Consider the following 56,998-nt stretch of genomic DNA (forward strand, 5'->3'; position numbering starts at 1 on the left):
CCGGATCCGGACTCCTGGTCCCCCGACGACGTCCGCCCCATGCGCGACGCCGTCGCCGCCCGCATCCGGGAAGAACTGCTGCAGCCATAGGGACTAACGGGCCCGACATGAAGCGAAACCAAAACCACGACACCGAGCGCGGCTGTTCACAGCCGACACCGGGCAGCGACGGCATCCCGGCCTCGGCGGAGGAACGCACGACCTCGACGTCGAACCCGGGGCTGACGGTGAACGCGGCGCCCGCATCCTTCGCCTGCTGCACATGTTCACCGGTGACCACGGTTCCTGCACCGACGCGCAGTCCGCGTGCGGCCGCTGCTGTCGCGACGACCCGGAGCGCCTCTACGTCTGCTGGCGTCTGCACCGGAATCTCGACCGCCTCGATGCCGAGATCCCAGGCGGTTGTGGCGACGGCGAGGCTGCGTTCGGTGCCCATACCGCGCAGGATCGCCATGAGGCGTGCGCTACCGAAGAGTTCACCGAAAGCGGAGTTGTCGGTCATGTCGGGGTCAGCCTTTCATCGTGGAGGCTCGGGGGCGAAGTCGCTCGGGGACTGCAGGACGAGGTGTGCCCGTGCGTGGCCGGCGGCCAGGCGCGCGGCAGCGTCGGAGCCTTCGATCAGCGCGGCGAGGTAGCCCGCGGCGAATGCGTCGCCTGCGCCCACCGGTTCAAGCACCTCGGTGGGAATCGCCGGGACGAAGCTGGCCCGCTCCGTGCCGTCGGTCCGTGCATACTCGGTCGCACCCCCCGGCGCCGTCCTTCACGACGAGCGTCGGCGGCTGCGGGATGAGGCGACGAACCTCGTCGGCCAGTTCACATCCCCAGAGCGTCGTCGCCTCGTCGAGTCCGACGAACACGATGTCGGCCCGGCGCGCGAGGCCGAGCAACACGGCGGCAGCCTCCCCCGGCCGCCACAGGGCAGCGCGATGGTTGACGTCGAAACTGAGGGTGGCGTCACTTGCCGCCACCCGGTCGATGACGGCGTCGACGAGGGCGGCACAGGACGGGGAGAGCGCGGGGGTGATCCCGGAGATGTGCACGACGACGGCATCCTCCAGCGGGACGTTCTCGACCGACGGCGGGCCCATCCGCGAGGCGGCCGAGCCGTACCGGTAGTAGAGCACACCGCGGCCGGGGTCCTTGAAATAGACCCCCGTCGAGGCGTCCGGGTCGGTCCGCACCCAACCGACGTCCACCCCGTGCCGTGCGACGGACCCACGCACCCGGTCGCCGAGCACGTCGGCACCAACGGCGCTGACCCATGCGGAGTACACGCCCAACGCCGCCGTGTGCGACGCGACGTTGGACTCGGCGCCGCCCACGTGCAGTCGCAATTCATCTGCACTGGCGAGCGACTCGGCACCTGCGGGAGTGATCATCACCATGCTCTCGCCGAGGGCGATCAGCCGCGGTCGAGGTGAGGTGGGTGTCGGCGTGTCCGTCATCTCGCGGCGGCCCCGGTCCTGTCGATGTCAGTGCTCCGGGTCGCCGCGAGGACGTGCAGTCGACCTGCGCCTTCGACGTCAGGGCGGACCGAGGCAACGAGCGTCGCGAGCGCACCGACCACGGAGATCACTGCGGAGTACATGACCACGGGCCAGAAGGCCCCACCCGCCGCTGCAACGAGCGCCGCGCTGATGAGCGGTGCGAAGCCGCCGCCGAGCGTGTTCGAGATCTGGTAGCCGAGGTTCACACCGGTGGTCCGCGCCTCGGGGTCGAACATCTCCACCAACATCGTCGACAGGGTGGCCTGCATCGCCACGCCGAACAGTACGAAGCCGAGGATCTGCCCGAGCCAAATCAACCACATATTGCCCGTGCTGAACAGCATGAAAGAGGGGTAGACCATCGCCGCGAAGCCGAGGCATCCGATGATGTAGGTCGTGCGACGGCCGATGCGGTCGGAGATCGCGCCCCATGTCGGAGCGACGATGATCTGGAGCAGACCCACGATCATCGTCCCTGCGAAGCCCATCCAGGCGGGTAGCTGTTTGTTGGACACCATGAAACTGAGTCCGTACGTCAGGACGACGTAACCGGCGATCGACTGCGGCAGACCGATGAGGATGCCCATGATGGCGTTCTTCGGGTGACGGAACACCTCGATCAGGGGATTCGCCTTCTTGCCGACGGCCGCGATCTGCTGGGTCTGTGTCGTGATGAACTCTTCGGACTCCTCGAGCTTGCGTCGCAGCAGGACCGCCACGATCGCCAGCACGATCGAGAAGACGAAGGGGATGCGCCAGCCCCACTGCAGGAACCAGGAGGAGGGAGTGAGGCCGAGCGCGGCCATGCTGCCACCGGCGGCGACGTTGGCGATGCCGGCGCCACTGATGAGGAAGGCACCGTAGAACCCGCGCTTGCCGGTGGGGGCGTTCTCGACGACCATGGTCGCGGCACCTCCCATCTCGCCACCGACGAAGAAGCCCTGGAACATCCGGAACAGCAGCAGCAAAAGCGGTGCCGCGATGCCGATCGACTGATCCGACGGAATCAGGCCGATGCCCGTGGTCGCGATGCCCATGCCCACGACGGTGATCATGAGCACGGTCTTCCGACCCATCCGGTCGCCCACGATGCCCCAGATGATGCCGCCGACGGGACGCAGCAGGAACCCCACGGCGAACGTGGCGAACGACGACAGTTGGGCGATGGTCGGATCGTCGGTCGAGAAGAAGACGGCGGGGAACACGGCCGCCGACGCCAACCCGTACAGGTAGTAGTCGTAGTACTCCATCAGCGTGCCGATCGAACCGCCCGCGATCATCCGCCGCTGGCGGCGGGAGAGCCCACCGCGGGTGCTTGCTCCGGTCATGAGATCTACTCCTCGATGCGTGGCCCGAAGGGGCCGGGAACGGGGCATCGCCCTACTAGGAGCCAAACTAGCGAACGGCGAACTTTCTGTCTATAGCAAAGACATTTCGTTCATGGCGGGATGGAGCAGAGACGACGAGATGGAGCAGAGTAGGAGCTGTGAACATGAACAGGCGCGAGACGTTCGAGGATGCGGCCGAGGTGCTCGAAACCTTTCGACCGGTGATGCGTGCCGTCGCCGCGGCCGGTGGCCCCGCGTGCGAGGTGGTGTTGCACAACCTCGACGGCGCGGACGTCGACCTGGGGCACACGATCGCTGCGATCGAGAACGGTCACGTCACGGGACGCGAAGTCGGTGGCCCGTCCACCAGCCTCGGACTGAACGTGCTACGAAATCGGCAGGAGGACCACGACGCGTTCGGGTACCGAGGTTTCACGGCCGACGGACGGGAACTGCGCTGCTCGAGCGTCTACTTCCACAACCGGGCGGGAGACATCATCGCTGCGCTGTGCATCAACGTCGACCTGAGCGCCCTCCAGCAGGCGCGGTCGCTGCTCGATGCGTTGCTGCCGGTGTCCGCTCATGCGGGGGCGGCGCAGCCGGACGAATACATCGGCCGCGATCTGGTGTCCGTGATGGACGGCATGATCAGTGAGGCGATCGCCGAGGTGGGAAAGCCCGTGGCGCAGATGTCCCGGGACGAGAAGATCGGCGTGCTGCAGCGACTGGACGCACGCGGCGCCACACAGATGCGCAAGTCAACCGAGACGATCGCCCTCCGCCTGGGCATCTCACGCGTCACCGCTTACGCGTATCTCGACGAGGCCCGCCGAGGCGCGAACTGACGGGTGGTTCCGGCGCGAACGCGGGTGCCGGCCACGCCCGTACCGCTGCGGCGGAACGCCGGGAACGGCGCGCGTGACTTGGACGCGCTCATATACTAAGATGTAAATATGTGAATGGGTTGGGTTGCTTCGTGGTGTCCACGATGGCGGGTGCGGTCGCGGGCGCGACGGCTTCCGCGGACCCGGTTCGACCGGGTAAGACACGGCGAGGCAACCCCACCACCACCCTTCCCGAATCTGGAGAACGGCACCCATGGCCACCGACACACAGCTCGATCTGAACACGGTGCTTCCCGAGGCATTGGACGAGAAGGACGCCTGCGTCCGACGACTTACCGCAGGTCTGCAAGCCCGCGACGGGGTCACGAGCGCCCACGTCGAGCAGGGACAGGCCGCCGCGCAGCTGTGCGTGCACTTCGAGCCCGACGTCATCAGCCTCCAGCGCATCCGTGAGCTCGCGTTCTCGCTCGGTGCTCGCGTCGACAACGACTTCGGGCACCTCAGCCTCGACGTGGACGAGGTGTCGCGCCCGGCGCCCGCCCAGTTGCTGGAGCAGAAGCTGCGCAAGGCTGCCGGGGTGGTGGAGGCGCACGTCTCCCCGACCGGTTCCGTCCGGGTCGAGTACTTCGCGGACCAGACCTCGGAACGGGAGATCGTCGAGTTGCTCGAGCGGAGCGGAACTCCGCCGCGCGTGGGCCGGCCGCAGGCCCCGGGGTCCGGTGACGGGGCGGCCGCCGAACCCGAAGTCGTGGCCCAGTCCGAGGACGCGGGCCACGACGAGCACGATCATCAACACGGTGGGATCTTCGGTGAGCGCAGCGAGTTGATCTTCGCGATCCTCTGCGCCGTGACGTTGGCGACGGGTTTCCTGCTCGGGCTGAGCTCCGCTGTCCCCGACCTGGTCTCCACCGTGCTGTACGTTGCCGCGTACTTCTTCGGCGGCTACTACACGCTCAAGGAGGCCATCCAGAGCGTGATGGCCAAACGGTTCGAGATCGACTTCCTGATGTTGGTCGCGGCTGCCGGGGCGGCAGTACTCGGCGAGCTGGCCGAGGGCGCCCTGCTGCTGGCACTGTTCAGCATCGGTCACGCGCTGGAGAGCTTTGCGATGGGACGGGCCCGGAAGGCGATCCAGGCGCTGGCCGAACTCGCGCCCGCCACCGCCATCGTCCGACGGGACGGCACGGAGCAGGAGATCCCGGTCGAGCAACTGCGGATCGGTGACACCGTGGTCATCAAGCCCAACAGTCGCATTCCTTCGGACGGCTTCGTCTCGGTCGGCCGCAGCAGTGTCGACCAGGCGGCCGTGACGGGGGAGAGCATCCCCGTCGACAAGGAACCTCTGGCGCCCGGCAGCTCGCGCAAGGAGGAGGACATCCCGGCCGAAAGCCGGATCTACGCCGGCACCGTCAACGGGCCGGGCGTCCTGGAGATCCAGGTCACTCGACTGTCGAAGGACTCCACGCTGGCGCGGGTCGTCCGGATGGTGAGCGAAGCGCAGGCACAGACCTCGCCCACGCAGCGCTTCACCGACCGGTTCCAGCGGATCTTCGTTCCCGCCGTTCTCACCCTGGTGGTCGTCCTGCTGTTCGCGGGTCTGGTCATCGACGAGCCGTTCTCCGCCACGTTGTACCGCGCCCTGGCGGTCCTCGTCGCAGCCAGCCCCTGTGCCCTGGCCATCTCCACTCCGAGCGCGGTTCTGAGTGGTCTGGCGCGCGGTGCGCGCGGAGGGTTGCTGATCAAGGGCGGTGGTCCGCTGGAGAACCTCGGCACACTGCGCGCGATCGCTTTCGACAAGACCGGCACGCTCACCGAGGGCAAGCCGGAACTGACCGACGTCGAGCCGGTCGACGGAGTGACGGAGACGGAACTGCTCAGTGTCGCCCTCGCCGTCGAAGCACAGAGTGACCACCCGCTGGCCGCTGCCATCGTCGCCGCGGCTCGTACCAAGCTGGACGGGACGCCTGCGCTCAAGGCCGACGCGGTCACCAGCATCACCGGCCGCGGCGTGAGCGCGCTGATCGACGGAGAAGAGATCCACATCGGCAAGCAGTTGCTGTTCAGCGAGATCGACGGCGCGCCACTGACCGAGCGCGTCAGCGAAACCACCGCACGGCTCGAGGCGTCGGGGCGGACGACCATGGTGGTGCGGCGCGGGAGTCGGTACCTCGGTGTGCTCGGCCTCATGGACGTCCCTCGGCCCGCGGCGCAGTCCGTCGTCGCACGTCTGCGCCAGTCCGGCATTCGGAACATGATCATGCTGTCCGGCGACAACCAGACGGTCGCCAACGCCGTCGCCCGCAAGATCGGCATCGACGAGGCGCGTGGGGATCTGCTGCCCGATGACAAGGTCAAGGCAGTGGTCGACCTGCGTACCAGGGAGCACAAGGTCGCGATGGTCGGCGACGGCGTCAACGATGCGCCGGCGATGGCGAACGCGACGGTGGGAATCGCGATGGGCGCCGCCGGCTCGGACGTGGCCATGGAAACCGCGGACGTCGCCCTCATGGCTGACGATCTGGAGCGACTTCCCTTCGCGGTGGACTTGAGCCGGAAGTCCAGTCAGATCATCCGACAGAACCTCTGGGCGAGCCTTGGTATCGTTGCCATTCTGATCCCCACCACCATCGCCGGAGCCGTCGGGATCGGAGTAGCCGTCCTGATTCACGAAGGGTCCACCTTGTTGGTCGTCGCCAACGCGCTCCGCCTCCTCGGCTACCGTGAACGTAAGAACAGGTAAGGGAGTCAGCGACGGCTTCGCTCGCGCACGGACGGGGAGTTGTGCATCCATCCGAGACCCCAAGGCAGGTATGAACGTGAACACCGTCGCTCCGACCGAAGACGACGAAGTGGAATCGGGCACCGTGACCGCGCGCCGTGCACGGCCACTGAGCGGTCGGCTGTGGTTGGCCCTCCTCACCGTCGTCGTGCTCACGGCTGCAGCGTTCTTCGCCGTCGGTCGTCTCACCGCGGGTCCCCCTCCGGTACCCAATTCGGGGCCCGACGCCGGATTCGCGCGGGACATGCAGGCGCACCATGCCCAGGCCGTCGAGATGGCGTTGGTGATCCGGGACAAGTCCACCAACCCGGAGATCCGCTCCATCGCCTACGACATCATCACCACACAGCAGCAGCAGAGCGGCCAGATGTACGCCTGGCTGGTGGACTGGGGACTGCCCCAGGCCGGATCGGAGCCGCCGATGGCGTGGATGGGAGCCGGAGCGGGCGGAACGACGAGCCAGAGCGCCGGCGGCGGCGACATGCAGGGCATGAGCCAGAGCGAGATGCAGGGCATGAGCGGCGGCGACCGCATGAAGGGCATGGCCACACCCGAGCAACTGCAACAGCTGCGCGACGCATCCGGCCCGGCAGCGGACAAGTTGTTCACCGACCTGATGATCAGCCACCATCAAGGGGGTGTGGCGATGGCGCGCGCGGCCACCAACCTGGCTGAGACCGCGAAGGTTCGCGACTTCGCAGCCAGCCTCGTCCAAGCGCAGACCGCGGAAGTCACCGCGCTCCAGGACTTGCGCGGCAGGCTCTGACCTCTCTGACGAAAGGAACCACCAGATGACCGCGACGCGGCGGAAGACCACCGAGGAACGCCGGGCGGTGCTGCAGGCCCTCCAGGCCAAGCAACGGGCCGCCGACCGGCGCAGAGCCTGGTTGATCTACGGCACCGGTGCCCTCGTGGTCGCCGCGATCATCGCCTCGGTGACCTTCGTCATCGTCGGCGAGATCAGGCAGCGTGATGCGACCCGCGCTGCTGCCGCCCGTCCCATCGAAGGTGAGCAGACCTTCTCCGGTCAATCCCGGAACCACACCACCGAACCCGTCACCTATCCCCAGACCCCGTCGACCGGAGGCGACCACGCCCCGGTGTGGACCAACTGCGGTACTTACACCTCACCCGTGGAGGAGACCCGTGCCGTGCACTCCCTCGAACACGGTGCGGTGTGGCTGAGCTACCGACCCGACCTCCCGAAGGACCAGGTGGCCAAGCTGACGGACCTGGTCGGCAGCCGAGACTACATCCTGCTGAGCCCGGTGCCGGAGCAGAAGTCGGCGGTGATGGCGACCGCGTGGGGCAAACAGCTCTCCGTCGACAGCAGTGGCGACCCCCGGCTGGCGCCCTTCCTCACGAAGTATCGGCAGGGCCCGCAGACTCCCGAGCCGGGAGCCGTCTGCACCGGCGGCGTCCAGGGCTGAGCACGTCCCCGCGCCGCGCCGTCCGTGTGTCACCACGTGGTGGCGAGCAGGGCGTCCAGCCTGGTGAAGGAGCTGTGCCAGCCCTCGGTCGAGGGCACGACGACGGCGGCCGGGAAGAGGCCCTGCCGCAAGTGCAGGATGGTACCGCCGCTGCGGCCGTCACGGAACTCGAGGTCGAGGTGGACCGGCTCGGTGAAGGTCAGGTCGTCGTGGTCACTCATGGGTGGGTCCTCTCGGGGGGTCATCCTCCACGGTAGCCACTGCGCTCAGCCGGCCCGGAAGCGCTCGAAGGAGTGCTCCAGTCTCTGCCGGTCGGGTCTCTCGCTGCGCAGTTTCGGTAGCGCCATGAGCTGCTGTCCGTGCCGTTCTTGCAAGCCGTAACGGAGCATCGGGCCGTCGATTTCATCGAGGAGGTCGGGCCGGATATGGACGGTGTAGTTGGGGTCGATTCCCAAGATCCGCGCATCGAACGCGCTGTGATGGATCTTGCACAGCGCCAGGCCGTTGGTGACCGCGGCGATCCCTTCGGCGTGGCTGTCCGGCGTGATGTGGGCGGCGTCGAGGAGCTGGCCATGCTTGAGTTCGCAGACGGCGCACCGCGTCTCGTAAGCGCGCATCACCATCGATCGGAAGACCGGCTGGTGGACGCGCGCAAGAGTCGTCCGCTCGACGTATCGCCTCAGCGCCTCTTCGGCAACGGACGCTGGCGCCACGGGGATGTCTTGTGTTCCATCGGTCGCAACGACGAACTGTTGAAGCTCTGGTTCTTCAGCCACGAGGAAGACGGGGTAGATCGCCTGGTAGTAGCCATCGCCGACGCCGTGGAACCAGATGAGTGGCTTTTGCTGCCGCATCGCTTCTCGTAGCGCTCGATTCTCGGCATGTAACGGATTCGTCCCACGCCACTTGTATCGAACTCGTCCGTCCGAGTGAATGGCGTCTTCATAGGGCCGGTTCGCGCCTTCGGGCCGATACACCGTGGTCAGTGAGAGTGCAGACCTCAGCTGACGGGGTTTACGTATGCCCCGCTGGCGGTCTCTCAGCCTGAACTCTTCGCCGTTGAATCGGAAATCGAGCAGATCCTCGGACGACAACGGGTCGGCGCCGTCATTCGAGCGGACGGTCAGCCAAGCCATTGCCTCATGACGCAGCCGGCTGTCGTCGTCATCGTCGAACAGTCCCCCGTGCTTCATAGGAGAACCCTAGCCGGGGAGGCAAGCGTTCAAACACGTCAGGGGCGTCATTCAGTGGGAAACGCTTTCGCAGGCTCGACTCGAGGCCGAGACCTACCGCGGCTGGCCGTTCTCCGGCTGACGCAGGGCCCGAGCCACGCCGGACGTAATCGGGATTCAGCGCCGTATCCCGGACGACGTGGGACCGGGCACAGCGGAGACCCGACGGATCCCGGCGGCGGTCTGCCCAGAATGCCGCCGAGGACCCTCAGTGACCCCCGCCCGCCGACGCCGGCGCCTCCCGGCGGGTGAACAGCGACAGCACCACCGCGCCGATAGCCCCGATGGCGGCCACGGTGAACGCGGTGTGCATGCCGGGCACCAGGTCCACCCGGGTGCCGGAGGCCGTCGTCGTCGTCACCGCCGCCGCGCTCATGATCGAGACGAGCAGGGCCGTGCCCGCGGCGCCGGCCACCTGCTGCAGGGTGGAGAGGATCGCCGAACCGTGCGAGTAGAGGTGCGGCGGCAGCGGGTTCAAGCCGCCCGTGAAGCTCGGGGTGAACAGGAACGACAGGCCGAGCGTGAGGACCAGGTAGAGCACCACGACGAACCAGACCGGCGTCGACGTGTCCAGCCGGGAGAACTGCCACAGCACCAGGACCAGCAGGACGGACCCGGTCACGGTCAGCGGCCGCGGCCCCACCCGGTCGAACAGGCGCCCGACGATGGGGCCCATGACCCCCATCAGCAGCCCGCCGGGCAGCACCACCAGACCGGTCACGACCGCCGGCAGGCCCAGCACGTTCTGCAGGTAGATCGGCAGCAGGATCGCCGAACCGAGCAGCATGGCGAAGGCGATGCACATGATCGCCACGGAAATGCTGAACATCGGGAACCGGAACGTGCGCAGGTCCAGGAACGGCGCGTTCCGCCGCTGCAGCTGCAGCTGCCGGGCGACGAAGAGCACGAGCACGACGACGGCGCCGATCACCGCGGCGAGCCCCATCGGGTCGACGCCACCGGCCTCGCCGATGTTGCTGAGCCCGTAGACCAGGCCGCCGAACCCGGGCACGGAGAGCACGACGGAGACGATGTCGAACCGCTGGCCGCCGCCCTCGTTCACATTGGTCAGCTTCCAGGCGCCGTAGGCCAGCGCCGCCAGCGCGATCGGCAGGACGAAGATGAACACGAACCGCCACGAGAACGCCTGCAGGATCAGGCCGGAGACCGTCGGACCCAGCGCCGGAGCCACCGAGATGACGATGGACAGGTTCCCCATCACGGCGCCGCGCCGGGTCACCGGCACCAGAGTCAGGATCGTCGTCATCAGCAGCGGCATCATCATCGCCGTGCCACTGGCCTGCACGACCCGCGCGACCAGCAGCACGCCGAAGCCGGGGGCCAGCGCGGCCAGCAGGGTGCCGGTGCTGAACAGGCCCATCGCCGTGCAGAACATGGCCCGGGTGGAGAACCGCTGCAGCAGGAAGCCCGTCACCGGGATGACGACGGCCATGGTGAGCAGGAAACCGGTGGAGAGCCACTGCACCGTGGTGGCGCTGACGCCGAGGTCGGTCATCAGCCGGGGCAGGGCGACGTTGAGGATTGTCTCGTTGAGGATGACGACGAACGCGGCGACCAGCATGGTGACGATGACGGCGACGCCGCCGGCCGGGATCCGCTCGACGGTGCCCCGTTCGCCCGGACTACTGCTGCCGTAGCCGCGGTCGCCCGGACCGCCGACCGGCCGCTGGACGGCCGATGGCGGCACGACGGGCTGCACGCCGGACTGCGGGTCGGGCTCGCAGATCACCGGGGCGCGGCCAGTGCGCGGAGCGGCGTCGTCGGGCAGGGCGGAAGGCATGAGTCGTCCTCGGGAAGAAGGGGAGTCGATGATGAGGGGCAACGCTGCCCGCTGGCTCATTCTTCCGTACGCCGTGCCGATCGGGAACCGCCGGTCCGGATCAGGCCAGAGCCGCTCGCGCGGAGTCGGCTCAGCCGTATCGGCGCTGCAGCTGCTCCAGGGTGGATCGGATGCCCCGGGCGTTCAGGGCCGGGAACCGGAGCCATTCGTAGATCCGACCCAGTCGTTGACCGGAGTAGTCCCAGGTCTCGGTGACCGCGGTCCGGTCACCGCCCAGGTCCTCGAAGGCGAACCGCCACCGGTGCCCGGCGGGGTGGCGCCACTCGATCAGCTTCCCGGGGTACAGCCGGCTGACGGAGGAGGTGATCCGGTAGGGCACGCCACGCATCCGCATCCGCACGGTGAACCGATCGCCGGGGTGCAGTTCGCGCGGCCCGATCACCTCGGGCTTGACGGTGCCCGACCCGTCCAGCTCCGCATGCCGGTGGGGGTTGGCGACGAGCGCGAACAGCTCCTGCACGGGCGCGTCGATGACGGCGCGCCGGCTGACCCGCCGGGGACCGGCGTCGACCGTGGTGATTTCACTCATCGGGCTAGTGTAGGGGTGGCCTCTGACCGGGCCCGAACCGGAGATGGTCTCCGCGCTCAAGCCTTCTGCACCGTGATCGTCCACTCCGCCGCGCCGCGCTTGGCGAAGTTCGTCACCGGGTAGCCCTCGTCGGCCGCCCACAGCGGCAGCGATTCCGTCGCCTGCGTGCAGTCGAAGTTGATCACCAGTTCGTCACCGACCGGCAGGGCGTCGATCGCCCGCTTGGCCTCCACCAGCGGGAACGGGCAGACCTGGCCGTCGGTCTCGAGAACGTGCGCAGCCATGGATGTCTCCTTCGTGAGAGTCGGGTTCGGGTGGGCCGTCAGGCCGGGACGACGCCGGCCGGCGTCGTCGTGCCGACGGAGGTACCGGCAGACGCGCCGGCCGACTTACCAGTGGACCGGCCCACCGAGGTACCGCGCCGGCCGGTGATGAAGACCTTCGTCGCCACGCCGGTGCCGAGGATCATGAAGATCAGCGACACCCAGCCCTGGTAACCGAAGATGGCGGTGTTGACCATGGCGTTGCCGATGGTGCAGCCGCCGGCCCAGGAGGCGCCGATGCCCATCAGAGCGCCGCCGGCGACGGAGCGGACCGCGGTGCGCGCGTCCGGCACCCGGAGCTTGAACTCGCCGCTGGCCTTCGCCGCGATGAACGAGCCGACCAGCAGGCCGGCGATGAGCAGCACCCCCCAGTCGACGAGGTCGACGTCGCCCGTGGTCAGCCAGGTCACCGCGTTGGCCGACGGCGTCGTGATGCCCAGCCCGGATTGCCGGCCGGTGGCCCAGCTCAGCGGCCAGGCGGCGATCGCGATGACGCCGATGACAGCGGCCGTGGCGAAGGGGTGCCACCGCTTCTCGAACAGCACGTGCGCCACCCCGGTGCGTTCCGGCGGCAGGATCGCGACGAATCGCTTCGGCCGGGTCAGATGGTGCCGGACGGCGAGGCCGACGCCCGCGACGAGCACCAGCACCAGCACCCAGGGGGAGACGCCGAGTGACTCGTACACGGTGCCGACCGGCACCGTGACGGACCGGAACGCCTTGGTGGACGCCCCGAGCGGGCCGTACTTGGCGACCGCTGCGACCAGCATGTACATGGCCAGCGCCATCCAGGAACCGACCAGGCCCTCACCGGACCGGTAGAAGGTGCCGGTCGCGCAGCCGCCCGCCAGGACGATCGCGAAACCGAAGACGAAGGCGCCCACGATGGTCGCCAGCCACGCGAAGTCCGGCGTCCTCAGGCTGATGACGCCGAACGCGTCCAGCGCGAACACGCCGACACTCTGGATAGCGACCACGACCATGAACGCCGTGAACCACCGCGTGTTGCGGGAGATCCACAGGTCCCGGAACGCGCCGGTGACGCAGAAGCGGCCCCGCTGCATGACGAACCCGAGGGCGGCACCGACCGCCAGTCCGGAGATGAGCATCCGCCGAGGTTAGTCAGCCTGCCCGTCCCCGGTCGCGTTTGTGTGAAGCCCGATGACGCCGTGCTCAGCCCATGGTCGTCACTTCGCCAACTCGGTGAACAGGCGAGCGGCGATCGGGGCGCTGGTGATGGCGCCGTGGTCGCCCTCCTCCACGAAGACCGCCACGGCCAGGTCGCCCTGGTAGGCGATGATCCACGAGTGCGTCTGCGGCGGATCCGCCGTCCCGTACTCCGCCGTCCCGGTCTTGGCATACACCGAACCGCCGGGCACGTCCTTGAGCGGATCCACTCCCCCGCCGGTGACGACGCTGCGCATCAGCGTGCGCAGACCGGCCGCCTCCGCGCCGGTCAGCGGCACGGCCGGCACGGATGATGCCGTGGCGGAGGGTGACGCGGGTGCCGACGCGGACGCCGTGGTGGCTGCCGGGTCGGAGGTGACCAACCGCGGCGTCACCGTCGACCCGCGCGCCACCGACGCGGCCATCGTGGCCGCCGCGAGCGGGGAGACCAGCACCTTGCCCTGGCCGATCATCGACGCCGCGTGGTTCGTCGCGCTGACGCCGGTGGGTACCGACCCCAGGAACGCGGCGGCACCCGTCTCGTTCGGGCGACCGACGCCGAGGCTGCCGGCCGCGGACGTGAGGCCGGCGTCGTCGACCCGGTCGTACTGGGCGATGAACGCGGTGTTGCAGCTGAACGTGATGGCCGTGCGGAGCGGGACGTCACCGAGGGCGGAGGCCGGGTAGCCGGGGAAGTTCTTGAAGGTGCGCCCGTCGACGGTGATGCTCGGGGTGCAGGGCACGGTCGTCGCGGGGGTCGCCCCGGTCCGGAGCACGCCGAGCGACGTCGCCACCTTGAAGATGGACCCGGGGGCGTACTGACCGAGCAGGGCCGTGTTGTACCCGTTGCTGCCGGGCCCGTTCGCCGCGGCGACGATCTCCCCGGTGCTCGGCCGGACGGCAACGAGCGCGCTGGCCGGTTTCTGGTCGGCGAGCAACCGTTCGGCGAGGGTCTGGACCCGCGGGTCGAGCGAGGTGCGCACGTCGGTGCCGGCCTGGGCCTGGTTCTCGAACAGCGTGCGCGGCTCACCCTGGGCCGGGACGGCCAGCACCCGGGTGCCGGGCGTGCCGGCCAGCCGGTCCTCGTACTGGGCCTGCAGACCCGACAGGCCGGCGGTGTCACCGGCCCGGTAACGCCCTCCCGAGTCGGCGACCATCTCGGCCGTGACCGGACCGACGCTGCCGAGCACCGCCCGCGCGAACGTCGCGGACGGGGCCAGGGGCAGCTGGTCGGGGACCTCGACGGCGCCGGTGACGGCGGCCGCGGCACGGCGTTCGGCGGCGTGGGTGCCGTCCCGGTAGGTGATGGCCTCGACGAAGGCCTGCGTGCCGGCGGCCTTGACCGCGGCGGCGTAGGCGGCCGGGTCGATGCCGACGGCGGACGCGACCGCCCGGGCGGCGCGGTCCTGCTCCGCCGCGGGCACCTTCGTCTTGTCCACACCGAGGTGGACGACCGGGCGGGCGGTGACGATCGGGGTGTCGCCGGCGCCGAGGATGTCACCGCGCTCGGGGGCGACCCGACGCAGCGCGAGCCGCTCCCCCGGGTTCAGGGAGGGGTCGATCAGCCCGTCGCCGTTGGTGACCGACCACTGCCCGTCCTTCCGGGCCAGCTGGGCGGTGACGGTGTACGTCCAGTCCCGGTCCGTGGCGTCGATGTCCCAACGCACGGTCAGCGCGACGTTCGCCGCGGCGCCGTCGGGCCGGTCCACCCGGTCCACCGTCACCGCGGGGGCGATCCCGCCGAGCTGTTCCGAGCGGGCGGCCAGCTGCTGGGTCACCGCCGCACCCGTGGTGCCGGTGAACGGGATCTGGTCCGCGTTGCGCGCGGAGAGGGCGGCGGCGAGCCGGTCGGCGACCGGCTGCACCGGGTCCCCGGTGTACGTGCAGGCGGACAGCGTGCCGGCGAGCAGGCCGGCGACGACGACGGCGACCGCGCGGACCGGGTGACGACGACGCCGGGCGGAGCCGGGAGGAAGCAGCATGATCCCCAGTCAAGCGCATCGGGCCGCACCGCGGGACCCGTCCACGCCGTCAATCGGCCGCGGCCCAGGCTTCGGCGGCGTCCACCTGTGCCGGGGTGGGCCGGACCCCGGTGTAGAGCTCGAACTGCGCCGCGGCCTGCAGGGCGATCACCTCGCCACCGGTGATGACGGTCTTCCCGGCCCTCTCCCCGGCCACCACCAGGGGCGTGCGCACCGGCATCGCGACCACGTCGAACACCACCCGCGCGGCGTCGATCACAGCGGGATCGAAGGAGAGGCGATCGGCGGCGTCCCCGATCATGCTGCTCCCCTCCATCCCGATGGGCGTGACGTTCACGACGACGTCCGCCCGTGCGTCCGCGCTGTCCCCGGGGTCCGCGGAGACCCGGTGGGTGAAGCCGTACCGGCTCGCGAGCGCGGACCCGGCGTCGCCGTTGCGCGCCAGGATCGTCACGTCGGTGAACCCGGCGTCGGCGAACGCGGCCGTCACGGCCTTGGCCATGCCGCCGGAGCCGCGCAGCAGCACGGAGGAGGCCGCGTCCACCCGGTGCTCGGCGAGCAGGGAGGCGATGGCCAGGTAGTCCGTGTTGTAGGCGGTCAGCCGGCCGTCGTCGTTGACGATCGTGTTGACGGAGTCGATCGCGGTCGCGGAGGCGTCTTGTCCGTCGACCAGCGGGATCACCGCCTCCTTGAACGGCATCGACACCGAGCAGCCGCGGATCCCCAGCGCCCGCACGCCACCGATCGCCGCGTCGATGTCGGTCGTCGTCATGGCCTTGTAGACGAAGTCCAGGTCGAGCTGGTTGTACAGCCAGTTGTGGAACCGGGTGCCGTGGTTGGAGGGCCGCGCGGCCAGCGAGATGCACAGCCGGGTCTCCCGCGAGAGAGCAGTCAGCGCGCGGGCGTGGGTGACGGGGTTCATCCCCTCATCCTGCCGTGCCGGCGGATCCGCGGCCGGGTGACGCTCATCGGCCGCCGTCGTCACCTGCCGCCGTCGTCACGTGTTGTCGGCACCACTCGGCAGGCTGCCGATCACGATGGCCCACGGCTGCACGGTCCGTTCGGCGATGAGGCCCTCCAGCCGGAAGGGGTCCTGGTCGAGGTCCGTCTCGACGGCTTCGGCGTTGTCGGCCTCCATGATGATCAACGCGGTCGCACCGCCGTCGGTCGGCCCGGACAGGCGCAGCCGGCCCTGCTCGTGCAGGCCGCGCAGGAAGGCCCGGTGGCGGGGCCGGTGCTCGTCCAGTCGCGCGGTGTCGTCGGCGTAGCGGTAGGTGACGGCGAACAGGGCCATCGGGAAACTCCTTCGGTCGGGGGAACACTCAGTGGGCGGAAGGGACGGTGCAGCCGGTGCACCGCCTTCATCAGCGGCCGGGAAAGCCTCAGACGTGGTCGCGCCAGGAGTGCTCCGGCGCGAAGCCGAGCAGCCGTTTGGCCTTCGCGTTCGAGAGCAGGCTCTCGTGCTCGCCGAGCTCCTTGGTGACCCGCACGTCCGGGAAGCGGGCGGCGGCCAGCTCGGCGGTGCTGCGCGACATCACACTGTCGTCGTTGGCGATCACGAAGGTCTCGTATCCGGTGTGCTGCCAGGTCAGCGCCTTGCGTACCGCCTGCGCGCCGTCGCGGCGGTCGATGTACGCCCACAGGTTCCAGTCGCGGCTGGCGGGATCGGCGTCGAACCCGGGGAACTGCGCGTAGTCCTCGACCCGCATCACGTTGGAGAACCGCAGCCCGACCATCTTCAGGTCCGGGTGCCACCGCACGAACTGGTGGGCCATCGTCTCCTCGAGGTGCTTGACCAGCGAGTACGTCGACTCGGGCCGCACCGGGTACTCCTCGTCGACGGGCAGATACGGCGGGTCCTGCGCGAAGGGGATGCCGAGCAGGGTCTCGCTGGAGGCGTGCACGATGTTCCGGATGCCCAGGCGCAGCGCCGCGCGGAACACGTGATAGCTGGCCAGGATGTTGTTCTCGAAGGTCGCGACGTCGGGCGCCAGCCCCGGAGAGGGCAGCGCGGCCAGGTGGACGACGGCGTCGAGCCCGTCGTGCCGGTCCTCGATGCCGCCGAGGACGTCCACGGTCTGGCCGTAGTCGGTCAGATCGACGCGGGCGCCCATCGCCGGGTCCGTCGGCGTGGTCTGGTCCAGAGTGATCACCCGGTGCCCGTGGGCGGTCAGGTCCTCGACGACGGCGACGCCGAGCTTGCCGGACGCCCCCGTCACCGCCACCCGCAGCGGGGTGTCCGAATGAGTGCTGGTTTCCTGGGTCACGCGCGCTCTCCTGTATCAGTCGTCGATATCACGGTGGGATCACACGCTACGGGATCGACCGGTCGGAGCCTGATTCGGCTCGTCCACCGGCCCGGCGAGCGCAGCGGCGGTCGCGTCCAGGAACCCGATCACGACCTCGCGCTCCTCGGGCGTGAGCTCCGCCGCCGGCCCGAAGCGGCGGGAATGCACCCGGCCGACGGTGTTCATCGCGGCCTCGTGGGTGCGGGCGGTGACCCGGACGGCCTGCGACCGGCGGTCGGTCGGATGAGCGGCCCGGGTGATGTGCCCGCCGGTCTCGAGCCGGTCGAGCAGTTTGGTCGTCGACGCGCTCGCGATGCCCAGATGCCGGGCGAGGGCGCCGGGGGTCACGGCCTCGTGCCGATGCTCGGCGACGATCAGGAAGTGGATCGCGCGCATGTCCGTCGCGTTCAGCCGCATGTACTGCTGGGACTGTTCGGCCAGCGCCCGCTCGACGTCGTTGAGCCGGCCCACCGCGGCCATCAGCCGGTTGATCTGCGCGATGTCGGCATCGCCGAGACCGGCACGTTCGACGAGGCGACCGTGCGGATCGCTGGCGTCGAGGTCGTAGAGGGACCCCCAAGCGTCGGGCGTCGTCCCGCTGTCGGCCGACTCCTGCTGCGCCACCCTCACCACCTCCGCCCCGATTGTAAGCGCGGCTTCCTTCTCGCCGGGCTCTTTGCTAGCTTAGCGAGAAACAAGATGGGCGAGAAAAGAGGTGTCATGAGTACGAGCGTGACGACGGCGTCGACCCGGGAGCGGCGCCCGGGTACCCGGGTCATCCGCGTGGTGCTGCCGGCCCTGCTGATCCTGATCTGGTTCGCGGCGGCCGGGGTCGGCGGCCCCTACTTCGGAAAGGTCGACGAGGTCTCCTCCAACGACCAGACGAGCTTCCTGCCCGCCAGCGCCGACGCCACGAAGGTGCAGAACCGGCTCGGCGAGTTCACCTCCTCGGATGCCCTGCCCGCCGTCGCCGTCATGACCGCGGATCAGCGGCTGACCAGCCAGCAGCTGACCGCGCTGTCCGACGCCGTCAAGGGTCTCACCGACGTCACCGGCGTCCAGCAGGGCGTCTCGCCCGTGATCCCGGCCAAGGACGGGCGCGCCGCCGAGGCGTTCATCCCGATCACCTCGTCCGGGGAGATCGCGGTCATCGTCCAGGAGGTCCGCGACCGGTTGGTCGCCGCCGCACCAGCCGGCGTGACCGTGAACGTCACCGGACCGGCCGGGTTCACCGCGGACCTGGTCGGCGCGTTCGCCGGCATCGACGGCGTCCTGCTGCTGGTCGCCCTGGCCGCGGTGCTCGTCATTCTCGTGGTCGTCTACCGCTCCCTGCTGCTGCCGGTCGCGGTGCTGGCGACCAGCCTGTTCGCCCTGTGCGTCGCGCTGCTCGTGGTGTGGTGGCTGGCCAAGGTCGGCGTCCTCACGCTCACCGGTCAGACGCAGGGCATCCTGTTCATCCTCGTGATCGGTGCGGCCACCGACTACTCGCTGCTGTACACCTCCCGGTACCGGGAGGAGCTGCGCTCGAACCCGGACAAGGGCGCGGCCACGCTGGTCGCCTGGCGCAGCGCCGTCGAACCGATCGTCGCGTCCGGCGGCACCGTGATCGCCGGGCTGCTGTGCCTGCTGCTCTCGGACCTGAACTCGAACAAGTCGCTGGGCCCGGTGGCGGCCCTGGGCATCGTGTTCGCCATGCTCGCGGCCCTGACCCTGCTGCCGGCGCTGCTGTTCGCGTTCGGCCGGGCGGCGTACTGGCCGCGACGGCCGGTGTACGAGGTGGCGCACCAGCACAACGCGATCGACCCGCGGGGCCTGTACGCCCGGGTCGGCCGGCTCGTCGCCCGCCGGCCGCGGACGGTGTGGATCACCTGCGTCGTCCTCCTGCTCGCCGGGGCGGCCAGCATCACCGGGTTGCGCGCGGACGGCGTGCCACAGAGTGACCTGGTGATCGGCGCGTCCGACGCGAGGGACGGCCAGCGCGCCCTGGCCGAACACTTCCCCGCCGGGTCCGGCTCGCCCGCCTCGGTGATCGTGGCCGAGAGCGACCTGCAGCGGGCGGCGGACGTGCTGCTGGCCAACGACGGCGTCGACGCCGTGACCGTGACCAGCGCGGACTCCCCGTCCGGTTCGGCGCCCGTGACCACCGCGGGCATCGGCGCGGTCGGACCGCCGGGCACCCCGGCGCCGGAACCGACGGTCGTCAACGGTGACGTCCTGCTCCAGGCCACGCTCACCGCCGCCGCGGACAGCGCCGCCGCCGAACGGACGGTGCGCTCCCTGCGGTCCGACCTCGCCGGTGTCGGCCTGGTCGGCGGGGAGACCGCGACGGCGATCGACACCAACGACACGTCCATCCGCGACCGCACCCTGATCATCCCGCTGACCCTGGCGGTGATCCTGCTGATCCTGATGCTGCTGCTGCGGGCGGTGGTGGCCCCGGTGCTGCTGATCGCCACGACGGTGCTCTCGTTCGCCACCGCCCTCGGCGTGTCCGCCCTGGTGTTCAACGAGGTCCTGCGCCTGCCCGGTGCCGATCCGTCGGTGCCCCTGTTCGGGTTCGTGTTCCTGGTGGCGCTGGGCATCGACTACAACATCTTCCTGATGACCCGGGTCCGCGAGGAGTCGGCCCGGCACGGGACCCGGCCGGGGATCCTGCGCGGGCTGGCCGTGACAGGTGGCGTGATCACGTCGGCCGGTGTGGTGCTGGCGGCCACGTTCGCGGCCCTGGCCGTGATCCCGGTGCTGTTCCTGTTGCAGATCGCGTTCATCGTGGCGTTCGGGGTGCTGTTGGACACGTTCGTCGTCCGGACGCTGCTGGTCCCGGCGCTGACCTACCAGATCGGTCCGGCCATCTGGTGGCCGGGCCGGCTCTCCCGTCCCGCAGGCCGGCACGCGGCCGAGCCCGTCGAGGCGGATCACGAGCACGCCGACGCCGACACCGTCCCCGCGCCAGCTCGTCAATAGCGAGTTGGCGGAGGGGAGACCTCAGAAGGTCAGCGACCCGCGGAGGATCGAGTCGCCCGAGTGGGTGGGGATGCCGTCGTAGGGCTCGTCGGAGATGTCGACGGTGGAGAAGTCGCGCACGTTCAGATTCGTCGGGACGGGCAGCTGCCCGGAGCGGCCCTGCAGGGTGCCCAGACTGACCATCCGTTTGCCGTCGCGGGCGATCAGCCACACCTCGGTGTAGCCGCGGACCTGGTCGGCGCTGATCCGCACGCGCAGGTCCGTGCTGCCGTCCGCGGCGCGCTGCAGCTCGGCGGTGCCCGAGGTGGCCTGCGTGCTCAAGGGTGCCAGCCGTGCGGTGGCGACGACCGTCTCGCCGTTGCGCGCGCCGACCCCCCAGACCACCGCCAGGATCACCAGGGCGGCCACGACCGCGCCGGCGAGGAAGCTCCAGGTGCGCGCGCCCGGACGCCGGCGACGCCGGCCGGGGCCGCGGTCGGCGTCGCCCCGGCCGCCGGGACCCCGATCCGAGCGCTGCTCGGGTCGCCCGGCTGCAACCGCACCGGAGCGGGACGGCGAGGTGTGCGCCGGAGACGGCGGAGTCTCGTCCATCCGGGACCGGATCCGGTCCCACACGCCTTCGCCGGGGGCGTCCGGCTCGGGGCCGGTCCATCGGACCGCACCCACGAGGGCCCGGAGTTCCTCGAACTCGGCCCGGCAACCGGCGCACCCGTTCAGGTGGGCCCGCGCGTCGTCGTCGGGCTGCTCGCCCAGGGCGAGGAGAGCGATGTACTCACCATCCAGATGCTTCACGGCTCTCCTCCATCCGTCGTCTCAGGTCGAGCAGTCCACGGCGCAGGTGGCTCTTCACCGTACCGAGCGGCACCCCGGTGCGATCGGCGATCTGCCGGTGGGTGAGGTCCTCGAAGAAGGCCAGCCGGAGGAAGGAGAGCGGCGGGTCCGGCAGGGTGGCAAGCGCGTCGCGGACCACCAACCGGGTGACCGCGGCCTCCACCTGGTCCTCGGTCGGTTGCCCCGCGTCCGCCTCACGCTCAGCCAGGTCGGCCGTCCGGTCCCGGTCGGCGGCGGCTTGCCGTGCCCGGTCGGCGATCACCCGCCGGGTGATGCCGATGATCCACGCGGGCAGCACCGCCCGGTCGGGGTCGAAGCTCGCCCGGTATCGCCAGGCACGCACGAACACGTCCTGCACGACGTCGTCGGCCAGGTGCGGATCGCGGACGGCGTGCAGCGCCAGTCCGCGGACGACGCCGCCGCAGTGCCGGAAGGCGCGTTCGAGCACCTCCGGGTCGCCCTCCCGGAACCGCGGATCGGCCGCGGCATCCCACACCGAGGCGGTGTGCGTCATCCCGTCTCCCGTGCTCGACCGCCCCGATCGGTGCTCCCGGGGCCGCGCCCGTGCCTGTCTGCCCGTGAGTATACGGAACGGCTCACCGAGCGGGTTCAGCGGTGACGACGACGTTGTCACGGTAGTCCTGCCGGTCGGGCAGCCACGGCCCACCGCAGGTGACCAGGCGCAGCACGGGCGATCCGTCGCGCCGGAAGAGGTCGGTGGCGCCCAGCCGGGCCTTGGCGACCGCATCGACGGCGCGAACCCGGTAGGGCAGGACCGCGCCGGTGCTGAGCACGACGTCGACGGCGTCCCCGGGCTTCAGGTCCTTGATCCGGTACAGCGGGGTCTTGCCCCACGGCGCGTCGACGTGCCCGGCGAACACGGCGGACCCGCCCGGGTCCCCGGGTGCCGGCCCGTACCGGTACCAGCTGGCCCGGCCCGGAGTCTGCGGGATGGCCATGGCGCCGCGCCCGTCCACACCCATCGGGTCGACCGGCAACGCCAGATCCTGAGCGGGAGCGCGGAGCTCGACCGGGATCGTCGCGGCGCGCGGCGGTCGAGGCGTGGCCCGGGTGAGGGGCACCTTGCCCAGCACGGGTGACCGCGGAGCAGCGTCCGACCCCGGCGGGGAAGCGGACGCCGGCCGGGACGACGGGCCGGAGCCGGATGAGGTGGGGGACTCGGACGTGCTCGGGGACGCGGACGGTGCGGTCACCACCAGCCCGCTCGGATCACCGGGCTCGGCCGGTGGCAGTGCGGCGACGGAGGTCGAGGCGAGCAGGGCCAGCCCGGCGACGCCCAGGGCGGCCGACCCGCGGGTCAGGCGCAGGGGTGGCCCGGCGGCCGGTGACACGCGGGACCGCGCCGGTGCACCCGTCCGGGGCCGTCCGGGGTGGAAGGGGCGACCCTGCCGGTGCTTCGGGGGCCGTGCACCGGCAGGGTCGGTCGGGGAGGTCATGGGAGTCGGATCGCTCCGGGGTGTCAGGCCCGGGAGCGCGCGGCGCGGCGGGACAGCACCAGGGCGCCGGCCACCGCGGCGAGCCCGGCGACGGCCCCGACCGCGAGCCCGGGAGACGGTTCGGCGGCGGCCCCGGTGGTGCCCGCGGGCACCCCGTTCGGGTTCTGCTGCATGCCGCCCACGGTCTGGGTGGCCAGGGCCAGGTCACCCTTCGCGGCCGAGCCCCAGGCGTACACGATCGTCGTCGTGCCCTCGCCGAGGGACAGATCGGCGGGTCCGAGCACCGGCTTGGTGGTGCCGGCCAGCGCCACCGCGGCGGACACCGTTCCGGCGGGCACCTCGAGCGAGGCCTCCTTCGGGTTGGTCAAGCCCTTCACCACGGCCTTGCCGCCGGCGAGGACGTCGACCGCGGGGGCGGCGGCGACGTGCCGCACCGTCAGTCGGGCCTGGCCCGCCGGCACCATCGAGGTGTCGTTGGCGAACAGGTTCGCGGTCGGCTTCCCACCGGCATCGAGGTTCGCGACGGCGGTGTAGTCGCCACCGGCCTTCAAGTCGGCCTTGACCGGGCCGATGATGGGCGAGGAGGCGTTGGTGGCGTTCGCCGCCGTGATGGCCAGTTGGTGGGATCCGGCGGGCACTGGCAGGGGTCCGGCGAGGGTGCCGGGGGTGAAGTCGTTGAGCGTGAGCGCGCCGTCGACGTACACGTCGACCGTGACGCCCGGCACGGCGTGCAGCACGGACAGTCGCGCATCGGACGCCGCGTTCGCGGGAGCGGCCGAGGCGAGAGTGCCGAAGCCGAGGCCGAGGACGGCGACGGCGGTGAGGGTCTTGCGCATGATGGTTCCTCCGGGAGAAGGGAACCGGCGCGTGAGCCGGTCCGAGTGAGACGGGACACACCTGCTACCGGTGCCACCGCCCTCCCGGATGCAACCGCCCTCCCAGATCATGCAGATGGCGGTGGGCCAGCGCCCTTATACGCCGAACCTGGGGAGGCTGCCAGTCCACCTGACACCGGGATGGCGGCTGGACAGTCGTGCGAGGAGTGGGTCGTCGTCTTCAACGCCAGGATCGGACGGTTCCACCAGATCGCCGATGACGAAGCCCCTCGCGGTCATCGTGGCGTCGGCAGTGTGCTCATCGCCTTCGAGCAGGTGACGCACGAGGTAGACCCGCCCGGCCGTCCGGCCATCCCTGTCCTGGTACACGATCCCGATCCGCTCGTCATCGAGGGGCTCCGCCTCGATCGGAGCGACGCCGTCGAGCACGCTCGCGCTGGTCCGGTCGAAGGCTCGGCGAAGGGCCTCGGCCCATCTCTCTGATTGCACTGACCCGGGCTTCCCGAGAGACTTGCCCACCTACTGCAGCTCCGCCGTCGCGTCTTCGGCCTGCATAGCGGTCCGCTGGCTGGACACCGTGGTGGCCTCCACGGCGCTGCCCACGGGCAGCTCGTCGTAGCTGAGGTAGACGGAGTCGTATGAAGTCGCCGCCCGCGGCGGGTTGCTGACGACCAATCCGCCACCCGACGATCTACCGGGGATGGCCGACGCGACGGGCAGCGGGGTCTCTTCCGAAGTAGCAGCCGGGTTGGTGCTGTCCCTCGGGCCGATGAACGAGGCAGTCAGCGCCATGGTCACCCAGGATGGGCAGAGAGTCGGGCCCACGCAGTAGGCGGTCTTGACACCGAGCACGCCGTTGACGGTGCGTCCGTAGTAGCTGCTGACGTAGGCCTTGTTGGTGACCGCGCGGACAGGCTGGGTCCGCACGGTGTAGCACCAGCGGGTACCGATGAGGCAATTGACCTGATTTGCATAGGCCTGCGAGACCCAGTCCGTTCCTTCGCCACGGTCTGACAAGGGGTCGAGTTGACTCGTCAGAAACCTCCGCAGTGAGGTCAGCGGTCGATCTTGGCGACGGTCAGCAGCACGACGGCGTCCTCCACCGCGGTCAGCGCGTGTCGCGCATCCGGCACGATCAGCAGGTCCCCGCGGGACCCGCTCCACTGGTCGTCGCCGGCGCTGAGCACCACCCGGCCGGTGAGCACCTGCACGGTCGCCTCCCCGGGATTGTTGTGCTCGCTCAGTTCGGCACCGGCGCGCAGGGCGATGACGGTCTGCCGGAGCACGTGCTCGTGCCCGCCGAACACGGTCCCACCGCTGCGGCCGCTGGATGACGCGAGCGCCTCCTCGAGCTGATTCCGTGCCAACGCGGTCAGCGACATCTTCTGCATCATGGGCCCGCCTCTCCCGGTTCCGGAGCGTTGACCTCACGGTAGCAAGCGCCACCCCGAGCGGGAACGGCCCGCGAGAAGGGCCGCCAGGGCCGGCGGCACGCCGCTGGGCCCGCCCGCGTGGAGGTTGGCTCACCCCGCGCGTAGCTGAGCCAGGACCAGCCCGACCAGAATGCTGACCAGGATCACGACCAGCAGGATCCGGTAGGTCCACCGTGCCCACGCCGGTCCGCCCGTGCCGCGCACCGCATGGATGATCAGGCCGAGGCCGAGGCCGAGGAGCAGGCCGCTGACGTCGACGATCAGCGGCAGCCGGGCCAGGGTTCCCCCGATCACCCCGACCGCCCCCGCATTCCACGCCACCAGCTCCGCCACGACCACCCGGGACGACGGGCGCCGGACCGCGAGCACGCCCTGCACGACTCCGAAGACGTACTGCGTGACGCCGGCAACCAGCACCGCGTAGGCGGCCAGCCAGGAGCCGTGGTCCAGGCGCAGGGGACCGGTGACCGCGGCCACGAGACCACCCGCCACCACCCACGCGGCACCGAGGAGTCGGAGGGGATCCGGACGGAACGACATGTCGCGTGGCACGTGCCGGAACCTACAACGAACGACCGCCTGCTTTCAAGGACAGCCAACCTCTGAACTCGGCGACGCGCAGGATGGGACCATGCACGCCACCGTCTCCGATCGCGCACACGCTGCTCTCGCGGTCGCTTCCCGGCGCAGGCTCCTCGAGGTGCTGCGCCACCAACGTGAACCGATGGACGTGGTCGAGCTGGCCGGGACCGTCGCTCTGCACGTCACCACGGTGCGCACCCACCTGGACATCCTGGAGCGAGCCGGACTGGTGCGTCGCGTGGGTACCCAGCGCGGACGCACCGGCCGACCGAAGCAGCTGTACGCGGCGGTCTCCGACGGGGCTGAAGGACACCGACAGCTGGCCGAGATGCTCGCCGGCGCCCTGGCGGCGGACCCGGACCGGGGCACCGCGGGGGCGGAGCAGGCGGGCCGGGCCTGGGCCACCGCCCAGCTGCCGGACCAGGCAGTGCCCTCCTGGGATGCGGCCACCAGAAGGGTCGCCGACGTCTTCACCGACCTCGGCTTCGCAGCACGGGTGGTGGACGACGAGCGGTCTCGCCACCTGCACCTGGAAGCCTGCCCGTTCCGGGACGTGGCGCGCGCGCACCCGGACATTGTCTGCACGGTCCACCTGGGCCTGTGGCGCGAAGCGCTGAACCGGCTCGGCGTCGCCCACCCGGAGCGCGCGACCCTGCGGCCCTTCGTGCGACCGGAACTGTGTATCGCCGACATCCCGAGGGCCAGCGCCTCGGACTGAACGGCAGAGAAAAAAGGGTTGCCACCCGGTCTTCTCCGGTTAGGATGACGGCAGGATCTACGCACTGTAAAAAGTGACCGACGTCTCGCCGAGAGGGCTCGCTAATGGCCTCCAGCACCACGGAAACCGGTTCCGGATCCCCCACTGAGCCGGGCCTCGACGGCCCGGCCTCGGACGCCCTGCTGAAGATCGGGAAGTTCTTCTCCCGCTGGAACGAGACCGACGACGGGCGCGCGGTCTTCCGTGAAGGTGGCCGGGCGGGAGACGCGTTCTACCGCAACCGCTGGAGCCACGACAAGGTGGTCCGCTCCACCCACGGCGTCAACTGCACCGGCTCCTGCTCGTGGAAGGTGTACGTCAAGGACGGCATCATCACCTGGGAGGCGCAGGAGACCGACTACCCGTCGGTCGGCCCGGACCGGCCGGAGTACGAGCCGCGGGGGTGTCCCCGCGGTGCCGCCTTCTCCTGGTACACCTACTCCCCCACCCGGGTGCGCTACCCCTACATCCGTGGCGTGCTGCTGGACCTCTACCGGGAGGCGATACGGGACGTGGGCGGTGACCCGGTGCTCGCGTGGGCCCGGGTGGTGAACGACCCCCGGAAGCGACGGACGTATCAGCAGGCCCGCGGCAAGGGCGGCCTGGTGCGGGCCAGCTGGCAGGAGGCCATCGAGCTGTCCGCCGCCGCCCACGTGCACACCATCAAGACGTACGGCCCGGACCGCTGCACCGGTTTCTCCCCCATCCCGGCCATGTCGATGGTCTCCCACGCGGCGGGGGCCCGGTTCATCAACCTCATCGGCGGGGTGATGAACAGCTTCTACGACTGGTACGCCGACCTGCCGGTCGCCAGTCCCCAGGTGTTCGGCGACCAGACCGACGTCCCCGAGTCCGGTGACTGGTGGGACGCCACCTACCTGATGATGTGGGGCTCCAACATCCCCGTCACCCGCACCCCGGACGCGCACTGGATGGTCGAGGCCCGGTACCGGGGCACCAAGGTCGTCTCGGTCAGCCCGGACTACGCCGACAACACCAAGTTCGCCGACGAATGGCTGCCCGCCCAGGCCGGTACGGACGCGGCGATGGCGATGGCGATGGGGCACGTGATCCTGAAGGAGAACTTCGTGGACCGGCGGGTCCCGTTCTTCGAGGACTACGTGCTCCAGTACACGGACCTGCCGATGCTGGTGGCGCTGGACACCCGGGACGACGGCACCGTGGTGCCGGGCAAGTTCCTCACCGCGGCCGATCTGGGGGGCACCAGCGCCGACGCCGCGGACGCCGCGTTCAAGACGGTCCTGCTGGACCGGGACACCGGCGCCGCCGTCGTCCCCAACGGGTCGATGGGGTTCCGCTACAACGACCAGGACGCCGGCAGCTGGAACCTGGACCTGCAGGGCGTGCGGCCGGCGCTCTCCGCCGCGGACGCGGCGGGGTACACGCAGGCCACCAGCGACGTCGCGCTGCCCGCGTTCACGGAGGCCACCGGGGACGGGTCGGTGCTGCGCCGCGGTGTGCCCGTCGTCGAGGTCGCGGGCCGGCAGGTCACCACCGTGTTCGACCTGATGCTCGCCCAGTACGGGGTGGGCCGGTCCGGGTTGCCGGGGGACTGGGCGACCGGGTACGACGACGTCGCCACCCCCTACACCCCGGCCTGGCAGGAGGAGATCACCTCCGTGCCGGCTCAGGCCGTCGCCCGCATCGCCCGGGAGTTCGCGGCCAACGCGGAGGACTCGGGCGGCCGGTCGATGATCATCCTCGGCGCCGGCATCTGCCAGTGGTACCACGGGGACGTCACGTACCGGGCGATCCTGGCGATGCTGATGCTGTGCGGCTGCCAGGGCCGCAACGGCGGCGGCTGGGCGCACTACGTGGGCCAGGAGAAGACCCGGCCGCTGACCGGCTGGTCCACCATGGCCTCGGCCGGGGACTGGTCCCGGCCGCCGCGCTTCATGATCGGCACCGCGTTCTGGTACCTGCACACCGACCAGTTCCGCTCCGACGGGTACTCGGGGGACGCGCTGCAGTCGCCGCTGGCGGCCGGGCACCTGAAGGACCGACACACCGCCGACCTCATCGCCACGTCCACCCGGCTCGGCTGGATGCCGTTCTACCCGCAGTTCGACCGGAACTCCCTGGACGTGGCGGACGCCGCCGCCGCCGCCGTCGCGCGGGGGGAAGCGGCCGACGAGGCCCGGTGGGTCGCGGACCGGCTCAAGGCGGAGGACCTGCGGTTCTCCGTCGAGGACGTGGACGCGCCGCAGAACTGGCCGCGCACCCTCGTGCTGTGGCGCTCCAACCTGCTGGGCTCCTCGGCGAAGGGCGAGGAGTACTTCCTCAAGCACCTGCTCGGCACCAGCCACAGCGTGCTGGGCGCCGACCACGACGACGCCCGGCCGCGCGACGTCGTCTGGCACGACCAGGCACCCGAGGGCAAGCTGGACCTGCTGGTCTCGGCCGACTTCCGGATGACCAGTTCCACCCTGCTCTCGGACGTGGTCCTGCCCGCCGCCACCTGGTACGAGAAGCACGACCTCTCCTCCACGGACATGCACCCCTACGTGCACGCCTTCAACCCGGCGATCAGCCCGCCGTGGGAGACGAAGACCGACTACGAGCTGTTCCGGCTGCTCGCCGAGGAACTGTCCCGGCAGGCACGCACGCACCTGGGGGTGCGCAAGGACGTCGTCGCGACCGCCCTGACGCACGACACCCCCGGGGAGATCGCCCAGCCGGGCGGGCACGCGCCCGACTGGAAGGGCACCGACCTGCCCGCGGTGCCCGGGAAGAACCTGCCCAACCTCGCCGTCGTCGAACGCGACTACACGGCGATCGCGGACAAGTTCGCGGCGGTGGGTCCGCTGGCCGACACGCTCGGCCTGACCACCAAGCACGTCACGTACGACGTCACGGCCGAGGTGGATCTGCTGGCCCGGCGGCACGGGGTGTTCGACTCCGGCGCCGCCGCCGGCCGCCCCGCGATCGACACGGACGCGCGGATGGCCGAGGCGATCCTCGCCTTCTCCGGCACCACGAACGGCAGGCTGGCCGTCCAGGGTTTCGAGAAGCTCGAGCAGCGCACCGGCGTCCCCCTGGTGGACCTGGCCAGCGGGTCCGAGGAGAAGCGCATCACCTTCGCCGACACGCAGGCCGGACCGGTGCCGGTGATCACCTCCCCCGAGTGGTCCGGCTCGGAGACCGGTGGCCGGCGGTACGCCCCCTTCACGGTCAACATCGAACGGCTCAAGCCCTTCCACACCCTCACCGGCCGGATGCACTTCTACCTGGACCACGACTGGATGCTGGACATGGGGGAGGCCCTGCCGATCTACCGGCCCCCGCTGGACATGCACCGACTGTTCGGGGAGCCGAAGCTCGGCGAGCGCGGCGAACTGTCCATCGCGGTGCGCTACCTGACCCCGCACAACAAGTGGTCCATCCACTCCGAGTACCAGGACAACCTGCTGATGCTCTCCCTCGCCCGCGGCGGGACCACGGTGTGGATGAGCCCGCTGGACGCGGAACTGATCGAGGTCGCGGACAACGACTGGGTCGAGTGCGTGAACACCAACGGCGTCTACGTCGGCCGCGCCATCGTCAGCCACCGGATGCCCGCGGGCGTGGTCTACGTCCACCACGCGCAGGAGCGGCTGATCGACGTGCCCAGGTCCGAGACCACCGGCCGGCGCGGCGGCATCCACAACTCGGTCACCCGGATCCTGGTCAAACCCACGCATCTGATCGGCGGCTACGCGCAGTTGTCGTGGGCGTTCAACTACCTCGGCCCCACGGGCAACCAGCGGGACATCGTCTCGGTGGTGCGCAAACGCTCCCAGGAGGTGCAGTACTGATGCGGGTGATGGCTCAGGTCGCCATGGTGATGGCCCTCGACAAGTGCATCGGTTGCCACACCTGCTCGGTGACGTGCAAACAGGCCTGGACCAACCGGGCCGGCACCGAGTACGTGTGGTTCAACAACGTCGAGACCCGCCCCGGCCAGGGGTACCCCCGCCGGTACGAGGACCAGGACCGCTGGCGCGGGGGGTGGGAGCTGAACCGGCGCGGCAACCTCAAACTGAAGTCCGGTGGCCGGGTGAAGAAGATGCTGGGCCTGTTCGCCAGCCCGGTCCAGCCCGAGCTCGACGACTACTACGAGCCGTGGACCTACGACTACGAGAACCTGATCAACGCCCCCCTGAGCGACGACTTCCCGGTGGCCCGGCCGAAGTCGCTGATCACGGGCGAGGACATGAAGATCCGCTGGTCGGCCAACTGGGACGACAACCTCGGTGGCGCCCCGGAGATGGGGCACCTGGACCCGATCGTCGAGAAGGTCCGCCGGGAGTCCGAGGACAGGATCAAGTTCGAGTTCGAGAAGACCTTCGCGTTCTACCTGCCGCGGATCTGCGAGCACTGCCTGAACCCCTCCTGCATGGCGGCGTGCCCGTCCGGGGCGATCTACAAGCGGACCGAGGACGGCATCGTGCTGGTGGATCAGGACCGCTGCCGCGGCTGGCGACAGTGCGTCACCGGTTGCCCGTACAAGAAGATGTACTACAACCACAAGTCGGGCAAGGCCGAGAAGTGCACCTTCTGCTACCCGCGCATCGAGGTGGGCATCCCGACGGTGTGCGCGGAGACCTGCGTGGGCCGGCTGCGGTACATCGGGGTGTTCCTGTACGACGCCGACCGGGTCACCGCGGCCGCCGCCACCCCGAACGAGCAGGACCTCTACGAGGCGCAGCTGGACCTGATGCTGGACCCGTTCGACCCTGCGGTGGTCGCCGCGGCCCGCGCGAACGACATCCCCGAGGACTGGCTGGACGCGGCGCGGCGCTCCCCCGTGTACATGCTGGCCAAGGAGCTGCGGGTGGCGCTGCCGCTGCACCCGGAGTACCGCACGATGCCGATGGTCTGGTACGTGCCGCCGCTCTCGCCGATCGTGGATCTGCTCCAGGGCCAGGGCCACGACGGAGAGGACCCGGGCAACCTCTTCGGTGCGATCGAGGCGCTGCGGATCCCGGTCGAGTACCTGGCCGAGTTGTTCACCGCCGGGGACACGGACCTCGTCACCGACGTGCTGCGCAGACTCGCGGCCATGCGCTCCTACATGCGCGACATCGCGCTCGGCGGCGAACCGGACGAATCGATCGCCGCGGCCGTCGGCATGACCGGGGGGCAGATCAAGGCAATGTACCGGCTGATGGCGCTGGCCAAGTACGACGAGCGGTACGTCATCCCGTCCGCCCACCTGGAGGACGCGCACAACCTTGAGGAGATCGGCTGCTCCCTCGACGTCGAGGGTGGTCCGGGGATGGGTGGGCAGACCGGGGTGTTCGGCGAGGCCTCCGGCCGGCCGACCCCGGTCGCCGTCGAGAACTTCGCGGCCCTGGCCACCCGGCAGCGCGGGGAGGACCCGACGGGCAACGACGCGCTCGGTGGCCGGGTCAACCTGCTCAACTGGGACGGCCGCGGCCACCCGGAGGGCCTGTTCCCGCCGAGCGGGACGAGCGGGAGGAACACGTGAGCCTGCTCGAGAAGCTGCTCGGCAAGGCGGCGAGGGGAACCCTCGACGTTCCCGCCGTCGACGACCCGCACCCGCGGCGCAGCGCCGTCGTCCGGCAGGCGGCCGCCGTCCTGCTCAGCTACCCGGACGAGGACCTGCTCGCCGCCCTGCCGATGCTGCGCTCCGCCCTGACCGAGGTGGGGGCGGACGCCGAGCAGGTGGCCGAGCTGGGCACGTGGCTGACCGCGCGACCGCTGACGGCGGTGCAGGAGGACTACGTGCAGGAGTTCGACCTGTCCCGGCGGCACAGCCTGCACCTGACGTACTGGACGGACGGGGACACCCGCCGCCGCGGTGAGGCGCTCGCCGCGTTCAAGGAGATCTACCGCTCCCACGGCGCGGAGCTGGACGACGGCGAACTACCCGACTACCTGCCGGTCGTGCTGGAGTTCGCGGCCCGCGTCTCGCCGGCGGACGGGTGCGAGCTGCTGCAGCGGTACCGCCCGTCGCTGGAACTGCTGCGGCTGGCCCTGCTCGACGACGGTCTGCCCCACCGCGGCGTCGTCGCCCTCGTCTGCTCCACCTTGCCCGGCGTCTCCCCGCAGGACCGGGACGCCGTGATGCGGATGGCCGGCTACGGTCCGCCGTCCGAGAGCGTGGGCCTGGACCCCTACGATCCCCGTCTGCTGCCCGTCAGCGAGAGGAACAGCGCATGAACGCGACCGCTGCCGCCCTGCTCCCGGTCCCGCTGGCCACACCCGCCCAGGAGGTGCCGATCACCGTCGTCGGCATCCTGTTGTGGGGGGTGCTGCCCTATGTGGTCCTGGCGCTGGTGATCGGCGGGTCCATCTGGCGCTACAAGTACGACCAGTTCGGCTGGACGACGCGTTCCTCCCAGCTGTACGAGTCGAGGATGCTGCGGATCGCCTCGCCGCTGTTCCACTTCGGGATCCTCGCCGTCCTCGCCGGGCACGTGATGGGTCTGATCATCCCGCAGTCGTGGATGACGGCGGCCGGGGTGGGGGAGAACCTGTATCACCTGATGGCGTTGACCATCGGCACGATCGCGGGGGTGTGCACCCTGGCCGGGATCGTGATGTTGATCTACCGCCGGCGCACCACGGGCCCGGTGTTCATGGCCACCACCAGGAACGACAAGGTCATGTACGTGATGCTCGTCGGGGCGATCCTGGCCGGGCTGGCCACCACCGTCATCTCCGTGTTCGACCCCACCGTGCCCAACTACCGGGAGACCGTCTCCCCGTGGTTCCGGTCCATCTGGATCCTGCAACCGGACGTCGCGGCGATGACCGCCGCCGGCCCGTCCTTCAAGGTGCACGCCTTGGTCGCGATGGTGCTGTTCGCGATCTGGCCGTTCACCCGTCTGGTGCACGCGTTCACGGCACCGTTGCACTACTTCTTCCGGCCCTACATCGTCTACCGCAGCCGGGACGGCCGCACCCCCGGCTCCGTCCCGACCCGGCGCGGCTGGGATCCGATCGGCACCCCGGACCGGGACCGGCCGGGCGGGCGCGCGAGTCGCCGCTCCGGGGGTCGGACGCCGGCCCGGAGCGGCAGCCGTCCCGCCGACCGCCGCTGACACACCGTCCCCGCCACCAACCCGCCGACCGCCACCGCGCACCGTCCGAACACCACCACCGAGCACCGTCCCGCCCGCACCGTCCCGACCGCACCGTCCCGAGCACCGTCCCGAGGGAGGACATCGTGTCGTCAGCAGAGCAGGCGCACGTCGACCGGCCGACCGGACCGGATCTGCGGTCCGGGCAGTTGCGGAACCTGATCCTGGCCACCGTCGCCTCCACCGTCGGCTTCTGGGCCTGGACCGTCGTCGGACCCCTGTCCAAGCGGTACGCCCAGCAGATGGACCTGAGCTCGTCGGAGACCGCGTTGCTCGTCGCCATGCCGATCTTCGTCGGCTCCATCGCCCGGGTACCGGTCGGCGCCCTGACCGACCGGTACGGCGGACGGGTGATGTTCACGGTGATCCTCGGCATCACCGCGCCGCTGGTCCTGCTCACCGGGCTGGCCGGTCAGCTGAACAACGTCGCGGTACTGCTCATCGTGGCGTTCTTCCTCGGCATCGCCGGCACCGTCTTCGCCATCGGCATCCCCTTCTGCTCCGCCTGGTACGAGGCCAGCCGCAAGGGGTTCGCCACGGGCGTCTTCGGTGCCGGCATGGTGGGCACCGCGGTGTCGGCGTTCTTCACGCCCCGGCTCGTGGCCGGCGTCGGGTACCTGCCCGCGCACGTCATCATCGCCGTCGTCGTCGCCGTGATGGCCGTCGTGACCTGGCTCGGGCTGCGGGAGTCCCCGGTGCGGGCCGGCGTCGTCCCGCAGCCGATGCTGCCGAAGATCCGGCACGCCTTCACCCTCAAGGTCACCTGGCAACTGTGCTTCCTCTACGGCGTGGTGTTCGGCGCGTTCGTCGCCTTCTCCAACTACCTGCCGACCTACCTGAACACCGTGTACGCCTTCGACGCCGCCGCGGCCGGGACCCGCACCGCCGGATTCGCCGTGGCCGCCGTCGTCGCGCGGCCGATCGGTGGCGTCATCGCGGACCGGATCGGCCCGAAGATCGTCAGCCTGGTCTCCTACGCCGGCACGGTGGTGCTGGCCATGGTGGTCGCGTTCCAGCCGATCGACGAGGTGGCCTACGGTTCCACCTTCCTCGCGATGGCGGTGTTCCTCGGCCTGGGCACCGGCGGCGTGTTCGCGTGGGTGAGCCGCGCCGCTCCGGCCAAGGATGTCGGCACCATCGGCGGCATCATCGCCGCGGCCGGTGGCCTCGGCGGGTACTTCCCGCCGCTGGTGATGGGCGCGACCTACAACGCCGAGCACAACAGCTACTTCGTGGGCCTGACGCTGCTGGCGGTCTTCGCCGTCGTCGCGCTGCTGCTCGCCCTGACGGTGCGCAACGGCGGCCGGGTCGACGAGCGCGTCCCCGCCTGAGCCGGTCACGATCGGTCGCCGACGGATGTCGCCCGGTGACGGTCCGTTCCCCGTTCTGAGGCTCTGCTCTGGGCGCGCCGCAGGGGCCATTGCCCGTCGGGCAGCAACTCGCTTGCGGACCGCGGGCTGACGTCGGTCCGGCAGCTTCCCGAACGTTCGCGGCCAACTCTTGTATTCGAACATATGTTCGAGTAAAGTGGGTTCATGGACGAGGTATCCGACGAACCAGCCACCCGGGGCGGGCACCCGCAACCGGATGTCGCCGTGCAGCGGGATGACACCGTGCAACCGGCGATGATCGCGTCCTGGATCCGCGCGCTGGCCGGCCTCGCCTCCCTCCCCGTCGCTGTTCCCGGCCCTACCACTGGTTCTGTCGCTGGGCCGGGTCGATCCGGGCGCCCGACGGGTTCGCTATCCGTGACCAGTGAGCGCGCTCCTGACCCCGGTACTCCAGCTTCCGGCGATCCGGCTGCCGGTACTGCAGGTTCGGGTGTTCCGGCTCTCACTGGCGGCTTGGGTGGCAGCGCTGTCCCCTCCGGTGGTGTTCCCGGTGGTGTGGTGTCGGGGGTGGGTGCGGAGTTGATCGATCGGATCCGTGCTCTGGAGGAGTTGAAGACGGCGGCTTCGGCGGCGCAGGTGCGGGCGACGGTGCAGTTCGAGGTGGTGCAGCGGGCCGCGCAGGCGGCGGTGGGGGTGCCGGCGGGGCAGCGGGGTGCGGGGGTGGGGGCGCAGGTGGCGTTGGCGCGGCGGGAGTCCCCGGCCCGGGGTGGCCGGTATCTGGGGTTGGCGCACTTGCTGGTGGCGGATCTGCCGCACACGTTGGCGGCGATGAGTGCGGGGACGTTGAGTGAGTGGCGGGCGACGTTGATCGCCCGGGAGACGGTGTACCTGGGTGAGGCGGCGGACCGGCGTGCGGTGGACGCGGCGTTGAGCGCGGACACCGGCGGGGTCGACGGTCTGGGGGATCAGGCCCTGGTGGCCGCGGCGCGGAGGATCTCGTACCGCATCGACCCGGCCGCGGTGACCGCCCGGGCGCGGCGGGCGGAGGGGGACCGGCATGTCACGTGCCGGCCGGCGCCGGACACGATGACGTATTTGACCGGGTTGTTGCCGGTCGCTGACGGGGTGGCCGTGTACGCGGCCCTGTCCCGGGAGGCGGACACGTTGACCAGTCGGGGGGACGGGCGTGGTCGGGGGCAGATCATGGCCGACACCCTGACGGCCCGGGTCACCGGCCACCCCCCGGTCACCGCCCGCCGGGCCCAGGCCGGCATGGAGCCGAACGAAGAGCCGAACGGGCAGGCACCCGAGCAGGCGACCGGCGGGCAGGCGGGCAAGCACGCACCCGGCGGGCAGGCGACCGGTCAGGCGACCGGCGGGCAGGTACGGATCGGGCAGCCGCGGCGCACGCTGCCGGGCCCGTCCTGGCCCGGTCCGGCCGGTGGTGAAACGCCGCGTGGCGGCCCGCCGCGCGATGGGGCACCCTCTGAGGACGCGCACGGCGAAGCGCGCCCCAATGATCGTCGAGCCGCTAAGCGGGCGCGGGTGGAGTTGCAGGTGGTGATCACGGATCGGGCGTTGCTGGCCGGGGGCGGGGAGCCGGCGTATCTGGCCGGGTACGGGATGGTCCCGGCCCCCTGGGCGCGGGAGCTGGTCGATGGCCGGACCGACGTGTTCGTCCGTCGCTTGTTCCTGGCCCCGGACACCGGGCAACTGGTGGGGATGGACTCGCGGGCCCGGTTGATGCCCGAGGGGTTGCGCCGGTTCATCCAGGTCCGGGACCGGACCTGCCGGACCCCGTGGTGTGACGCACCGATCCGGCACGTGGACCACGTGCACGCCCACGCCGCCGGTGGGGCCACCAGCGAGGTGAACGGTCAGGGCCTGTGCGAACGGTGCAACCACGCCAAGGAAGCCCCCGGCTGGGCCGCCGTGCCCGTCGAGGGGCCACGACACACGGTGGTGACCACGACCCCCACCGGACACACCTACACCTCCACCGCACCACCCATCCCCGGCACCGGCATCGTCAGTCCGGCCGGGACGGCCGGTACGGTCAGGACGGTTGAGCGGGCTGGGACGATCGACCCGCCCGGGACGGTGAGCGCCGCAGGTCTGGCCCAGGCCGCCCAGGCCGCTGATGCCGCTGATCCCGATGATGCCGCCGGCAGCGAACCGGTCACCGTCCTGTCGGCGAGCTGAACCAGCGGGGCATACCGCACCGCCACCGCCCAAGACGGACGCCGGCTGCGGGAGTTCACCCCCGGACCACCGGCCAAGGGATGCCCCTCACCGCGAAATGATGGGTGCCGGGGGTCTGCCGGCAGCGGCCGAGGCCGAGGTGCCGGCCCGCACAACCGCGGCAACCGCGGAGTACGCGCAGGATGCCCGCATCCGACCCCCACCACGGATATGTTCTGCCCGAAGGATTCGCCTGTCCGAAGGATTCGATGGCCACCCCAACCCCCGACGAGCCCGTCCGGTCCCGCCTGCGCCTGACTGGTGGGAAGGACCGGGTTGTCCTGATCGGCGCGCTCGGCATCCTGAGCGCGGTCAGCCCCATGGCCACGGACATCTACCTGGCGTCGATGCCGGCCATCAGCGCGTGGTTCGACACATCGGCGTCCGCGGTTCAGCTGACCCTCACGACCTACATGATCGGCATGGCCCTCGGGCAGTTCGTCATCGGGCCGGTCTCCGATGTGCTGGGCCGCCACCGCCTGCTGGTCGCCGGCAACGTCCTGTTCCTCGTCTGCTCGTTGCTGATCGTCGTTGCACCGACCATCGAGACGGTGATGGCACTGCGGACGCTACAGGGGGTGGCCGGAGCCGCCGGCGTCGTCGTCGCCCGCGCCGTCGTCGCGGACATCTCCACCGGTCGGCAGGCCGCCAGACTGTATTCGATCCTGGCCACCATCACCTCGGTCGCGCCCGTCGTCGCGCCGCTGATCGGCGGGGTGATCGCGACGGTGGCGCGCTGGCAGGTGGTGTTCTGGACGCTGACCGGATTCGGGCTGCTGATGCTGCTGTGCTCGGTGCTGGTGGTGCCCGAGACGCTGCCGGTGCACGCCCGTCATCCCGCGTTGCGGGGGGTGCTCGGCCTCTCCGCCCGGGTGCTGCGGAACGGCTCGTTCATGGCGTACGCCCTCTGCTTCGCGTTCACCTTCGGCTCGCTGTTCTCCTACATCTCCGCGTCCTCGTTCGTGATTCAGAACGTGCTCGGACTCTCCGCGCTGGCCTACTCCGTCGCGTTCGCCGTCAACGCGTGCGGCGCCATCGCCGGAGGCCTGGTCAACGTGCGCCTCGTGGACCGGGTGGAGCCGGCCGCCATCCTGCGGATCGCGGTGGTCGTCCTGTGCGCGACCAACGTCGTCGGCCTCGCCCTCATCCTCAGCGGGGTGACCGGCTGGACGACGCTGCTCCAGTTCCTCCTCGGGCAGACGGCCGTCGGTTTCATCATGGGCAACGCGGTCGCCCTCGCGCAGGGACGCGTGCCCGGCCTCGCCGGCGCCGGGGCCGCGGTGCTGGGGCTGCTGCAGTTCGTGCTCGGTGGTCTGGTGAGCCCGCTGACGGGCATCGCCGGCCAGCACACGGCCGTCCCGATGGCGCTCTCGATGGCAGTGTGGTCCACTCTCGCCCTCGGCGCCGCACTCCTCGCCCGCCGGCTCAGCCGGTAGAGGTGCTCAGGGGAGATCGCGGAGGCGCCCGGCCGACAGCACGGGCAAGATGGAACCATGACCATGCGCGCCTCGGCCAAATCCCTCGCCTCGCTGGGCTCGGTCCGCTCCATCGCCTCGGTCGGATCGATCGGATCGGTGGGCTCGGTCGGATCGGTGGGCTCCGTCGGATCGGTGGGCTCGGTCGGCTCCGTGGGCTCCATCGGCTCCGTCGGGTCGACCGGCTCGATCGCCTCCATCGGATCGGTGGGCTCCATCGCCTCCATCAACAGCTTCGGCGGCCTCGGGGTCATCAACGGGATGCCGGTCCTGCTTCTCGCCGCCCTGGCATCCGTCCCCGCCGTCCTGTTGGTGCGGAGGCGACGCCGCCGGGGCTGACGTCAGACCGGGCCGGATCCCCACAACGACGGCGTTGCCGGTGGTGCCGACAATGAACGACGAGATCCCCAACCAACCAGCAAGGACGCCCTGATGACATTCACCATGATCATGGAGATCGCCGGCAAGATCCTGGACGGGGCGGGGGTAGCGGTCATCCTGATCGGCGCCGCGGTCGCCACCATCGCTGCCGCTCGCCGGCTGCTGAGCCGAACCCGCGTCGACGTCTACCCGCGCTTCCGCCAGCAGTTGGGCCGGTCCATCCTCCTGGGCCTCGAACTGCTCGTCGGTGCGGACATCGTCCGCACCGTAGCGATCACTCCGTCGCTCCAGTCGGTTACCGTCCTGGCCCTGATCGTCGTCATCCGCACCTTCCTCAGCTTCTCGCTCGAGCTGGAGATCACGGGTCGCTGGCCCTGGCAGAAGAAGAACGACGTCGTTGGCTGACGGCGAGCTGAAACGAACTTCAGGTGCCCGGCACAGCAGATGCACCCGGACGACGTCGCCGATGGCGGGACCGGAACTGGCCGTGCGCCCTGTTCCCGAACGAGGATTCCTGCCACGATGACGGCATGGAGACCCTCACCGTCGACCAGATCCTCGACGCGTCACTGACCGACTGGCGACGGCTCGCCCAGGGACTGCACGCCCGCTACCGGACCGGGGACTTCCGCACGGGGCTAGCCCTGGTGGACGCCGCGGCCGCAGCGGCCGAGACGGCGAACCACCACCCGGACATCGCGCTGCGACACGGCTCGGTCGAGTTCCGGCTGCTCAGTCACGACGCCGGTGGGGTGACCCAGCGTGACGTGGACCTCGCCCGGCGGATCAGCCGCATTGCCGCCGACCTCGGCGTCGACGCGACCCCGCAGCGGTTGGTGATGGTGGAACTGGCGCTGGACACCGCCCGCGTGGCCGAGCTCGGGCCGTTCTGGGCGGCGCTGCTGACCGGTTCGGCGGACAACGTGCACGGCGACGACGTCATCGACCGGACCGGCCAGGTCCCCTTGGTCTGGCTCCAGCACACCGAGCCGCACGAGACACCGCGGCAGCGGTTCCATTTCGACGTGTGGGTCCCGCACGACGTCGCCGACGACCGGATCGCCGCGGCCGTGGCCGCCGGTGGCCGGGTCGTGGACGACTCCTCGGCACCGTCCTTCACCGTTCTGGCCGACCCGGAGGGCAACCGCGCCTGCGTGTGCACCTGCCTCGAACGGTGACCCACTCTCCCATCCATCCGGAGGTCCCCATGTCGTTCCCGAGGAATCTCGCCGTCACCGGCGCGCTCACCGCGGTCACCGCCGTCGTCGGCTCGCTGGCGTCCGCGGACGTGCAGAGCCGTTGGTATGCGGCCCTGCGCAAACCGGCCTTTCAACCCCCGCCCGCGGCGTTCCCCATCGCCTGGACGACCCTGTACGCGAGCATCGCCCTGACGTCGGCGGGCGTGCTGACCGCCCGGGCCCGCCGTCGAGCCGTCGTCGAACCACCGGCCGAAGCGCCCGGACCGGTGCCGAGCCCGGTTCGACGCCGTCCCGGCCGTGGCTTCGGCCGGGCGCTGCTGGTGAACCTGACGCTGAACGCGAGCTGGTCCTGGGTCTTCTTCAAGCAGCACGACCTGAAGGGCGCCACCGTCGTCGCCGGAGCGCTGGCGATCAGCAGCGCCGACCTGGCGCGGCGCGCAGGCCGCGTCCGCCCCGGCTACGGCGTGGCATTGATGCCGTATGCAGCATGGTGCATATTCGCGACCGCGCTGTCGACGACGATCGAGCGGATGAACCCGGGCCGCTGACCACGGGAGCCGCCGCGGTTGTCCAAGCCGACCGGTGCTCAGCCGACGGACCGGACCCGACGGAACGGCGAGAGTGCCAGCAGTAGCGCGGCGCCCACAAAGAGCGCCGCCGCCACGATCAGCGCGGTAGCAAGACCCGCACCGACCGCCAGTAGCCCACCGAGCGGGGCGACCACCACCACGACCGCACGGTTGAACGAGCGCAGGGTCGTGTTGGTCCTGCCCTGCAGCGCGTCGGGCGTCATCGCCTGTCGGTAGGACATCTCGTGGGAAGTGCTCAACCCCATCGCGAAGCCGTGGGCACCTTGGCCCAGGGCGAGAAGGACCCAACTGGCCCAGCCCGTGCCGACTACCGCCGTCACCATGAGAATGACGCCGACGACGCTGACCACATGGGCGCCGATCACCGCCCGTCCGGCCCCGATCCGGCGTCCGACCGCAGTGGACAGAACGGCGCCGACGACGGCACCGAGGCCGGCGCCGGAGACGGCAAGGCCGAACTGGAACGGCATCAGCTGGAGCTGGTCGAGAGCCCACGTCGCGAGTGCGGTCCCGAGCACCGCCTGCCCCGCGAACCAGACGTGCGTGCCGACAGCTACGGGCCGGAGTTCGCGACTGCGGTAGATCCACCGCAGCCCCTCGGAGATTTCCCGCCCGAATGCCCGCCGTGACGGTACGGACGGTACCGGCTCATCGATGCGGATCGAGGCCGTCGTCGCCGCGGCCAACACGTGGGTGCACAACGCGACCAGCACCGTCGCTGGCGCCCCGATGACGGTGGCCAGCGCACCGCCGACGGCGGGTCCCGCGTTCTGAGCGACGGCGTCGGCACCGTCCAGCCGGGCGTGCGCCAGCTGTAACCGGTCACGAGTCACCAGACGCGGAAGGAACGCCATCGATGCCGACGCGTTGACCAGCGAGCCCCCACCCCAGAGCAGCACCAGGAGCAACAGCACGGGCATGGTCAGCAGTCCAACAGCCCAGCAGATCGGGATGAAGGCGAGTGCCACGGCCTGAGTGACGTGCGCCAGAACCAGAACCGGACGGCGTCTGAGTCGGTCCATCAGCACCCCGACGACGAGACCGAACATCAGCCAGGGCAACCACCGGGCGGCATTCAACCAGCCGACATCGAGCGCGCTCCCGTGCAGCTGGACGATGACGAGCGTCTGAAGTGCGAGCAGTGTGACATAGGTTCCGAAACCAGAGACGGCCTCCGCCGTCCAGTAACGCCCGAAGGCCGAGGTCACCGGCGACCGAGCCATCACCCCGGGACCCTCGGTGCCGTCGGCCCTCAGCCGCCCATCGTCAGGACCATCCGGAACCGCGCGTCGCCGGCCATCATCTTGTCGTATGCCTCCTGCGCCCGCTCCAGCGGCATCGTCTCGATCCGCGGCCGCACCCCCGTCAGCACGCTGAATCGGAGGGTGTCCTCCGAGTCCTTCGACGTGCCGGAGGCGTGCCCCTGCACCGCCGTCGACCCCGGAATCAGCGCGAACGGCGGCACCTGCATCGGGTCGGCGGAGGCGCCGACGACGACGAGCTGGCCCCGCGGGCGCAGACCGCCCAGCGCCGGGGTCATCGCGTCCGGCACCGTGACCGTCGCCAGCACCACGGACGCCCCGCCGAGCTTGTTCAGTTCCGCCGCGACGTCGGCGCTGGTGGAATCGAGGTAGTGATGGGCGCCGAGTTCGCGGGCGAGGGACTCCTTCTCGGTACCGCGGGCGACGGCGACCGTCTCGAAGCCCATCTTCGCGGCGTACTGGATGCCGAGGTGACCGAGACCGCCGACGCCGAGGATCGCGACCACGTCACCGGGTCGGGCCACGGAGGAGCGGAGGGCGTTGAACGTGGTGATGCCCGCGCACAGCAGCGGGGCGGCGTCGACGTCGGTCAGGTCGTCCGGGATACTGACCAGCGCTTCGGCGGGAGCGATCACGTACTCCGCGTACCCGCCGTCGTAGGCGATCCCTGGCACCAGCACGTTCTCGCAGGAGATGAAGTCGCCGCGCCGGCAGGAGTCGCAGGTGAAGTCACACCCGCCGAACCAGCCGACGCCCACGCGCTGACCGGCCTGCCAGGGCGTGACGCCGTGGCCGACGGCGTCGATCTCTCCGGCGATCTCGTGGCCGGGCGCGCGGGGGAAGTCGTTGCCCATCGCACCGGCGACGGTGAGGGAGTCGGAGTGGCAGACGCCGCAGGCGCGCACGTGGACGCGCACCTGGCCGGGGCCCGGTTCGGGGACCTCGACCTGAGTGATCTCGAAGAGGGCGTTGGCCTCGGGCACACGTGCGATCGTCATCGTCGTCATGGCCGCGATGCTACCCATTGATCCTGCGGTCCCGCTCGCGACGTGTTCGCCGGCCGGTTCCAGCTGATCACCACGTGTGGTTCCCGGACGTGGAACGGCATTGCGGTAGCTACACGGAGCTCACCGACCCTCGCGCCGCCCGTCAGGCGAGCAGCGCCGTCACATACTCCGCGTCCGTCCGGTACTGGATGGCGTGCTCGGCCAGTTCCGGCTTGCCCAACTCGGTGGCCTTCGCCTCGGAGACTGCTCAGTACGCGACCGTGAACCGCTGCCGGTGGTGCACCGGCCGCTCGATCTCGTCCACGATGGCGGTCGCGAGATCCTGGCCGGAGAGGTCGGAGCGGCCGTTCTCATCGGTGAGCAGGACGTCGCCGCCCGTGCGGTAGGTCCCGGTCGCCTCCCCGGGTGCGTACGCGCCGAAGCCGCCGGCGGGGCTGACGAAGAACCAGTCCAAGGTCTCGTCCTGCTCCTGCAACCAGTCGAGGACGTCGGTCATCTCCCGGGCCTCGGCCTTGAAGCCGTCGGGGAACTCCGCAGTGTCCATCAGCCGCGGGCCGTTCGGCTCCACCTGCAGGGAACCGGCTCCACCGATGATCCCGAACCGGGTGCCGTGGCGCTGCGCGTGGCGGGCGACGTTCTCGGCGGAGGGCGCCACCTGCCCGGCCATCGGGCCGCGCGGGGAGACGGCGACGACGACGACGTCGGCGTCCACGGCGGCCTCGGCCACGGGGTCGTCGGTGATCGACCCCGCCCGGTAGGTGACACCGTCGAGCTGCGCGTCCGGGACGGTGCGGCTGATCGAGGTGACGGAGTGGTTGCGACGGGCGGCCTCGGCGACGAGGTGGGCACCGGCGTAGCCCGTGCCCCCGATCACGGTGATGCGTGCCATGTGTTCTCCTTCAACGGACGAGCGGGGTGCTCACCGATCACAAGCTGCGCCGCATTCCCGGCATTCCCGCGATCGTCCGTCGTGCGAGGATGTGCGCCGTGGACCTGACCTTCGCTCGCGAGTTGATCGAGCACCACGCTGCCGCCATGCCGGGCCTGCCCCCTCCGGCCGGAGGAAGCGCGTCGGACGGCGACGTGCCCCGGGTGGACCGGGTGCGCGTGGTCAATCCCACCTGCGGTGACGTCGTCGATCTGACGTTGACCACGACGAACGGCGTGGTGCGGCTGACCGGAGTGGCCTCCGGCTGTTCCCTGTCCCGCGCCGCGGCATCGATGCTGGGCGACGCGCTGGAGGGACGACCGCCGGCCGACGCGCTCATCCTGGCCCGGGAACTGGTGCAGGCACGCGAAGCCGGTCGCACCACCGCGGTCCACGCCGACGTCGCCGTCCTCGCCGTCCTGCCCGTCGCTCCGCTGCGTCGGCGATGCATCCTGCTGCCCTGGCGAGCCGCTGCCGAGGTACTGGCGGCGGTGACCGACGCTTCCCACCCGACGGCACCCCGCCGCGGCCCGGAAGGTGACATCGGGTTGCGCTTGCCCGATCAGCCCTCCTAGGATGTGATCCAGCCCACGGCGGGTCCAGTCCAGGACTATCTACCGGGTGACCTTCCACGAACCGCAGAGCCGGTCGTCGGGCCACGTCCTTCCCGGGTCCCCAGCCTCGACGGCCTGCGCTCTCCGTCCTGTCGAGGAGTCGACTGCCGTGAGTTCCTTCCCGTTCCGCCGCCGAACCGATGACGGTGTCGAGCATGCTTGAGCGCATCAACGACCTGCTGGCGCAGGTGACCGTCCCCGCCGACTGGGCCGTCGCGACCGTCGTCTCGGTCACCGGGTCGGTGCCTCGCGAGCCCGGGTCCACCATGTTCGTCCACCGCGACGGGACGACGATCGGATCCCTCTCCGGCGGTTGCGTCGAGGCCGCCGTCGTCGACGCCGCTCTCACCGCCCTGACGACCGATCGTGCCGAGCTGGTCGGCTTCGGTGACGCGGACGGCACCGGGTTCGACGTCGCCCTCACCTGCGGCGGTGAGCTGACCGTCCTGGTCCAGCCGCTGAACCAGCTGGCCGGCGTACTCCCCGGGCTGCGTGCGATCGCCGAGCGATCGCCCGACGGCGCGCTCGACGGCGCACTCGACGACGCGATCTCCCTGGTGCGCGCCCTGCCCGGGAGCACGGTACCGCTGCCCGGACCGTTCCTGGTGCGGGACGGTGACGCGCTGCCGACCGTGCGGGTGCCGGGCCTGCCGGAACGGGCCACGGGTGACCTGGCGGCGGCGCTGCGGAGCGGGGTGACGACGACGGTGCCGGTGTTCGGGCCGCCAGAAGCCGGCTGCCCGGAGCTCGGCCGGCTGCTGGTCGAATCACGCCGGAGCGCCGCTCGCTTGCTGATCTACGGTGCGAACGACCACGCCGCGGCGCTGGCCCGGCTCGCGCGACCGCTCGGCTGGCAGGTCACCGTCTGCGACACGCGGCCCGTGTTCGCCACCGCCCGGCGTCACCCCGACGCCCACGACATCGTCGTGCAGTCCCCGGTCGATCATCTGGAGGCCGAGGCCGCCGCGGGCCGCGTCGACGGCCGGACCGCCGTGGTCGTGCTCGGCCACGATCCTCGTTTCGACCTCGCCGTCCTCGACCGGGCGTTGCGGCTCGGCCTGGCCTATGTGGGAGCGATGGGGTCCCGGACCACCGACGGCCGGCGCCGGCAGGACCTGCTCGCCGGTGGCCTGCCCGCGCACCTGCTGGCCTCCCTGCACTCCCCCATCGGCCTCGATCTGGGCGCACGCACACCGCCGGAGGTGGCGGTCTCCGTCCTGGCGGAGATCATCGCCGTCACCCGGCGTCCCGACCGCCGCCCCGCGGCGCACCAACTGCGGGACACCACCGGTCCGGTCCACGCCACACCCGCCTTCGTCTCCGCGGCCGGCAGAGAGGACCGATTCTCGTGGACATGACCAGCGTCGACGACGTGCTGTTCACCGCCGACCCGGCGGACTGGCAACCCGGTGACTCGTGGTTGGCGGGCGGGACGGTGCTGTACTCGTACGGGACAGACATCGCCCGCGGCCGGCCCCGCCGCCTGCTCGACCTCGGCCGAGCGGACTGGACGCCGGTGACGTGGCACCTCGACCCGGCGGTACTCGAACTCGCCGCCACCTGCCCGGTGGCCACCGTGTACGCGCTCCCCACCGACCCGGACCTGCCGGTGTCCCGGCACCTGCTCCCCGGCCTCGACCTCTTCCGCCCCTGCTGCGACTCGTTCGTGGCGTCCTGGAAGATCTGGACCGTCTCCACCATCGGCGGCAACGTGGCGACGGCGCTGCCCGCCGGGCCGATGACCTCCCTGCTGGCCGGACTCGACGCCGTCGCCGTCCTCCTCGGCCGGGACGGGGGACGCCGGGAACTGCCGGTGGCGAACCTCGTCACCGGCGCCACCCGCACCGCCCTGGCCGACGGAGAACTGATCCGCAGCTTTCGCGTCCCGCTGACGACGCTCGAGCAACCGTGCGCCTTCCGGCGGATCTCCCTGACCGAACGCGGCCGATCCGCGGCACTGCTCATCGGTCGCCGGACCGGGCCCGGCCGCGTGCGGATCACCGTCACGGCCTCGACGCCGCGTCCGGTCGTCATCGACCTCGGTGGTCCGGACGGATCGCCCGTCACCGCCGACCAGTGGCGCAGTGCCGTCGACGAGGCCGTCGGCAGTGCCGTCGACGAGGCCGTCGATCGCGTCGGGTGGTACGACGACGTCCACGGCGACCCGGAGTGGCGCCGGGCCATGACCCACCGACTCGGCGAGGAGATCCTGGCCGAACTGCTGCCCGACCACAGCGTCACCGACCCGGCCGCCGTCGGCCGCTCGACCGGTGACATCGTCCGCGAAGGGACAGCCCGATGACCTCCATCCCCGCCGACGCCACGACGGTCAACGGCCGCACGGTGGCCCTGGACCCGCAACCGGGGCAGTCGCTGCGCACCTGGCTGCGCGAGACCGGGGCGCTGGGGGTCAAGAAGGGGTGCGACGCCGGCGACTGCGGGGCCTGCACCGTGCACGTCGACGGGGCACCCGTGCACAGCTGCCTCTACCCCGCCCACCGGGTGGCCGGGCGGGAGGTGACCACCCTGGAAGGGCTCGGCACCACTGCGGCACCCCATCCCACCCAGGACGCGTTCCTGCGGGCCGGCGCCTTCCAGTGCGGGTTCTGCACCGCCGGGATGATCATGACCGCCGCCACCTTCACCGAGCGCGAGCGTGAGGACTTGCCCCGCAGCCTCAAGGGCAATCTGTGCCGCTGCACGGGGTACCGGGCGATCGAGGACGCCGTGCACGGGCGGGTCAACGTGGACCAGGGATCCGGCGGGGTCGGCTCCAGCCCGGGCGCCCCGGCGGGTCCGCAGGTGGTGACGGGCACCGCCCGGTACACCATGGACGTGGACCCGGCCGACCTGCCGGCTCCCCTGCTGCACGCCGTCGTCGTCCGTTCACCACACGCGCACGCCCGGGTGGTGCGGGTCGACGGTTCGCGGGCGCTGGCCGAGCCCGGCGTCGTCCGGGTCCTCAGCCACGAGGACGCGCCGACCATCCGCTACTCCTCCGCCCAGCACGAGCTGGTCACCGACGACCCCGACGACATGCGCGTGCTCGACGACGTCGTGCGACACGTCGGTCAACGGGTCGCCGTGGTGGTCGCCGACTCCCGACGCGCCGCCGAGCGCGGCGCCCGGCTCGTGGACGTGACGTACGAGGTCCTGGACGCGGTGCTCGATCCGGAGCTCGCCGACGCACCCGGTGCCCCGGCCCTGCACGGCGACCGTGACCCCGAGACGTCGCGCATCGCCCGGCCCGAACGCAACGTCGTCGCGGAGGTGCACGGGCGGATCGGAGACGTGGAGGCGGGCCTGGCGCAGGCGGTCGTGACCCACGACCAGACGTACCGCACGCAGCGCCTCTCCCACGTCGCGCTGGAGACCCACGGCTCCATCGCCTGGACCGATGACCGGGGCCGGCTGGTGGTCCGCTCCAGCACCCAGGTGCCGTTCCTGGTCCGCCGCACCGTCGCCCGCGTCTTCGACCGGCCGGCGGAGACGGTCCGGGTGTACTGCGAACGGGTCGGCGGCGGGTTCGGCGGCAAACAGGAGGTGCTGACCGAGGACCTGGCCGCCCTGGCCAGCCTCGCCACCGGCCAGCCGGTCGCGGTGGAGTTCACCCGGAACGAGGTGTTCACCGCGACCACGGTGCGGCATCCCTTCCGCATCCGGGTCCGCGCCGGCGCAGACCCGGACGGCAGGCTGACCGCGCTCGCGGTGGACGTCCGCTCCGACACCGGGGCCTACGGCAACCACGCTCCCGGCGTCATGTTCCACGGGTGCGGGGAGTCGATCGCCGTCTACCGGGCGCCGAACAAGAGTGTGGACGCCTGCGCGGTCTACACCAACAACGTGCCCTCCGGCGCGTTCCGCGGCTACGGGCTGAGCCAGATGATCTTCGCCATCGAGTCGGCGATGGACGACCTCGCCCGCGGGCTGGACATCGACCCGCTCGAGTTCCGACGCCGCAACGTCGTCGGCGTCCTCGACCAGCTGGTCTCCATGCACGCCGAGCCGGAAGAGGACGTCGTCTTCGGCAGTTACGGGCTGGACCAGTGCATCGACCTGGTCCGGGACGCGCTCGACCGCGGCCGACGGCGATGGGACGACGCCGAGGCGGCCGGCCACGTCGCCCCGCTCGGCCCGGAGTGGCGGACCGGGGAGGGCACCGCCGTCGCCATGATCGCCACCGTCCCGCCGCGTGGTCACATCGCCCACGCCACGGTGCGGTTGCTGCCCGGCGGCAGGTACGAGGCACGGGTGGGCACCGCCGAGTTCGGCAACGGCACGTCCACCGTGCACGCGCAACTGGTCGCCTCCGCCCTCGGCACGACGACCGACCGGGTGGTGCTGCGCCAGTCGGATTCCGACCTCGTGGAGCACGACACCGGGGCCTTCGGGTCGACCGGCACCGTCGTCGCCGGCCGGGCGAGCGAGGCGGCCGCCCGGGACCTCGCCGGCCACATCCGGGCTGCCGCGGCCGCCCGCGTCGGTGCCGACCCGGCCGAGTGCCGACTGGACGGGACGACCGTGCGCACCGCCCACGGTGACATTGAGCTGGACGCCCTGCTCGGCGACGTCGGCCAGGGCACCGACGCGGAGCGGTACACCGGTGCAGGCCGGTGGGCGGGCACACCGCGATCGGTGGCGTTCAACGTCCACGGTTTCCGGGTCGCCGTCAACACGGGCACCGGTGAGCTGCGCATCCTGCAGTCGGTGCAGGCCGCCGACGCGGGAACGGTCGTCAACCCGCACCAGTGCCGGGGGCAGATCGAGGGCGGCATCGCCCAGGCGATCGGGGCGGCCCTGTACGAGGAGGTCCGGGTCGACGAGACCGGTCGGGTGACGACCGACATCCTCCGCTCGTATCACATCCCGACGTTCGCGGACGTCCCGCGCAGCGAGGTGCTGTTCGCCAACACCGCGGACGACCTGGGCCCGCACGGGGCGAAGTCGATGAGCGAGTCACCGTTCAACCCGGTCGCCCCGGCGATGGCCAACGCCGTGGCGGACGCGATCGGGATCCGGTTCACGTCCACACCGATCACCCGGGACCGGATCCACGCGGCGCTGACCCGTCGGGCGAACCCGGCGGGCGAGCCGGCGAAGGAGCCGGCGGGCTGACCCGGGAGCTGACCCGGGAGCGATCGCCGGCCGACCAGCGCGCCAGATCGGCCGGTGTGTCCAGGTCGTCGTCGGTCCCGAGGTCCGCGCACTCGACGAGGTCGACGACGGCGCGGTTCGCCCGCAGGTACTGGCGGGCGCCGGCGTCGCCGTGCACCCGCGCCGCCGCGGCCCGGGCATGTCCCGGGTCGAACACCACCGGATGGCCGGCGCGGCCGCCGTAGGCCGCCCGCGTGATCCGGCCGGGACGATGCGTGTCCGCGAGCCTGATCAGCACCGGTCCGCTCACCCCCGGCTGGTCCACCAGCACGACCGTCACCGGCAGGCCGGGCTGCCGCCGCAGTGCCTCCTGCACGCCCGCACGCCACGACGCCGACATCCCCTCCGCCGCGGCGTCGTCGACGTGGACCACCACCAGCGGCCCGGCCGGTTCCTCCCGCCGCACGGCGGCGACGACCTCGGCGGCTGCCGGCCCGACCACCACCACGGGCAGCGCGCCCGCGGCTCGCACCACCTGCACCGCACGGGTGGCCAGGGTGATTCCGTTCACCCGGACCAGGGCCTTCGGCCCGAGCCCCAGACGCCGGCCGTGCCCGGCGGCCAGCACCACGACGCAGGGACGCCCCCCGCCCGGCTCCGGCGGGGTGCCGGGTCGGGGGGAGGGCGACCGCGACGACGGGCTGTCGTCCGGGGTGGCGTTCAGGTCTGCTTCGCTCCCAGAACGGCCGGGAGCTGGGTCGTGTCGGTGATCTCTCCGGCCTCGATCATCGACTTCACGTCCTCGAACCGGTGATCCGGCACCACCGCCACTTCGACGCCGTCGTGCCCGACGACAGTACCGTTCTCAATCCGGTCCCCGTCCCGCAACTGGGCGAGGACGTCGGATCCGATGATCCGGACGGGGGCGGCGGCGATCACCGACGGCTGCGCCACGTTGCCGAGACGCACCTCGTTGAAGACCAGGTTCAGGACGATGGCGACGATCGCCGCGGCGCTGATCCCCGACCCGAGGATGGTCTGCGTCCACGCCGGGAAGTCCCGGTAGAAATTGGGCGCGGCCACCGGCACCAGCCCGAAGGCGAAGGACACCGCCACGATCACCAGGTTCATGGAGTTGCGGTAGTCCACCTTGGCCAGGGTCCGCACGCCGGAGGAGGCCACCGTGCCGAACAGCACGACCGAGGCGCCCCCGAGCACGGGGTCGGGAATCGCGGCCACGACCTGCCCGATCGCCGGGAACAGACCGAGCAGGACCATGATCAGGCCGGCCGCGCTCACCACGAACCGACTGCGGACGCCGGTCACCGCCACCAGCCCCACGTTGGCGGCGAAGGCCGTCTGCGTGAACGAATTGAGCAGGGGGGCGCCGGCGGAGGAGATCATGTCCGCGCGCAGCCCGTTGGCGACCCGGCGGGCGTCGACGCGGGCGCCGGTGATCTCGCCGACGGCGAGGATGTCCGCCGTCGTCTCGGTCATGGTCACCAGCACGACGATGAGCATCGACACGACGGAGGCGATCTCGAACCGCGGCAGTCCGAACGCCAGCGGGGTGGGGAAGGTGATCAGCGCACCGTTGCCGACGCCGGAGAAGTCCACCATGCCCATCATCGCCGCCACCCCGGTGCCCAGCACGAAGGACAGCAGAATGGAGAGCCGGGAGATCATCCCCACCCCCAGCTTGGACAGCAGCAGCACGATCAGCAGGGTCGCTCCGGCCAGGGCGAGGCTGGTGGGATCGGCGGCGCCGTCCTTGCCGCCGCCCGCGGCCCAGGAGATGGCGACCGGCAGCAGCGAGATCCCGATCACGGTGATCACCGTGCCCGTGACCACCGGGGGGAAGAACCGGACGATGCGGGAAAACGCGCCGGCGAGCAGGAAACCGACCACGGACGAGACGATGACGGCGCCGAAGATCGTCGCCAGGTCCCGGCCACCGGCCAGGATGGCCAGCATGGGGGCGACGCCGGCGAACGAGACGCCCTGCACCAGCGGGAGCTTCGAACCGATCCAGGGCGCCCCGAAGCTCTGCAGCACGGTGGCGATCCCGCCCATCAACAGGCAGGAGCTGATCAGCAGGGCGATCTGGTCGGCGGTGATGCCGGCGGCCTGACCGACCACGAGGGGAACGGCGACGATGGCGCCGTACATGGTCAGCACGTGCTGGAAGCCGTATGCGGCGGTCCGCCCGAGCGGCAGCCGCTCGTCCTCGGGACGGTCGGCCGATGAGTTGATGGTGGAGAACGATGACATGGAAGGAGCCTCCTCGAGCGCACAGGTCCAGCCGGTGCGCAAGGTCTGGCGATCCTCGTTTTTCCTCCGTGCTGCCGCAGCAGCGCGGGGAAGTGTCCAGATCTTCTGTTGGGGGATGGCCGGTCACCCGGCCGGTTGGGAAAGGAAACGCGTCAGTACCGGGTGCGGGCGGCGTTGGCCGCCCACGTGTCGAAGGGAGTGGTGCGCGTGTCCAGCCGGACGTGACGGACCGGCAGCAGCCGGTCCCGGTCCTCGGCGGACCCGGTGAAGAACGCGTAGAACTCCGCGTCGTCGAACCCGCCGGCCGCGGCGTCGTGCCGATCGGCCGCGAAATGGACCGCATCGAGCCGGGCCCAGAGGGCGGCCGAGAGGCACAGCGGACACGGCTCACAGCTGGTGTAGAGCACCGCTCCACTCAGCTCGAAGGTGCCCAGCGCACGGCACGCGGCGCGGATGGCGGCGACCTCGGCATGCATGGTCGGATCGTTCTCGGCCGTGACACGGTTGACGCCGGCGAACTGCTGCCCGTCGGCCGTGACGATGATCGCCCCGAACGGGCCGCCGTCGTTCGCGGCGTTCTCCGCCGCGAGCTGGATCGCTCGCTGCAGGTACTGCTGGGTTCGAGGGGATTCCTCGATCAGAGGGATGGTCGACATGATGCTCACGTCCTCGGGTGAGGGTGAACCCGGGAGACGACTCACGTCGGCGGCGGGCTCACCTGGCTGTCAGATCATGCCCGGTTGATAGCTCCGCATCGGGAGCCCGCCTGTGGCTGGGGCTCAGCATACACGCCGTCAGCGTGACATGCACCACATACGAGCGAGTCATTCAGATGGGTTCCCACTCCGGAGCGAACACCGGTTGTCTGGTTCCCGGCTTGCCGGTCGCCGGGGGGTCGGGCCCAGGGGTGGTCGCTGCTCCGCAGGAAAGTAGCCCCCACCCGGAAGGCATCAGTCAACATGTTCGGCCCCGAGAACGTTCGTCGCCGGTGGCGTGTCGAAGACATCACCGTCACCAAACCCGACGTCGTCAAGCGCGCGATCGCGGCGGCCGCCATCGGAAACGTCACCGAGTGGTACGACTTCGGCGTCTACGGCTACCTGCAGACCACCATCGAAGGTGTCTTCCTGCCCAAGGACGCGGGGGTCGCCGGTGGCATCATCGTCGCGGGCCTGTTCGCCGTCGCGTTCCTGGTCCGGCCCTTCGGCGGCATGTTCTTCGGCCCGCTCTCCGACCGCATCGGCCGCATCGGCCGCAACAAGGTCCTCGCGGTCACGATGATCATGATGGCGCTGGGTACGTTCGCCATCGGCGTCCTGCCCGACTATGCGGCCATCGGCCTCGGGGCGCCGTTCCTGCTGCTGGCCTGCCGGCTCGTGCAGGGAGCCTCCACCGGTGGGGAGTACGGCAACGCCATGACCTTCATCGCCGAGTACGCGCCCGACAAGCGGCGAGGCTTCCTCGGCAGCCTGCTCGAGGTGGGCACCTTCATCGGGTACCTGCTCGGTGCGACGATCGCGACCCTCGTCGGCATCCTGCTCACCGATGAGCAACTCACGTCCTGGGGCTGGCGGCTGCCGTTCTTCATCGCGCTGCCGCTCGGGCTGGTCGGTGTGTACCTGCGATCCCGGCTGGCCGACACCCCCGCCTACCTGAAGCTGGAGAAGGAGTCCGAGGAGCGGGAGAAGGGCCAGAAGGTCGCCGGGGAGTTCAAGAAGATCTTCTCCCTGTGGCCGAACCTGCTCGCCTGCATCGGTCTGGTGCTGGCCTGGAACGTCACGAACTACATGCTCACCGCCTACATGCCGACGTTCTTCCCCGACATCCAGCGGATCCAGGGCGGTGGTGGCGTCTCCGAGGTGACCTCACAGGTGCTGCAGATCGTGGTGATGGCCGTGTGCGTGGTGCTGATCCCGGTGATCGGCCGGCTCTCGGACCGGTTCGGCCGGAAGATCATCGTGCGGCTCGGGTCGATCGCCCTGATCGTGCTCTCGGTCCCGTCCCTGCTGCTCATCCGCGGCACCGGTGACGTCACCGTACTGGCCGGGTTGCTCTTCATGGGTTTGAGCCTGATCTGCTTCAGCGCGACCATGCCGTCGACGCTGCCCTCACTGTTCCCCACGGTGGTGCGGGCCGGTGCGCTGTCCATCGCGTTCAACATCTCCGTCTCCCTGTTCGGTGGTACGACGTCGACGGTGATGAAGACCCTCGTCGGAACCACGGGTGACCTGATGTGGCCGGCCTACTATCTGATCGCCGCCGGCGTCATCGGGCTCATCTCGATCCAGTGGGTGCCCGAGTCGAACGGGCGGGCGCTGTGGGGCTCGACGCCGTCGGCCGGTTCGAAGCAGGAGGCCAAGGAGATGGTCGCGGCGATGCGGACGGAGACGGCCGGCTGAGGTCGGCCGGTCGGTCGGTCGCCGGTTGACGGTTGCGCAACCGCGTACGTACTGTGTACGTACACCAAGGAGGCCATCATGTCCGAGCCCACCGTTGAAGGTCGGCCTTCCAAGCGACAGCGAATCAATCTGCGTGCGACGGACCGGCAGGAGAGCCTGCTCCGCCTCGCGGCGGAGGCGACCGACCATACGCTGACAGAGTTCGTCCTGGGAAGTGCTGTTGACCAAGCCGAACGAGTGCTGGCTGATCGCCGCTGGTTCATCGCGACGGACGACCAGTTCGACGAGTTCACGCGGCTGCTGGATGCGCCAGTTCCCGACCACGGGAAGTTGAAGGATCTGTTCTCCCGCTCGTCCGTGTTCTCGGACGAGGCGTGACGACCTTCAGTACGCCGCGGAAGCTCACCAGATCCGACGACCATGACAGCTTCAACAGCGGTGCTTCCGAACTTGATGATTGGTTCCGCAGATTTGCGTGGGAGAACCAGGCAGCGAACAACGCGACATCCTACGTCGCGTGTCATGGTGATCGGATCGCGGGCTACTATTCGATCACCATGGCCGCGGTGGCCAGAGATGCCGTCCCGACGGCGCTCGCAAGCCGGCGCCCCAGCCAGATTCCTTGCGTTCTCCTCGCACGACTCGCGGTCGACCAGGATTACAAGGGAAACGGTCTCGGGTGGGGCCTGTTGCGCAACGCGCTCATGAGGGCGTATCAACTCAGCGGAAGCATCGGTGCAGCCGCGGTTCTGGTTCACTGCCGCGATGAGCAGGCCAAAACCTTCTATCTGCATCACGGCGACTTCATCCAGTCGCCGGTCGATGAACTCCACCTCATGGTTCCCATGAAACAACTCAGGGTATTTGCTGAGTGAGTCCTCCCGTGGCCTCCAAGCGCAGAGGACCGGCCAACGCCCGTGATTCAGTTCAGCCCCGCCTCGCGCGGACGATGACGAGGCGGGAATTCTCCGTGAACGCGGAACCGTCCCAGTCACCGTGGACGGCGTCGACCGTGAACCCGGCCTCGTGTAGCTGCTCCTCGATCGCTTCCCGATCACGGAAGACCAGGGTCTCGCTCTCGACGACGTGGTTGCCGCTGTCCTCGAAGACGTTGTGAGCGATCAGTCGCACGACGCCGCAGCCGAGGAGTTCGATCTCGGTCCATTCCCGAAGTGCCCCGTGGGCCGTCTGACGGGTCGTCGGCTCGGAGGACACCCACGTCTCCCACGCACGGACCGCCGGGTTACGGCTCTCGAAGACCAGCACGCCGCCGTCCCGAAGTGCGCGATGGATGTCGACGAGCGTACGCTGCCACTGCGGGTCGGGGATGTGCTGGGCGACGTTGCTGGTCATGACGGCGAGATCGAAGCGGCCGGGCGGGATGTTCCGACTGTCCCCATGGATCCACTCGACCGAATCCCCCTCGGGACGCCGTCGCGCGTAGGCAAGCATCGCGGCGGACGGATCGACTCCTACAACGCGTCGTCCGGAACTGGCGAGGGTGACGGTCAGAATGCCGGTGCCGCAGCCGACGTCGATGATGGATCGCGCACCGACTTCATCAGCGAGCCGGCGGACGTATGCGTGGTCGGGGCCGTCCGGATTGTCGTCGTCATAGAGGGCGACGATGCGCGGATCGTAGTCGGTCACGCGGCCACGATACGGCGAACTCTCCAACTGAGGCGCGAGAATCGTCGTTTCCGTTGCGAGGCAGCCAACGCGCCAGGACCAGTCACGTCTCGCCGTTACTCACGTGGCCGGTATCGCAAGGCGACCGCGCCTGAGCAAAACTCATGGCGATCCACGAGCTCAAGCTGAATCCGCTCGCGCAGACCGGTGAGCAACGTCGGCCCGTGTCCGGCCAGGACCGGCTGCACCAGGAACTCGTACTCGTCGATCAGACCCACATCTGCCAGCGCCAGGGGGAGCGTCACTCCGCCCACCCACAGGCCCTCGCCTGGCTCCTGTTTGAGCCGCCGAACCGCTTGCCCCGCGTCGCCTCGGACGAGCTCGGCATTCCAGTCGGCCCCGCTCAGCGTGCTTGACACCACGTGCTTCTTCGCCCGGTCGATGGTCTCCGCGAACGGAACCTGCCACTCATCCATCCAGCCGGGCCATTCACCCGTGGTCGGTTTCCGCCACGCCGCCTCCATCATCTGGTAGGTCACCCGGCCGAACAGCAGGGCATCGGCTCGTGCCATCTCGGCGGTCCAGTAGCGCATCGACTCCTCGTCCGGCGGGAGCCCTGCCTCGTGATGGCAGCAACCGTCGAGCGTGACGTTGATCGAGTATCGAAGTGGTCTCATCTGGGTGCTCTCCCTGGACGATCGGTATCGTCAACCGTTCGTTACGCTCCTACATCCCGTCCGGGGCCATGTTGCTGAACCGCGAGTAGTGGCCCTGGAAGGCGACCTCGATGTTCTTCGTCGGGCCGTTACGGTGCTTGGCGACCATGATGTCGGCACTCCCCGCCTTCTCGGACTCCTTGTTGTACAGGTCCTCGCGGTGCAGCAGCACGACCATGTCGGCGTCCTGCTCGATCGAATTGTGGACAGCCAGGCCGTTGGCGATGAAGTTGTGATTACCGAGCACCGTGGCGTCGAAGACCTCCTCCTCACCATCCGGCTCGACGGAGATGATCTTGTCCCAGAACACGTCATTGACGGCGAGGACGTCCATCTCGACGCGGTCGAGCACCCTGGCGATCTGACCCATCCGGGCCACCGAGCGATCGACCCCGACCAACGTGGGCCCACCGAGTTGCTCACTAAGGCTCGTCGGTCTTGGCGCACTCTGCTTGTCGGCCAGGATCGAGGTGACCTCGTCCCAGATGCCTGTGGGCTCGACAGGGGCGCACCCCCCGACCTTGCGCGCCCGGATGATCCGCAGCAACGACGCCGCCGCCGAGACGCACTCCCCCTCCACGCCGATTTCCTGCAGAAACCGCCGCTGGTCGTCGGTACCGGCGATCTCTAGGACGTACCCC

56 protein-coding genes (1 of these 56 cut by a window edge) are annotated in these 56,998 nt (G+C 70.4%); 24 read left to right on the top strand and 32 right to left on the bottom strand.

The window, feature by feature from the left end; genetic code table 11:
- The 4 genes from BKD30_RS12930 to BKD30_RS12940 all read right to left on the bottom strand — a co-directional run.
- On the bottom strand, positions 1-502 hold a 502-nt coding region (locus BKD30_RS12930), incomplete at its 3' end, for a beta/alpha barrel domain-containing protein (protein WP_076705221.1).
- Positions 503-517: 15 nt separating this feature from the next.
- Complete coding sequence (locus tag BKD30_RS16885; protein WP_268874387.1) at positions 518-664, bottom strand: PfkB family carbohydrate kinase; 147 nt, start codon at positions 662-664, stop codon at positions 518-520.
- 4 nt (positions 665-668) lie between these two features.
- Complete coding sequence (locus BKD30_RS12935; protein ID WP_268874388.1) at positions 669-1,445, bottom strand: sugar kinase; 777 nt, start codon at positions 1,443-1,445, stop codon at positions 669-671.
- Entirely contained in the window at positions 1,442-2,815 is a 1,374-nt protein-coding gene (locus BKD30_RS12940) for an MFS transporter (protein WP_076705223.1), read from the bottom strand. The genes BKD30_RS12935 and BKD30_RS12940 overlap by 4 nt, the downstream gene beginning before the upstream one ends.
- A gap of 164 nt (positions 2,816-2,979) precedes the next feature.
- Between BKD30_RS12940 and BKD30_RS12945 the strand changes: the two genes are divergently transcribed.
- The 4 genes from BKD30_RS12945 to BKD30_RS12960 all read left to right on the top strand — a co-directional run bounded on the left by BKD30_RS12945 (position 2,980) and on the right by BKD30_RS12960 (position 7,869).
- Positions 2,980-3,660, top strand: a complete 681-nt coding sequence (locus BKD30_RS12945) for a helix-turn-helix transcriptional regulator (RefSeq protein ID WP_076705392.1) — start codon at positions 2,980-2,982, stop codon at positions 3,658-3,660.
- 253 nt (positions 3,661-3,913) lie between these two features.
- Entirely contained in the window at positions 3,914-6,400 is a 2,487-nt protein-coding gene (locus BKD30_RS12950) for a heavy metal translocating P-type ATPase (RefSeq protein WP_076705225.1), read from the top strand.
- Positions 6,401-6,470: 70 nt separating this feature from the next.
- On the top strand, positions 6,471-7,205 hold the full coding sequence (locus tag BKD30_RS12955) for a DUF305 domain-containing protein (protein WP_083956480.1): 735 nt from the start codon (positions 6,471-6,473) through the stop codon (positions 7,203-7,205).
- Positions 7,206-7,230: 25 nt separating this feature from the next.
- Positions 7,231-7,869 (top strand): DUF3105 domain-containing protein, encoded by a 639-nt coding sequence (locus BKD30_RS12960; RefSeq protein WP_076705227.1) that lies wholly within the window; start codon positions 7,231-7,233, stop codon positions 7,867-7,869.
- A 29-nt stretch (positions 7,870-7,898) separates the two neighbouring features.
- Here the strand turns inward: BKD30_RS12960 and BKD30_RS12965 are convergent, their stop codons facing one another.
- From BKD30_RS12965 to BKD30_RS13015, 11 genes are all read right to left on the bottom strand, one after another.
- Positions 7,899-8,090 carry a hypothetical protein gene (locus BKD30_RS12965; RefSeq protein ID WP_076705229.1) on the bottom strand — a complete coding sequence of 64 codons (192 nt, stop codon included), beginning with the start codon at positions 8,088-8,090 and terminating at the stop codon, positions 7,899-7,901.
- Between the two features lie 45 nt (positions 8,091-8,135).
- Positions 8,136-9,062 (bottom strand): HNH endonuclease, encoded by a 927-nt coding sequence (locus BKD30_RS12970; protein WP_235861700.1) that lies wholly within the window; start codon positions 9,060-9,062, stop codon positions 8,136-8,138.
- 247 nt (positions 9,063-9,309) lie between these two features.
- Positions 9,310-10,902, bottom strand: coding sequence for an MDR family MFS transporter (locus tag BKD30_RS12975; protein WP_083956482.1), 1,593 nt, complete (start codon positions 10,900-10,902; stop codon positions 9,310-9,312).
- 130 nt (positions 10,903-11,032) lie between these two features.
- Complete coding sequence (locus BKD30_RS12980) at positions 11,033-11,491, bottom strand: SRPBCC family protein (RefSeq protein WP_076705232.1); 459 nt, start codon at positions 11,489-11,491, stop codon at positions 11,033-11,035.
- Positions 11,492-11,547: 56 nt separating this feature from the next.
- Entirely contained in the window at positions 11,548-11,775 is a 228-nt protein-coding gene (locus BKD30_RS12985) for a sulfurtransferase TusA family protein (RefSeq protein WP_076705234.1), read from the bottom strand.
- Between the two features lie 38 nt (positions 11,776-11,813).
- Positions 11,814-12,923 (bottom strand): YeeE/YedE family protein, encoded by a 1,110-nt coding sequence (locus BKD30_RS12990; RefSeq protein ID WP_076705236.1) that lies wholly within the window; start codon positions 12,921-12,923, stop codon positions 11,814-11,816.
- A 78-nt stretch (positions 12,924-13,001) separates the two neighbouring features.
- Positions 13,002-14,963 (bottom strand): penicillin-binding transpeptidase domain-containing protein, encoded by a 1,962-nt coding sequence (locus tag BKD30_RS12995; RefSeq protein WP_076705238.1) that lies wholly within the window; start codon positions 14,961-14,963, stop codon positions 13,002-13,004.
- 49 nt (positions 14,964-15,012) lie between these two features.
- Positions 15,013-15,885 (bottom strand): shikimate 5-dehydrogenase, encoded by an 873-nt coding sequence (locus BKD30_RS13000; protein ID WP_076705240.1) that lies wholly within the window; start codon positions 15,883-15,885, stop codon positions 15,013-15,015.
- 75 nt (positions 15,886-15,960) lie between these two features.
- Positions 15,961-16,257: a YciI family protein gene (locus BKD30_RS13005; RefSeq protein ID WP_076705242.1), complete on the bottom strand. Its 297-nt coding sequence runs from the start codon at positions 16,255-16,257 to the stop codon at positions 15,961-15,963.
- An 88-nt stretch (positions 16,258-16,345) separates the two neighbouring features.
- Complete coding sequence (locus tag BKD30_RS13010; RefSeq protein WP_076705401.1) at positions 16,346-17,194, bottom strand: NAD-dependent epimerase/dehydratase family protein; 849 nt, start codon at positions 17,192-17,194, stop codon at positions 16,346-16,348.
- A 75-nt stretch (positions 17,195-17,269) separates the two neighbouring features.
- Positions 17,270-17,875: a MarR family winged helix-turn-helix transcriptional regulator gene (locus BKD30_RS13015; RefSeq protein ID WP_076705244.1), complete on the bottom strand. Its 606-nt coding sequence runs from the start codon at positions 17,873-17,875 to the stop codon at positions 17,270-17,272.
- Positions 17,876-17,971: 96 nt separating this feature from the next.
- On the opposite strand from BKD30_RS13015, the gene BKD30_RS13020 reads away from it, so the two are divergent.
- Entirely contained in the window at positions 17,972-20,215 is a 2,244-nt protein-coding gene (locus BKD30_RS13020; RefSeq protein WP_076705246.1) for an MMPL family transporter, read from the top strand.
- A gap of 21 nt (positions 20,216-20,236) precedes the next feature.
- On the opposite strand, the gene BKD30_RS13025 is transcribed toward BKD30_RS13020, so the two are convergent.
- The 8 genes from BKD30_RS13025 to BKD30_RS16165 all read right to left on the bottom strand — a co-directional run bounded on the left by BKD30_RS13025 (position 20,237) and on the right by BKD30_RS16165 (position 25,324).
- Positions 20,237-21,007, bottom strand: a complete 771-nt coding sequence (locus BKD30_RS13025; protein ID WP_076705248.1) for an anti-sigma factor — start codon at positions 21,005-21,007, stop codon at positions 20,237-20,239.
- Positions 20,988-21,560 carry an RNA polymerase sigma factor gene (locus BKD30_RS13030; RefSeq protein WP_076705249.1) on the bottom strand — a complete coding sequence of 191 codons (573 nt, stop codon included), beginning with the start codon at positions 21,558-21,560 and terminating at the stop codon, positions 20,988-20,990. Before BKD30_RS13030 ends, BKD30_RS13025 begins: the two co-directional genes overlap by 20 nt.
- Positions 21,561-21,642: 82 nt before the next feature.
- The gene (locus BKD30_RS13035) at positions 21,643-22,503 is read right to left on the bottom strand and encodes a class F sortase (RefSeq protein ID WP_083956484.1); all 861 of its coding nucleotides are present in this window, start codon (positions 22,501-22,503) and stop codon (positions 21,643-21,645) included.
- Between the two features lie 23 nt (positions 22,504-22,526).
- Complete coding sequence (locus BKD30_RS13040) at positions 22,527-23,339, bottom strand: DUF4397 domain-containing protein (RefSeq protein WP_076705250.1); 813 nt, start codon at positions 23,337-23,339, stop codon at positions 22,527-22,529.
- 135 nt (positions 23,340-23,474) lie between these two features.
- Positions 23,475-23,858, bottom strand: coding sequence for a hypothetical protein (locus BKD30_RS13045; protein WP_076705251.1), 384 nt, complete (start codon positions 23,856-23,858; stop codon positions 23,475-23,477).
- Positions 23,859-24,266 carry a hypothetical protein gene (locus BKD30_RS13050; RefSeq protein WP_076705252.1) on the bottom strand — a complete coding sequence of 136 codons (408 nt, stop codon included), beginning with the start codon at positions 24,264-24,266 and terminating at the stop codon, positions 23,859-23,861.
- Positions 24,267-24,394: 128 nt separating this feature from the next.
- Entirely contained in the window at positions 24,395-24,730 is a 336-nt protein-coding gene (locus BKD30_RS13055) for a cupin domain-containing protein (protein WP_076705404.1), read from the bottom strand.
- A 132-nt stretch (positions 24,731-24,862) separates the two neighbouring features.
- The gene (locus BKD30_RS16165; RefSeq protein ID WP_159440582.1) at positions 24,863-25,324 is read right to left on the bottom strand and encodes a hypothetical protein; all 462 of its coding nucleotides are present in this window, start codon (positions 25,322-25,324) and stop codon (positions 24,863-24,865) included.
- A 79-nt stretch (positions 25,325-25,403) separates the two neighbouring features.
- Here BKD30_RS16165 and BKD30_RS13065 point away from each other — a divergent pair, with 79 nt between their 5' ends.
- From BKD30_RS13065 to BKD30_RS13120, 12 genes are all read left to right on the top strand, one after another.
- Positions 25,404-26,072, top strand: a complete 669-nt coding sequence (locus tag BKD30_RS13065; RefSeq protein WP_076705254.1) for a helix-turn-helix transcriptional regulator — start codon at positions 25,404-25,406, stop codon at positions 26,070-26,072.
- A gap of 104 nt (positions 26,073-26,176) precedes the next feature.
- Positions 26,177-29,926, top strand: coding sequence for a nitrate reductase subunit alpha (locus tag BKD30_RS13070; protein WP_076705256.1), 3,750 nt, complete (start codon positions 26,177-26,179; stop codon positions 29,924-29,926).
- Positions 29,926-31,602 carry a nitrate reductase subunit beta gene (gene narH, locus BKD30_RS13075; RefSeq protein WP_076705258.1) on the top strand — a complete coding sequence of 559 codons (1,677 nt, stop codon included), beginning with the start codon at positions 29,926-29,928 and terminating at the stop codon, positions 31,600-31,602. The genes BKD30_RS13070 and narH overlap by 1 nt, the downstream gene beginning before the upstream one ends.
- The gene (narJ, locus tag BKD30_RS13080; RefSeq protein WP_076705260.1) at positions 31,599-32,297 is read left to right on the top strand and encodes a nitrate reductase molybdenum cofactor assembly chaperone; all 699 of its coding nucleotides are present in this window, start codon (positions 31,599-31,601) and stop codon (positions 32,295-32,297) included. Before narH ends, narJ begins: the two co-directional genes overlap by 4 nt.
- Positions 32,294-33,181, top strand: coding sequence for a respiratory nitrate reductase subunit gamma (gene narI, locus BKD30_RS13085; RefSeq protein ID WP_076705262.1), 888 nt, complete (start codon positions 32,294-32,296; stop codon positions 33,179-33,181). The genes narJ and narI overlap by 4 nt, the downstream gene beginning before the upstream one ends.
- Before the next feature lie 125 nt (positions 33,182-33,306).
- On the top strand, positions 33,307-34,551 hold the full coding sequence (locus BKD30_RS13090) for an MFS transporter (RefSeq protein WP_076705264.1): 1,245 nt from the start codon (positions 33,307-33,309) through the stop codon (positions 34,549-34,551).
- A gap of 579 nt (positions 34,552-35,130) precedes the next feature.
- On the top strand, positions 35,131-36,753 hold the full coding sequence (locus BKD30_RS16785) for an HNH endonuclease (protein ID WP_235861701.1): 1,623 nt from the start codon (positions 35,131-35,133) through the stop codon (positions 36,751-36,753).
- A gap of 248 nt (positions 36,754-37,001) precedes the next feature.
- Positions 37,002-38,228 (top strand): multidrug effflux MFS transporter, encoded by a 1,227-nt coding sequence (locus BKD30_RS13100; protein WP_083956488.1) that lies wholly within the window; start codon positions 37,002-37,004, stop codon positions 38,226-38,228.
- Between the two features lie 57 nt (positions 38,229-38,285).
- Positions 38,286-38,606, top strand: a complete 321-nt coding sequence (locus BKD30_RS16170; protein WP_083956490.1) for a hypothetical protein — start codon at positions 38,286-38,288, stop codon at positions 38,604-38,606.
- Positions 38,607-38,699: 93 nt separating this feature from the next.
- On the top strand, positions 38,700-39,053 hold the full coding sequence (locus BKD30_RS13110; RefSeq protein ID WP_076705268.1) for a DUF1622 domain-containing protein: 354 nt from the start codon (positions 38,700-38,702) through the stop codon (positions 39,051-39,053).
- Between the two features lie 125 nt (positions 39,054-39,178).
- The gene (locus BKD30_RS13115) at positions 39,179-39,826 is read left to right on the top strand and encodes a 4a-hydroxytetrahydrobiopterin dehydratase (RefSeq protein ID WP_076705270.1); all 648 of its coding nucleotides are present in this window, start codon (positions 39,179-39,181) and stop codon (positions 39,824-39,826) included.
- Positions 39,827-39,855: 29 nt separating this feature from the next.
- Positions 39,856-40,395, top strand: coding sequence for a TspO/MBR family protein (locus BKD30_RS13120; RefSeq protein WP_076705272.1), 540 nt, complete (start codon positions 39,856-39,858; stop codon positions 40,393-40,395).
- Positions 40,396-40,433: 38 nt separating this feature from the next.
- On the opposite strand, the gene BKD30_RS13125 is transcribed toward BKD30_RS13120, so the two are convergent.
- The 3 genes from BKD30_RS13125 to BKD30_RS13135 form a co-directional block, all read right to left on the bottom strand.
- Positions 40,434-41,660: an MFS transporter gene (locus BKD30_RS13125; RefSeq protein WP_076705274.1), complete on the bottom strand. Its 1,227-nt coding sequence runs from the start codon at positions 41,658-41,660 to the stop codon at positions 40,434-40,436.
- Positions 41,661-41,689: 29 nt separating this feature from the next.
- Entirely contained in the window at positions 41,690-42,706 is a 1,017-nt protein-coding gene (locus BKD30_RS13130; protein ID WP_076705411.1) for an alcohol dehydrogenase, read from the bottom strand.
- A gap of 247 nt (positions 42,707-42,953) precedes the next feature.
- Positions 42,954-43,595, bottom strand: a complete 642-nt coding sequence (locus tag BKD30_RS13135; protein ID WP_076705276.1) for an NAD(P)-dependent oxidoreductase — start codon at positions 43,593-43,595, stop codon at positions 42,954-42,956.
- Between the two features lie 26 nt (positions 43,596-43,621).
- Here BKD30_RS13135 and BKD30_RS13140 point away from each other — a divergent pair, with 26 nt between their 5' ends.
- The 4 genes from BKD30_RS13140 to BKD30_RS13155 all read left to right on the top strand — a co-directional run bounded on the left by BKD30_RS13140 (position 43,622) and on the right by BKD30_RS13155 (position 49,363).
- Positions 43,622-44,209, top strand: coding sequence for an iron-sulfur cluster assembly scaffold protein (locus BKD30_RS13140; protein WP_076705278.1), 588 nt, complete (start codon positions 43,622-43,624; stop codon positions 44,207-44,209).
- Positions 44,210-44,403: 194 nt separating this feature from the next.
- On the top strand, positions 44,404-45,606 hold the full coding sequence (locus tag BKD30_RS13145) for an XdhC family protein (RefSeq protein ID WP_076705413.1): 1,203 nt from the start codon (positions 44,404-44,406) through the stop codon (positions 45,604-45,606).
- On the top strand, positions 45,603-46,550 hold the full coding sequence (locus BKD30_RS13150) for an FAD binding domain-containing protein (RefSeq protein ID WP_235861703.1): 948 nt from the start codon (positions 45,603-45,605) through the stop codon (positions 46,548-46,550). The genes BKD30_RS13145 and BKD30_RS13150 overlap by 4 nt, the downstream gene beginning before the upstream one ends.
- A complete protein-coding gene (locus tag BKD30_RS13155) occupies positions 46,547-49,363 on the top strand; it encodes a molybdopterin-dependent oxidoreductase (RefSeq protein ID WP_076705282.1) in 2,817 nt (938 codons plus the stop codon). Before BKD30_RS13150 ends, BKD30_RS13155 begins: the two co-directional genes overlap by 4 nt.
- Here BKD30_RS13155 and BKD30_RS13160 read toward each other — a convergent pair.
- From BKD30_RS13160 to BKD30_RS13170, 3 genes are all read right to left on the bottom strand, one after another.
- Positions 49,284-49,973 (bottom strand): nucleotidyltransferase family protein, encoded by a 690-nt coding sequence (locus tag BKD30_RS13160; protein ID WP_076705284.1) that lies wholly within the window; start codon positions 49,971-49,973, stop codon positions 49,284-49,286. The two genes, BKD30_RS13155 and BKD30_RS13160, sit on opposite strands and share 80 nt — an antisense overlap.
- Positions 49,974-50,062: 89 nt before the next feature.
- Positions 50,063-51,613, bottom strand: coding sequence for a nucleobase:cation symporter-2 family protein (locus BKD30_RS13165; protein WP_083956494.1), 1,551 nt, complete (start codon positions 51,611-51,613; stop codon positions 50,063-50,065).
- Between the two features lie 152 nt (positions 51,614-51,765).
- Positions 51,766-52,269, bottom strand: coding sequence for a nucleoside deaminase (locus BKD30_RS13170; protein ID WP_076705286.1), 504 nt, complete (start codon positions 52,267-52,269; stop codon positions 51,766-51,768).
- Positions 52,270-52,572: 303 nt separating this feature from the next.
- Here BKD30_RS13170 and BKD30_RS13175 point away from each other — a divergent pair, with 303 nt between their 5' ends.
- From BKD30_RS13175 to BKD30_RS13185, 3 genes are all read left to right on the top strand, one after another.
- Positions 52,573-54,012 carry an MFS transporter gene (locus BKD30_RS13175; protein ID WP_076705288.1) on the top strand — a complete coding sequence of 480 codons (1,440 nt, stop codon included), beginning with the start codon at positions 52,573-52,575 and terminating at the stop codon, positions 54,010-54,012.
- Positions 54,013-54,090: 78 nt separating this feature from the next.
- Complete coding sequence (locus BKD30_RS13180) at positions 54,091-54,390, top strand: type II toxin-antitoxin system TacA family antitoxin (RefSeq protein WP_076705289.1); 300 nt, start codon at positions 54,091-54,093, stop codon at positions 54,388-54,390.
- Positions 54,387-54,887 (top strand): GNAT family N-acetyltransferase, encoded by a 501-nt coding sequence (locus tag BKD30_RS13185; protein WP_076705290.1) that lies wholly within the window; start codon positions 54,387-54,389, stop codon positions 54,885-54,887. Before BKD30_RS13180 ends, BKD30_RS13185 begins: the two co-directional genes overlap by 4 nt.
- Before the next feature lie 52 nt (positions 54,888-54,939).
- Here BKD30_RS13185 and BKD30_RS13190 read toward each other — a convergent pair whose 3' ends face one another.
- The 3 genes from BKD30_RS13190 to BKD30_RS13200 all read right to left on the bottom strand — a co-directional run.
- Entirely contained in the window at positions 54,940-55,662 is a 723-nt protein-coding gene (locus BKD30_RS13190) for a class I SAM-dependent methyltransferase (protein ID WP_083956496.1), read from the bottom strand.
- A 95-nt stretch (positions 55,663-55,757) separates the two neighbouring features.
- Entirely contained in the window at positions 55,758-56,318 is a 561-nt protein-coding gene (locus BKD30_RS13195; RefSeq protein ID WP_076705292.1) for a dihydrofolate reductase family protein, read from the bottom strand.
- A gap of 49 nt (positions 56,319-56,367) precedes the next feature.
- Positions 56,368-56,998: the 3' portion of a replicative DNA helicase gene (locus BKD30_RS13200; RefSeq protein WP_083956498.1), read on the bottom strand. Its footprint extends 1,874 nt past the window's final position; the window shows 631 of its 2,505 coding nt (coding positions 1,875-2,505); the start codon falls outside the window, past its right edge; it ends in the stop codon at positions 56,368-56,370.

It is taken from the genome of Tersicoccus phoenicis (genome assembly GCF_001968835.1).
In the GTDB taxonomy this organism is placed as follows: Bacteria; Actinomycetota; Actinomycetes; order Actinomycetales; family Micrococcaceae; genus Tersicoccus; species Tersicoccus phoenicis.

What these genes read in the sequence shown, in the direction of transcription:
- BKD30_RS13055 (WP_076705404.1), bottom strand. Translation starts at nt 24,730, where the DNA reads ATGCAGAAGATGTCGCTGACCGCGTTGGCACGGAATCAGCTCGAGGAG.
- BKD30_RS13005 (WP_076705242.1), bottom strand. Translation starts at nt 16,257, where the DNA reads ATGGCCCTGTTCGCCGTCACCTACCGCTACGCCGACGACACCGCGCGA.
- narI (WP_076705262.1), top strand. Translation starts at nt 32,294, where the DNA reads ATGAACGCGACCGCTGCCGCCCTGCTCCCGGTCCCGCTGGCCACACCC.
- BKD30_RS13070 (WP_076705256.1), top strand. Translation starts at nt 26,177, where the DNA reads ATGGCCTCCAGCACCACGGAAACCGGTTCCGGATCCCCCACTGAGCCG.
- BKD30_RS12935 (WP_268874388.1), bottom strand. Translation starts at nt 1,445, where the DNA reads ATGACGGACACGCCGACACCCACCTCACCTCGACCGCGGCTGATCGCC.
- BKD30_RS12955 (WP_083956480.1), top strand. Translation starts at nt 6,471, where the DNA reads ATGAACGTGAACACCGTCGCTCCGACCGAAGACGACGAAGTGGAATCG.
- BKD30_RS13150 (WP_235861703.1), top strand. Translation starts at nt 45,603, where the DNA reads ATGACCAGCGTCGACGACGTGCTGTTCACCGCCGACCCGGCGGACTGG.
- BKD30_RS12950 (WP_076705225.1), top strand. Translation starts at nt 3,914, where the DNA reads ATGGCCACCGACACACAGCTCGATCTGAACACGGTGCTTCCCGAGGCA.
- BKD30_RS13165 (WP_083956494.1), bottom strand. Translation starts at nt 51,613, where the DNA reads ATGTCATCGTTCTCCACCATCAACTCATCGGCCGACCGTCCCGAGGAC.
- BKD30_RS13125 (WP_076705274.1), bottom strand. Translation starts at nt 41,660, where the DNA reads ATGGCTCGGTCGCCGGTGACCTCGGCCTTCGGGCGTTACTGGACGGCG.
- BKD30_RS13195 (WP_076705292.1), bottom strand. Translation starts at nt 56,318, where the DNA reads ATGAGACCACTTCGATACTCGATCAACGTCACGCTCGACGGTTGCTGC.
- BKD30_RS12995 (WP_076705238.1), bottom strand. Translation starts at nt 14,963, where the DNA reads ATGCTGCTTCCTCCCGGCTCCGCCCGGCGTCGTCGTCACCCGGTCCGC.
- BKD30_RS13030 (WP_076705249.1), bottom strand. Translation starts at nt 21,560, where the DNA reads ATGACGCACACCGCCTCGGTGTGGGATGCCGCGGCCGATCCGCGGTTC.
- BKD30_RS12940 (WP_076705223.1), bottom strand. Translation starts at nt 2,815, where the DNA reads ATGACCGGAGCAAGCACCCGCGGTGGGCTCTCCCGCCGCCAGCGGCGG.
- BKD30_RS12980 (WP_076705232.1), bottom strand. Translation starts at nt 11,491, where the DNA reads ATGAGTGAAATCACCACGGTCGACGCCGGTCCCCGGCGGGTCAGCCGG.
- BKD30_RS12970 (WP_235861700.1), bottom strand. Translation starts at nt 9,062, where the DNA reads ATGAAGCACGGGGGACTGTTCGACGATGACGACGACAGCCGGCTGCGT.
- BKD30_RS13110 (WP_076705268.1), top strand. Translation starts at nt 38,700, where the DNA reads ATGACATTCACCATGATCATGGAGATCGCCGGCAAGATCCTGGACGGG.
- BKD30_RS13020 (WP_076705246.1), top strand. Translation starts at nt 17,972, where the DNA reads ATGAGTACGAGCGTGACGACGGCGTCGACCCGGGAGCGGCGCCCGGGT.
- BKD30_RS12975 (WP_083956482.1), bottom strand. Translation starts at nt 10,902, where the DNA reads ATGCCTTCCGCCCTGCCCGACGACGCCGCTCCGCGCACTGGCCGCGCC.
- BKD30_RS12960 (WP_076705227.1), top strand. Translation starts at nt 7,231, where the DNA reads ATGACCGCGACGCGGCGGAAGACCACCGAGGAACGCCGGGCGGTGCTG.
- BKD30_RS13065 (WP_076705254.1), top strand. Translation starts at nt 25,404, where the DNA reads ATGCACGCCACCGTCTCCGATCGCGCACACGCTGCTCTCGCGGTCGCT.
- BKD30_RS13145 (WP_076705413.1), top strand. Translation starts at nt 44,404, where the DNA reads ATGCTTGAGCGCATCAACGACCTGCTGGCGCAGGTGACCGTCCCCGCC.
- BKD30_RS13120 (WP_076705272.1), top strand. Translation starts at nt 39,856, where the DNA reads ATGTCGTTCCCGAGGAATCTCGCCGTCACCGGCGCGCTCACCGCGGTC.
- BKD30_RS12965 (WP_076705229.1), bottom strand. Translation starts at nt 8,090, where the DNA reads ATGAGTGACCACGACGACCTGACCTTCACCGAGCCGGTCCACCTCGAC.
- narH (WP_076705258.1), top strand. Translation starts at nt 29,926, where the DNA reads ATGCGGGTGATGGCTCAGGTCGCCATGGTGATGGCCCTCGACAAGTGC.
- BKD30_RS13135 (WP_076705276.1), bottom strand. Translation starts at nt 43,595, where the DNA reads ATGGCACGCATCACCGTGATCGGGGGCACGGGCTACGCCGGTGCCCAC.
- BKD30_RS13130 (WP_076705411.1), bottom strand. Translation starts at nt 42,706, where the DNA reads ATGACGACGATGACGATCGCACGTGTGCCCGAGGCCAACGCCCTCTTC.
- BKD30_RS13100 (WP_083956488.1), top strand. Translation starts at nt 37,002, where the DNA reads ATGGCCACCCCAACCCCCGACGAGCCCGTCCGGTCCCGCCTGCGCCTG.
- BKD30_RS13035 (WP_083956484.1), bottom strand. Translation starts at nt 22,503, where the DNA reads ATGACCTCCCCGACCGACCCTGCCGGTGCACGGCCCCCGAAGCACCGG.
- BKD30_RS13175 (WP_076705288.1), top strand. Translation starts at nt 52,573, where the DNA reads ATGTTCGGCCCCGAGAACGTTCGTCGCCGGTGGCGTGTCGAAGACATC.
- BKD30_RS13115 (WP_076705270.1), top strand. Translation starts at nt 39,179, where the DNA reads ATGGAGACCCTCACCGTCGACCAGATCCTCGACGCGTCACTGACCGAC.
- BKD30_RS16170 (WP_083956490.1), top strand. Translation starts at nt 38,286, where the DNA reads ATGACCATGCGCGCCTCGGCCAAATCCCTCGCCTCGCTGGGCTCGGTC.
- BKD30_RS12945 (WP_076705392.1), top strand. Translation starts at nt 2,980, where the DNA reads ATGAACAGGCGCGAGACGTTCGAGGATGCGGCCGAGGTGCTCGAAACC.
- BKD30_RS13180 (WP_076705289.1), top strand. Translation starts at nt 54,091, where the DNA reads ATGTCCGAGCCCACCGTTGAAGGTCGGCCTTCCAAGCGACAGCGAATC.
- BKD30_RS12990 (WP_076705236.1), bottom strand. Translation starts at nt 12,923, where the DNA reads ATGCTCATCTCCGGACTGGCGGTCGGTGCCGCCCTCGGGTTCGTCATG.
- BKD30_RS13155 (WP_076705282.1), top strand. Translation starts at nt 46,547, where the DNA reads ATGACCTCCATCCCCGCCGACGCCACGACGGTCAACGGCCGCACGGTG.
- BKD30_RS12985 (WP_076705234.1), bottom strand. Translation starts at nt 11,775, where the DNA reads ATGGCTGCGCACGTTCTCGAGACCGACGGCCAGGTCTGCCCGTTCCCG.
- BKD30_RS13040 (WP_076705250.1), bottom strand. Translation starts at nt 23,339, where the DNA reads ATGCGCAAGACCCTCACCGCCGTCGCCGTCCTCGGCCTCGGCTTCGGC.
- BKD30_RS13170 (WP_076705286.1), bottom strand. Translation starts at nt 52,269, where the DNA reads ATGTCGACCATCCCTCTGATCGAGGAATCCCCTCGAACCCAGCAGTAC.
- BKD30_RS13000 (WP_076705240.1), bottom strand. Translation starts at nt 15,885, where the DNA reads ATGAACCCCGTCACCCACGCCCGCGCGCTGACTGCTCTCTCGCGGGAG.